The following is a 48,190-nucleotide window of genomic DNA, read 5'->3' on the forward strand; positions in this document are numbered from 1 at the left end:
AATGGAAGGACAACCCTTCCTCTTCACACAAACGCCGCAGGAAATGCAGATCAGTCTCGTGGTACTGGGTGCAGTAGTCGCGGGGCGGGCAGCTTTTGCTGCTCAGGCGGAAAGCAAACTCGTCGGCGAGAATGCCGTGGTCCTTGAGCACCAATTTAATGATGTCCGGCACACTCTGGTTCTGGAAAATCCGGTGATTGTGCCGATGCTCCAGGCGCAACAGGTTGGGCACCAGCCGGATGAAATAGTGAGTGAAACGCTTGCCGGAATCACCTTGGGCGATTTCGCCAATCTGCCCGTGCAGCCCGTGGCCCTGAGCGTCAAAAGCGAGAAACACCTGTCGATGCAGCACATCTTCGAGGGCAAGATTGGCCCGTTCGCTGACCAGTTCGATACGCACGCTGAATGGCCGACTGACCGCCTCTTTGGCGATGAAACTCAGCACGCGAAGCTGATGCTCAACCCCCGCGATATCCAGTGTGAACGTGGCTTGATTGGCGGGGTTGAGCATGGGCAAGTCCTTGGCCTGGGGAAAGGCAGAACTTTGCGCAAAGATCACTAATGTGTAAGTCGGAATCGGTGGGCTTTAGTTGTGGGATGTTTCCCAAAGAGAGTGCGATTCATCCCGGATTCGGACTCAAGGCCAAACATTCCCCAAACGAAACCCCCGCCGCGTTGCCCAACCTATAACCCCATCGCAACGGAGACTGCCCCGATGACTCAGGAATCGAAACGCGAAGACCTGGACCACAAACCGGAAAATGCCGGCAGGGTTGGCGAGGACAACAAGCAGCTCAATCAGCAGGGTGAGCAGCCGCGCCCCGGTACGCCGGCGGATCCGAAGCAGCGTCCTGAGGACGCTTGAATCCTTCGGATCAAAGCAGGCCTTGCTCGGCGCAGACCTTGACGATCTGTTCGCGAAACCAGGCGTTGGCTTCGTCTTGCGAGGCCTGTTCACTCCAGACCATGTCCAGGGTAAAGCCGGGCAGGTCTGCGGGCATCTCGCACACTGCAACCCAGGGCTCGTTGCCCAGCAGGGTCTGGATGCGCCGGGGCATGGTCAACACAAAATCGGTGTCTACCACCATTTGCAGGGCTGCGGTGTAGCTGTTGGCGCGAGCCATGATCTGGCGCTGCAGATCCTGACGTTGCAGCCAGGCGTCCACCAGATTGGTGTCGGAAGTCCAGGTCACGGGGTAAACATGAGGGCGCGCCGCAAATGCTTTGGCATCGATGGCGGGCGTCGGCGGGGCAAACTCGCGGTCCATGACGCAAACCAGGTCATCTTCAAGTAAGACCTGGGACATCAGCCCTGCAGGAATGCGCTCGAAATCAGGACTGAAACAAAGCGCCAGATCAATTACGTTGTCCCGCAGACCGCCGACCGGCAGTTCTTTTTCAAGGGTGCGGACTTCGACGGTGACCGCGTAGCCGGAGGCAATGAAGCTGCGCATCAGATGGGGCAATACCAGCAACTGGAAATATTCAGGCGCACAAACGGTGAACATGGTTTGCCGGTTGGCGGGATCGAACAGTTCCAGGCCCGATTGGCACAGTTCGAAACGCTGCAGGATCAGCAGCACATGGCCGTGCATGGCGCTGGCCTTGCGAGTCGGGCGCATGCCATTGCGGGTGCAGATGAACAGTTCGTCGTCGAAGTGAGCACGGAGCTTTTTCAGGCTGTTGCTGACAGCAGCCTGGCTGACATCCAGCGCATCAGCTACCAGCGTGAGATTACGTTGCTCGTACATCGAAACAAAAACCGTCAGGTCCTGAATATCCACCTTTTTCGGCACATTATTATTGTTGTGCATGGGCTACTTCCAGACGCCGCGACCGGGAAATCAGGTCAGCCCGAAGACAATAACATCAAAATGCAATCACGCTCCATAAGACCTTCAGGCGTGACGACGCTCACAGCGAAAGCTGGCAACCCGGGTCGCCGCAACCTCTTTGACCCCTTCTACGCCGAGCCACCACGCGTGCCCGCGGCTTGGGTAATCCATGTAGAACGGCTGCCCCATCTGCGGCGTGGTGATGGAGACATTTTTCTCCCACGCCAGGGCAAGAATTCGGTCGAACGGTTCATGCCAGGCGTGCATCGCCAGGTCGAACGTGCCGTTGTGGATCGGCAACAGCCATTTGCCCCGCAGGTCGATATGCGCCTGGAGCGTTTCTTCCGGCTGCATGTGCACGTTGGGCCAATCGACGTTGTAGGCGCCGGTTTCCATCAGGGTCAGGTCGAACGGGCCGTATTGTTCGCCGATGGTCTTGAAGCCATCGAAGTAGCCGGTATCACCGCTGAAAAAGATTCGTTGGCGCTCGTCATGCATGACCCACGAGGCCCACATCGTGCGATTGCCGTCACGCAACGAACGCCCGGAGAAATGCTGCGCCGGGGTCGCGACGAAGTGCATGCCATGCACTTCTGTGGACTGCCACCAATCCAGTTGCCGCACCTTCTCGGCAGGCACGCCCCACTCGATCAAGGTATCGCCCACGCCGAGCGGCGTGAGGAAATGCTCGGTCTTGGCCATCAATGCCTTGATGGTCATGTGGTCAAGGTGGTCGTAATGATTGTGGGAAAGAATGACAGCCTTCAGCGGCGGCAATTCTTCAAGGCTGATGGGTGGCTGATGAAAACGTTTCGGCCCGGCCCATTGCACCGGCGAAGCACGTTCAGCGAAAACCGGGTCGGTCAGCCAGAACACCCCGTGCAATTTGAGCAGCACCGTGGAGTGGCCGAGACGAAACACACTGTTGTCCGGCGCAGCGAGCAACTGCTGGCGCGACAACGGCTGGACCGGAATTTCGCCGGTCGGCCGGGTGAATTTGGGCTTGTTGAACACTGCATCCCAGAACACCCCCAGCGTCCGGAAAAACCCCAGGCGGGTCATGGACGCCTTGTTGCGATAGCGGCCTTCATGTTTCTGCAAAGTGGGCAAGGCTTGGGCGGGCAAGGTCGGGTTGGTTTTGGCCATGATTTGCTGACTCCTGGAGAGGTCGTCAAGACTGTCGAGCCATTAAACACTGGCGACAGTGACAATGATGTGTAACAGTGTTTTACACTACACGGTGTAGTTTTAAGCTTGCATGAATCAAGATGACAAGTAAACTGCCGAGTGTAATTTTCTCTAAACGCCTGTTTGAAGCGAGACCTATGACAGCTCCCCTGCGCCTCACCGACCGAAAACGCGAAGCCATTGTCCTGGCGGCCATCGCTGAATTTCGTGAGCACGGTTTCGAAGTGACCAGCATGGACCGCATTGCGGCACGGGCAGAGGCGTCAAAACGCACGGTGTACAACCACTTCCCGAGCAAGGAAGAGTTATTCGCGGAAATCCTGCAGCGGCTCTGGCACCGGATTGGCGAGCTGCCTGACTCGGCGTATCGGCCGGGTGTCGAGCTGCGTCAACAGTTGCGCGCCATGTTGCAGAGCAAGATGCGTACCCTCAGTGACAGCAATTGTCTGGATCTGGCCCGGGTAGCCTTGGGCGCAACCATTCATTCGCCGGAACGCGCCCAGGTATGGCTGGCGCGCCTGGACGAACGCGAAGAAACCTTCAGCGCCTGGATTCGTGCCGCTCAGGCCGATGGTCGAATCAAAGCCGCCGATCCGGCTTTTGCCGCCAACCAGATGCATGCCCTGCTCAAGGCCTTCGCGTTTTGGCCTCAGGTCACGTTCAACGAACCGGTGTTGAGCGCAGCCAAGCAAAAAGACGTGATCGAATCGGCGCTGGATCTGTTTCTCGGCTGGTATGAAATACCGGCCAAATCCGGGGTCGAACCGACTTAAACCTCGCCTTCGGCGACCCGTTTGACGACGGCGCGACGCTGGGCCATCGCGTGCTGGCCGCGCTCAACCGCCCTGGCAAGCACTTGGGCTGGCGCGGTATCGGGATGACCTGCGGTGAATGGCGGCGCGGGGGCATATTCCAGTTGCAGCTGGACTGTCTGAGCATGCAGCTCATCGAACAGCTCGCTGGCCAGAGTCAGAGCAAAATCGATACCGGCCGTCACGCCGCCTCCGGTCATCAGGTTGCCGTCGCGCACCACTCGCTCATGCACGGCAATCGCCCCAAACTTCTCCAGCAAGTCATGGGACGCCCAATGCGTCGTCGCGCGTTTGCCTTGCAACAATCCCGCAGCCCCCAGCACCAGCGCGCCGGTACACACCGAAGTCAGGTATTTCACGGTTGTGGCCTGATGCTTGATGAACGCCAACGTCTCGGCATCTTCCAGTAACACATCGATGCCCTTGCCACCGGGAATACACAGCACATCCAGCGCGGGACAATTGACAAAGGTCTGCGTCGGCTTAAGCGAAAGTCCGGTGCTGGAAAGCAGCGGGTCGAGATCCTTCCATAACAGATGCACGGTCACGCCGGGCAAGCTCGCGAACACTTCGTAAGGCCCGGTCAGGTCCAGCTGCTGCACGTTCGGGAAAACCAGTAAACCGACATGGAGGGTCATGGGTGGCTCCGTTGAAAATTGATATCAAAAGTGGACGCATCCACGGTAGACCATTAGGATCTGGCGGACACGCCATACAACCCACCAATCCCGCCAAAATCCTCTCAGGTGTTCGCATGATCGCTTCGCCCAGAGCCGTTCACATCCTGGCGTTCCCGAACGTGCAATTGCTGGACGTTTGCGGCCCCTTGCAGGTCTTCGCCTCGGCCAATATTCAGGCGGCTCAGCACGGCATGTCGCCCGCGTATTTACTGAAAGTGATTGCCGTGGCTCAGCATGGCGTCGAGTCTTCCGCAGGTCTGGGCCTGCAAACCTGGCCATTGCCGGATGTCGACGAGCCCACCCATACCTTGATCGTCGCTGGTGGTCGTGGCGTACATGTGGCCGCAGACGATCCGCAGTTGGTGCAATGGCTGCGAGTTCGTGCGCAAAGCGCTCAGCGCGTCGCGTCGGTGTGCACCGGCGCTTTCCTGTTGGCGGCAACCGGGCTGCTGGAGGGTCGTGCGGTGGTCACTCACTGGAACAGTTGCGCAGAGCTGGCGCGTCGTTATCCGGCCCTGCGGGTCGATCCTGATCCGATTTTCATCAATGACCAGCACTTCTGGACATCTGCCGGGGTAACGGCCGGGATTGACCTGGCCTTGGCGCTGGTGGAGGCGGATCTGGGTCATGCCATGGCGCTGGCGGTCGCTCGGGACCTGGTGGTGTTTCTCAAGCGTCCGGGCGGCCAGTCGCAATTCAGCAATGCGCTGTCCTTGCAGACCAGCGGCGCCGATACACGGTTCGCCAGCCTGCACGCCTGGGTCAACGAGCACCTGGCCGACGACCTTTCAGTTTCGACGCTGGCGGCACAGGCGGGCATGAGTGAGCGCAGCTTCGTGCGCCACTATCGCGCCCAGACTGGCAGTACGCCTGCCAAGGCCATCGAACAGCTGCGTGTCGAAGCGGCGCGCCGTCTGTTGGCGGACAGCACAATGCCGATTAAACGTATCGCCGCGCGCTGCGGTTTCGGCACTGAAGAAACCCTGCGCCGCAGTCTGCTGCGCGCGCTGGCGGTAACGCCGCAGGCTTATCGCGAGCGGTTTAGCAGGGTTTGAAGCAGATGCACTTAGGCATCAACGCCTCGCTGCAGGAGCCGACTTGCTGGCGAGGCCTGGTTGCAGAAGCTTCGCGAGCAAGCTCGCTCCCACACAAGCTCGCTCCTACAAAAAAATAACGCGCAAAAGAAAATAACTTTCATACATTGATATTTATTTCAGTTTTCGTGTAAGTTTATTTCACAACGAAAACAGAGATAACAATAATGATTACCTGTGATCGCGCCACCTGCTGCACCTTTGCTCCATCCTGCGAGCCTTTAGCGATACCTCTGCCGAGATTTTCTGGAACGCCGCTGCCGTGATGGGTTAACGCCCACCGAGTTGCGCTTTTCATACCTCCCTCTTGAGCAAGGAACCGCTGTATGCCGCCCTCCTCCGGTCTGTCGCTGCTGATTTACGCCGCTGTCGCGATCATCGCCCTGATCGTGTTGATCGCGCGCTATCGTCTTAACCCGTTCATTGTCATCACGCTCATTTCCATTGGCCTGGCGCTGGTCGCCGGCATGCCCGCCACTGGCGTGGTCGCAGCCTATGAAGGCGGCGTCGGCAAAACCCTTGGGCACATCGCCCTGGTGGTGGCATTGGGCACCATGCTTGGCAAGATGATGGCCGAATCAGGCGGTGCCGAGCAGGTGGCGCGCACGCTGATCGACCGCTTCGGCGAGCGCAATGCCCACTGGGCCATGGTGTGCATCGCATTTCTGGTCGGCCTGCCGCTGTTCTTCGAAGTCGGCTTCGTGCTGTTGGTGCCGATTGCGTTCACCGTGGCGCGTCGCGTCGGGGTATCGATTCTGATGGTCGGCTTGCCGATGGTGGCTGGCCTGTCGGTGGTTCACGCATTGGTGCCGCCGCATCCCGCCGCGATGCTGGCGGTGCTGGCGTATCAGGCGTCCGTGGGGCAAACGCTGTTCTACGCCATTCTGGTCGGCATTCCGACGGCGATTATTGCCGGTCCGCTCTACGCCAAATTCATCGTGCCGCGTATCCAGCTGGCGGACGATAATCCCCTGGCCAAGCAGTTTCTGGACCGTGAACCGCGCGCGAAACTGCCCAGCTTCGGCCTGACCATGACCACGATTCTGCTGCCGGTGGTGTTGATGTTGCTGGGCGGTTGGGCCAACCTGATCAGCACGCCGGGCAGTGGCTTCAACAGCTTCCTGTTGTTCATCGGCAACTCGGTGATCGCCCTGCTGTTGGCGACATTGCTGAGCTTCTGGACGCTGGGTATCGCGCAGGGTTTCAGTCGTGACTCGATCCTGAAATTCACCAATGAATGCCTGGCGCCCACCGCGAGCATCACGCTGTTGGTCGGCGCGGGTGGCGGTTTGAACCGGATTCTGGTCGACAGTGGTGTGACCAACCAGATCGTTGGCCTGGCTCAGGATTTCCATCTGTCGCCGCTGCTCATGGGCTGGTTGTTTGCGGCGTTGATGCGCATCGCCACCGGTTCGGCAACAGTGGCAATGACCACCGCATCAGGTATTGTCGCCCCCGTTGCGCTGGGGCTGGGCTATCCGCACCCTGAACTGTTGGTGTTGGCGACCGGCGCAGGCTCGGTGATTTTTTCCCACGTCAACGACGGCGGTTTCTGGCTTATCAAGGAGTATTTCAATATGACCGTGGCGCAAACCTTCAAGACTTGGACGGTGCTGGAAACGCTGATTTCCGTAATCGCGTTCGCCTTCACTCTGGTTTTGGCGCAGGTACTCTGAGTGGACATTCTTTACCAGATCCGCGCGCGCCAGGACTCGTTCAGTGCTGGCGAAGGACGGATCGCCAAGCTGATTCTCAGCGATGTGGCCTTCGCCGCCAGTGCCAGCCTGGAAGATCTGGCAACGCAGGCCGAAGTCAGCAGCGCGACCTTGTCGCGCTTCGCCCGCAGCGTCGGCTGCCGGGATTTGCGCGACCTGCGTCTGCAACTGGCCCAGGCCACCGGGGTTGGCAGCCGCTTTCTGAACCCGGAACGCGCACCTGAGCAATCGGCCTTCTTCAGTCAGATCGTCAGTGACATTGAATCGACGCTGCGCCAACACCTGACCGGCTTCGACGAAGCGCGCTTCGCCGCGGCCGTCGGCCTGTTGAGCGGCGCGCGAATGATCCACGCGTTCGGCATGGGCGGTTGTTCCAGCCTGTGCAGCGAGGAATTGCAAACCCGACTGGTACGCCTGGGCTATCCCATCGCTGCCTGTCGTGATCCGGTAATGATGCGCCTGATCGCCGCCACACTGGGCGGCGAGCAGAGTCTGATTGCCTGCTCGCTGAGTGGCCGCACCCCGGAATTGCTGGAAGCCGTGAAGCTGGCGCAAAGCTATGGCACGAAAATTCTGGCGATCACTTTGCCCGATTCACCTTTGGCGCAGTTCGCCGACGTGCTGTTGCCCCTGCAAATCGCCGAAACCAATTTCATCTACAAACCCACGGCAGCGCGCTACGGCATGCTGCTGACCATCGACGTGCTGGCCACTGAACTGGCCCTGGTCGCGCCTGAAGAAAATCAGGAACGCCTGCGACGCATCAAGCTCGCCCTCGATGATTACCGCGGCGGCGAAGATGGCTTGCCGCTTGGAGACTGAATCATGCTTTACGACCTGATCATCCGCGATGCACTGGTCATCGACGGCAGCGATAGCCCGGGCTTTCACGCCGATGTGGCCATTCGCGAAGGACGCATCCAGCGCATCGGCAGCCTCGACGGCGTGTCAGCCAGCGAAGAAATCAATGCGGCGGGCCGCGTACTGGCGCCAGGTTTCATCGACGTGCATACCCATGACGATACCGTGGTGATTCGCAAACCCGGCATGCTGCCCAAGATTACCCAAGGCGTGACCACCGTGATCGTCGGCAATTGCGGAATCAGTGCGGCGCCCGTCAGCCTGGCGGGCGATCCGCCTGATCCGATGAACCTGCTGGGTACGGCCGAAGCGTTCGTCTATCCACGCTTCATTGATTACCGCAACGCCGTGGACAAAGCCCGTCCGGCGGTAAACGTCGCTGCGTTGATCGGCCACACCGCGCTGCGCAGCAACCACATGACGGATCTGCTGCGCACCGCCACCGCCGAAGAAATCAGCGCCATGCGCGAGCAACTGCGCGACAGCCTGGAAGCCGGTGCGCTCGGGCTTTCCACCGGCTTGGCCTACGCCTCGGCCTTCTGCGCCGAAACCGATGAGGTCAAGCAGCTCGCCGAAGAGTTGACGGCGTTCGGCGCGGTCTACACCACGCATTTGCGCAGTGAATTCGAGCCAGTGCTGGAAGCCATGGATGAGGCGTTCGCCATTGGCCGTCACGCCAAGGCGCCGGTGGTGATCTCGCATTTGAAATGTGCCGGCGCGGGAAACTGGGGGCGCAGTCCGCAACTATTGGCGGCCCTGGAAAAAGCCGCGCTGGATCATCCGGTGGGGTGTGACTGTTATCCGTATGCCGCCAGCTCTTCAACGCTGGATTTGAAGCAGGTCACCGATGCTTTTCGTATCACCATTACCTGGTCAACGCCGCATCCGGATCAGGGCGGCCGCGACTTGCAGGACATCGCCGCCGACTGGAATCTTTCGCTGCAGGACACGGCACGCAAACTACAGCCAGCAGGCGCGGTGTACTACGGCATGGACGAACAGGACGTACAAAATATCCTGCGCCATCCCCTGTCGATGATCGGCTCCGATGGCTTGCCGGAAGATCCGTTTCCGCACCCACGGTTGTGGGGCGCATTTCCGCGCGTGCTCGGACACTTCAGCCGCGATCTTGGCCTGTTTCCGCTGCACACGGCCGTGCACAAAATGACCGGGCTTTCCGCCGCGCGATTCGGGCTGCATGAACGCGGGCTGATTCGCGAAGGTTATTGGGCTGATCTGGTGTTATTCGACCCTGAAACTGTGCGCGACATTGCGGATTTTAAAGACCCGCAACGCGCCGCCGAAGGTATTGACGGGGTGTGGGTCAACGGTCAATTGAGTTATGCCGATGGCAAGGCGCAGGGCGAACGGCAGGGGAAATTCCTGCCGCGTGAAGGGTCGTTGGTGGCGGGATTCACCAAGGCCGAATGATGGTGGGAGCGAGGCTTGCCCGCGAAGAACGATGACGCGGAATCTCTGAACCAGCAAGACGCCTGGTTCGCGGGCAAGCCTCCAACGGACCATTAACCTACGATCACACCTCGGCATTCACCAAAGCCGATGGACACCTGCCCTTCGCGCTTGCAGCGCGCGCGCAGGATCACTTCATCGCCATCTTCAAGGAAGCGCCGTACCTCACCGCTCGGCAAAGTGACGGTAGTTTTGCCGCCTTCGGTCATTTCCAGCAGGCTGCCAAACTGACTGGCCTGGGGGCCGGACAACGTGCCGGTGCCGAATAAATCACCGGGCTGCAACTTGCAGCCGTTGACGCTGTGGTGGGTGACCATCTGCGCCAGGGTCCAGTACATATTCAGCGTGTTGCTCAGGGCCAGCCGCTCGGCGGGCAAGCCTTGCGCCTTCATCTGCCGGGTCTGCAGCAGGACTTCCAGTTCGATATCCAGCCCGCCGTTCTGTTGATCCGCTGCATCAAGCAGGTACGGCAGCGGCTGCGGATCGCCCTCAGGCCGTGCCGGTTGCGGGCTGCGAAATGGCGCGAGGGCTTCAGCCGTCACCACCCAGGGCGACACTGTCGTGGCGAAGCTTTTCGACAGAAACGGACCCAGCGGCTGATATTCCCAGGCCTGGATATCCCGCGCCGACCAGTCGTTAAGCAGGCATAAACCGGCAATGTGTTGCGGCGCCTCGGCAATCTCGATTGCTTCGCCACTGGCGTTGCCCGGCCCGATCCACACGCCCATTTCCAGCTCGTAATCCAGTCGTTTGCAGGGACCAAACTGCGGCACGTCCTCGCCCGGCGGCAGCGTCTGGCCGTTGGGCCGTTTGACGGACGCACCCGAGACACACAGCGTCGAAGCGCGGCCGTGATAGGCAATCGGCACATATTTATAGTTGGGCAATAACGGATTGTCGGGGCGGAACAGCTTGCCGACGTTCATGGCGTGATGAATGCCAACGTAGAAATCGGTGTAATCGCCGACCCGCGCTGGCAGGTGCATCTGGCATTCGCTCATCGGGTGCAACAACGCGGCCGTGGCCTGGAGACGGGCGCGCTGCGGGCTGTTTTCATCCAGCAGATGCAGCAACTCGCGACGCAACGCCTGACGTGCGCCGACGCCCAGCGCGAAGAAATCATTCAACTGATCGCGGCTGGCGGCCTCGGCGGCGGCGCGGGCGGCACCGTTGAAAAAACCCGCTTCGAGGGCGGCTTGCAGATCAAGAATCGAATCGCCGATGGCCACGCCGCCGCGCGGGCTCAAGCCTGGGCGACTGAACACACCCAAGGGCAGATTCTGCAACGGGAAATCAGCATGGCCGTTGGCGGACTCGATCCAGCTGCGAGTGTTTGAAGAAGCATTCATTGCGGCATTTCCCTGTTAAAAGTCTTGGCCATGCCGGTCCAGCAGGCGTCATAGTCAGGTTGCAGTAGCGGGCATTCCAGCGCGAACTGGCTCGGACGCAATACCTTGCCGGTCTCGAACATAAAGGCCATGGTGTTTTCGATCTTGTGCGGCTGCAAGGGAGCGGCGACGGCTTTTTCTGCCGTGGCGTTATCCGGCCCATGGGCGCTCATGCAGTTGTGCAACGACGCGCCGCCCGGCATGAATCCTTCGGCCTTGGCGTCGTAGGCGCCGTCGATCAAACCCATGAATTCATTCATGAGGTTGCGATGAAACCACGGCGGCCGAAAGGTGTTTTCCGCCACCATCCAGCGCGGCGGGAAGATCACGAAATCGATATTGGCTTGGCCATGCACAGCACTCGGCGCGGTCAGCACGGTAAAAATCGACGGATCGGGATGGTCGAAACTCACTGTGCCGATGGTGTTGAAACGGCGCAGATCATATTTGTACGGCACGTTATTGCCATGCCAGCCCACCACGTCGAACGGCGAGTGATCCAGCTGCGTCGCCCATAGTTCGCCGAGGAATTTCTGCACCAGCAGCGTCGGCTCGTCACGCTCTTCGAACCAGGCAACCGGCGCCTGGAAATCCCGGGTGTTAGCCAGACCGTTGCTGCCGATGGGGCCCAGATCCGGCAAACGCAACGCGCTGCCATGGTTTTCACAGACATAACCCCGAGCGCAATCATCCAGCAGCTGTACACGGAATTTCATCCCGCGCGGCACCACGACGATTTCCTGAGGCTCGACGTCCAGCAGGCCCAATTCGGTGACGATACGCAGGCGACCCAGCTGCGGCACGATCAGCCATTCGCCGTCAGCGTTGAAGAACGCCCGCTGCATCGAAGCATTGGCCACATAGTTATAAATGCTCACGCCTTCAACCTGCTCTGCCGGCGCGGTGCTGGCCATGACGTGCAGGCCATCGATGAAATCCGTCGGCTGGGTGGGCAGGTCGAAAGCATTCCAGCGCAGGCGGTTGGGCGTGATCGGACCCATTTCGCCGCCCGCAATTTGCCGGTCCAGCCGCTGATAGCGAGGATGACTGGCGGAGGGCTTGATGCGATACAGCCAGGTACGCCGCGCTTCTGCACGAGGCACGGTGAAGGCGGTGCCGGAGAGCAATTCAGCGTACAGACCCAAGGTATGTTTTTGCGGGGAGTTCTGGCCGACCGGCAAGGCGCCGGGCAGCGCTTCACTGCTGAACTGATTACCGAAGCCTGTCAGGTAATTCAGAGACTCGGCGTTTGGATGAGTGACCATCTCGACCTCTTATTTTTTTGAGCGTAGACGAAACCGGATAAACGTAATTAGATTACGCATAACGTAATTTGAGTTTGAAACCGGGTCAAGCTATAAAGCAGCCTTCTCAGACCGGCGCACCTGTGTAATGACCGATGAAATCGAAAGCCCTGCAGGCGGACGCCCGCAAAAGGTGCAAGCCGCCGAAGTCGGCGTGGGTATCCTCAAGGCACTGGCTGAACTGGCGCCGTCCACCTCGCTGTCCCGGCTTGCCGAGCACGTCGGCATGCCCGCCAGCAAGGTGCATCGCTATTTGCAGGCATTGATCGCCAGCGGGTTTGCCGAACAGGACGCTGTCACCAACCATTACGGCCTGGGGCGCGAGGCGTTGTATGTCGGGCTGGCAGCGGTCGGCCATCTGGACGTGCTGAAAATCACCGCGCCGCACCTGGCGACCTTGCGTGACGAGCTCAACGAAACCTGTTTCCTCGCGGTCTGGGGCAACAAGGGGCCTACGGTGGTGTATGTCGAGCCCTCCAGCGGCGCGGTGACGCTGGTGACCCAGATCGGCTCGGTGCTGCCCCTGCTCGGTTCGTCCACCGGGTTGGTGTTCAACACTTTCCTCAACGCCAGCGAAACCGCCGGGTTGCACGAACTGGAATGGGCGGCCTTGAATGCCGGACAACGGCAGATGATCGAACAGCATGTGCAGGACATTCGCAGCACCGGCGTGCATCAGATTCATGGCCTGCTGATGGCCGGCGTCAACGCGGTATCCTCGCCGGTGTTCACCGTCGGTAACAAACTGGCTGGAGTGATCACCATGGTAGGGTCGGCGTCGGTGTTCACCGGCGCCGTGCAGGCTGATGCCGCGCAGCGTTTACGGGCGACTGCGCAGGTGATCAGCGCCAGGATGGGTGGGGACGCCTCGCTCCAGCGAGTTTGAGCAGGTCCGGCTTAATCCGCCGTCAACACCCCACGCTTGATCTGATCGCGCTCGATGGATTCGAACAGCGCCTTGAAGTTACCTTCGCCAAAGCCGTCGTCACCCTTGCGCTGGATGAATTCGAAGAACACCGGCCCCATCAGGGTTTCCGAGAAAATCTGCAGCAGCAGACGTCGCTCGCCGCCGTCTGACGTACCGTCGAGCAAAATCCCACGGGATTTGAGTTCGGCTTCCGGCTCGCCGTGATCAGGCAGACGACCCTGGAGCATTTCGTAGTAGGTTTCCGGCGGCGCGGTCATGAAGCGCATGCCGATCGCTTTCAAGGCGTCCCAGGTCTTGATCAGGTCGTCGGTGAAGAACGCCACGTGCTGAATGCCCTCACCGTTGAACTGCATCAGGAACTCTTCGATCTGCCCCGCGCCCTTGGAGGACTCTTCGTTCAACGGAATGCGGATCATGCCGTCCGGCGCGGTCATGGCCTTGGAAGTCAGGCCGGTGTATTCGCCCTTGATATCGAAATAGCGCAGCTCGCGGAAATTGAACAGTTTCTCGTAGAAGTTCGCCCAGTACGCCATGCGCCCGCGATAAACGTTGTGGGTCAGGTGATCGATGAATTTCAGACCCGCGCCGACCGGATTGCGGTCCACGCCTTCGATGAAGTTGAAGTCGATGTCATAGATCGACGTGCCTTCGCCAAAGCGGTCGATCAGATACAACGGCGCGCCGCCAATGCCCTTGATCGCCGGCAAGTTCAGCTCCATCGGGCCGGTGGCGATTTCCACCGGTTGCGCGCCCAGTTCCAATGCGCGCTTGTAGGCCTTGTGCGAGTCCTTGACCCGGAACGCCATGCCACACACCGACGGACCATGCTCGGCCGCGAAGTAGGACGCGACGCTGTTCGGCTCATTGTTGAGGATGATGTTGATGCCGCCCTGGCGATAAAGCGCAACGTCCTTGGAGCGGTGCGTGGCGACTTTGGTGAACCCCATGATCTGGAACACGGGTTCAAGAGCGCCGGGCGTTGGCGAGGCGAATTCGATGAATTCAAAGCCCATCAGGCCCATCGGGTTTTCGTATAGATCAGCCATGGTCTGGCTCCTTGCAGGAAAGTGGAATTCTGTTCGTCAGATCACTTTCCGGCGGGTGGCGCGCAGGGGATTCCACGCACGCTACGAGCGAGGAAATCACCGAAGATCAGTTGCAGGCCGAGAATTTTCATAAGGCCAAGACTACTCCGGCTTGTCGGATTGCGCATCGGGATGCGCGAGTTGGAATGCCCGATGCTCCAGGGCCAATTGCTCAACCCGGACGATGCGCGGGTATGGGCTGAGGTCGACCTTGAAACGTCGAGCGGCATACACCTGAGGCAGAACGTACACATCAGCCAGGCTCGGCGACTCGCCAAAACAGTAACCTTGCTCGCCGAGCATTGCCTCGACGGCGGCGAATCCCTGGTTGATCCAGTGACCGATCCAGGCGTCTACGTCTTTCTCGTCATGACCCAGTCCGCGCAGACGATTGAGCACCGCAACATTGTGCAGCGGGTGGATATCACAAGCGATCAGGGCCGCGACCGCGCGCTGGGTGGCGCGAATCTCAAGGTCTGCCGCTAACAGCGGCGGCTCGGGATAGCGGTCTTCCAGGTATTCGATGATCGCCGGAGACTGCGTGAGCACCCGGCCATTCTCCAGGCGCAACGCAGGTACCCGGCATTGCGGATTGATCGCTTTGTATTCAGGTGTGCGGTGTTCTCCACCGTCACGAATCAGGTTGACGGGGATCGCCGTGACGTCCAGCCCCTTCAAGGCCAGCGCGATGCGTACCCGGTAGCTGGAAGTAGAACGGTAATAGGTAAAGAGGTCCACGGCGGAATACCATTCTTGTTATTTTCGTAATCGGTTTACGTAATGCGTAAATTGCGCGATTGCCGGGGTGCTGTCAAGCGGAGGCGGACAGGGTCAACTGTGGACCGGACTTGTCCGGGAAGGCGTCGGGTCTGCCGAAGAAGGTCCTCAGCGCCTGCACCGGCTTCTTCGGGGACAAGTCCCCTCCTATCTGGTTTCATTAAAGCAATTCAAACCCAGCCTTCCAGCCTTAACGTCGCGCGCACCAGACGTTGCTCCTCATTTTCGATCTCGCGCAGGTTCTCGCAGATGCTTTGAATGTGCGCGACAGCCGCCTTGCGTGCCTGCTCTGGCAGACGCCCGGTGACGGCGTTGTACAGTCGCGCGTGATGGCGATCGATCTGGCGCTTCTGGGGTTCGCGGTGATAGAGGTTGTTGACCGAAGCGAAGACCGTATTGAGCAGCAGGTCAGTCAGTGAACGCAGGGTCTGCACCAGCACCGGATTATGCGATGCCTCGCAGATCGCCAGATGGAACGCATGATCCAGACGGGCGTGGCCGGACGCGTCCAGATCACTGTCGTGAGCGGCGACCAACGCGTCATAGCTGCGGGTGATCAGGACAAAGTCGGCGTCGGTGCCGCGCAATGCGGCCAGGCGTGCCGACTCCCCTTCCAGCAGGCTACGCACCTCGAAAAGATCGTAAAGCGTGCGCGGTTGCGAACCGAACAAGTGCATCAAGGGCGAAGGTTGCTGATGGCTGTTCATCTGCGCCACGAAAGAACCCTTGCCTTGCTCCGTTTCGATGATGCCTCGAGCGCGCAGCAGTTTCAGGCCCTCGCGCAATGCAGTACGGGACACGCCGAGCTTTTCCGTGAGCCGTCTTTCAGAGGGCAGCAATTGCCCGACCTTGAGTACGCCATCGACGATCAACCGCTCGATGCGTTCGCAAACAACGTCCGCGACTTGCGGCGCTCGGGGTTTTACAGTGCTCTGCATGACAACACCTACTGGTATGACCAGTTGATACGCGCAAACCGACAAACTGCACGTACAATTTCAAGCCATTGTTTTTGTTAGTTTTTATTTAACAATTAAAACCGGACAAAGTAAAAAACTGGTTCGACCACTGTTCTCGGTGATAGACAGTAGACCCGGTACGGCCAATGATGCAAGTCAGCCGTTCACTGCCTGATTCAGCTTTCCGGTTTAAAAAGAACAGCCCACTATAAAAACAACTCAGGGTCAGAAGCCCATCATGAATATTCTCTACGACGAACGCGTTGACGGCGTTCTGCCTGTCATCGACAAGCAAGGGTTGTTGCAAGACCTGCAACGCCAATTGCCCGACCTGGACATCCTGCACCGTCCCGAAGAACTGCGTCCTTATGAGTGCGACGGGCTGTCGGCCTATCGCACCACGCCGATGCTGGTCGTCCTGCCTCGCCATCTGGAAGAAGTGCAGACTCTGCTGAAAATCTGCCACCAGCGCCGCGTGCCGGTGGTGGCTCGCGGCGCGGGCACCGGGCTTTCAGGTGGTGCGTTGCCGCTGGAGAAAGGCGTGCTACTGGTCATGGCGCGGTTCAACAAGATTCTCGACATCGACCCCGCCGCGCGCCTGGCCCGCGTGCAACCGGGCGTGCGCAACCTGGCGATTTCCCAGGCCGCCGCGCCGTTCGACCTGTATTACGCGCCGGACCCGTCGTCGCAAATCGCCTGCTCCATCGGCGGCAACGTCGCGGAGAACGCGGGCGGTGTGCATTGCCTGAAATACGGCCTTACGGTGCATAACCTGCTTAAAGTGGACATCCTCACCGTCGAGGGCGAACCCATGACGCTGGGTTCCGACGCGCTGGACTCGCCGGGTTTCGATCTGCTGGCGCTGTTCACCGGTTCGGAAGGCATGCTGGGCATCATTACTGAAGTCACCGTCAAGCTGCTGCCTAAACCTCAGGTCGCCCGGGTCTTGCTCGCCGCGTTCGATTCGGTGGAAAAAGCCGGTCGCGCGGTGGGCGATATCATTGCTGCCGGGATCATCCCAGGCGGTCTGGAAATGATGGACAACCTCGCCATTCGCGCCGCAGAGGATTTCATTCATGCAGGTTATCCGGTAGACGCCGAAGCCATCCTGTTGTGTGAACTGGATGGCGTCGAAGCCGATGTGCATGACGACTGCGCTCGGGTCCGGGAAGTGCTGACCAACGCGGGCGCCACCGAGGTCCGCCAAGCCAGGGATGAAGCCGAGCGGGTACGCTTCTGGGCCGGCCGCAAGAATGCTTTCCCGGCGGTCGGGCGGCTTTCGCCGGATTATTACTGCATGGACGGCACCATTCCGCGCCGGGAATTACCGGGCGTGTTGCGCGGTATCACGGCATTGTCGGAAGAGTACGGCCTGCGCGTCGCCAACGTGTTTCATGCGGGCGACGGCAACATGCATCCGCTGATCCTGTTCGATGCCAACCAGCCTGGCGAGCTGGATCGGGCCGAGGCATTGGGCGGCAAGATCCTCGAACTGTGCGTGAAAGTCGGTGGCAGCATTACCGGTGAGCACGGCGTCGGCCGCGAGAAAATCAATCAGATGTGCGCGCAGTTCAACAGCGATGAGCTGACGCTGTTTCACGCAGTAAAAGCCGCATTCGATCCCGGCGGCATGCTCAATCCCGGCAAGAACATTCCGACCCTGCATCGTTGCGCCGAATTCGGTGCCATGCATGTGCATATGGGCAAGCTGCCCTTCCCTGAACTGGAGCGTTTTTGATGGCTGCCGACAATAATTTCCAGGGCCGGGATGCCAGCGAGCAACTGCTGGAGCAGGTCAATCAGGCGCTGCAGACTGCGACGCCCCTGCGTATTCAGGGCGGCGGCAGCAAGGCTTTTCTCGGCCGCGAAGTCGCGGGCGAAATCCTCGATACACGCGCCCATTGCGGCATCGTCAGTTATGACCCCACGGAGCTGGTGATCACAGCGCGCGCCGGTACGCCCTTGCGCGAACTGGCCGCCGCGCTGGACGCCGCCGGGCAAATGCTGCCCTGCGAGCCGCCGGACTTTGGCGACGCGACGGTGGGCGGCATGGTTGCAGCCGGGCTGTCCGGCCCGCGTCGCCCCTGGTCTGGTTCGGTCCGTGATTTCGTGCTCGGCACGCGGGTCATTACCGGGCTCGGCAAACACCTGAGGTTTGGCGGCGAAGTGATGAAAAACGTCGCCGGTTATGACCTGTCGCGCTTGATGGCCGGCAGCTTTGGCTGCCTTGGCGTGCTGACCGAGGTTTCCCTCAAGGTACTGCCCAAGCCCCGGTTGTGCAGCAGCATTGCCCTGGAAATGGACAGTGAACATGCCCTGCGGCGTCTGGCCGAATGGGGCCAGCAACCGATCCCGATCAGCGGCGCAAGTCATGACGGCCGGGTGCTGCGCCTGCGTCTGGAAGGTGGCGAAGGTTCGGTGGCTGCCGCTCACGAGCGTCTGGGCGGCGAACAATTCGACCCGGCGTACTGGCAGGAACTGAACGCGCAACGTCTGGAATTTTTCACCAGCGGCCAGCCCTTGTGGCGCCTCTCAATGCCCAACAATACCGGGGTGCTGGATGTGCCGGGCGAGCAACTGCTGGATTGGGCGGGTGCCCAGCGCTGGCTGAAATCCGATGCCGACGGCGCAACAATCCGCGCCATTGCCAGCGCCGCCGGTGGCCACGCTATCTGCTACAGCCATGGCCTGGAGGACAGCCCGTTTCATCCGCTGCCTTCGCCATTGCTGCGTTATCACCGCCAGTTGAAGGCGCAACTCGATCCGCACGGAATCTTCAATCCGGGCCGGATGTACGCGGAGATCTGAACCATGCAGACCACCCTGAGCGACAACGCCCGCCAGCTGCCCCGCGCCGAGGAAGCCGAAAGCATTCTGCGCAGTTGCGTGCATTGCGGTTTTTGCAACGCCACCTGCCCGACTTATCAGTTGCTCGGCGATGAACTGGACGGCCCTCGCGGCCGGATCTATCTCATCAAGCAGGTGCTGGAAGGCAACGAAGTCACGGAAAAAACCCAGCTGCATCTGGACCGTTGCCTGTCCTGTCGCAACTGCGAAACCACCTGCCCGTCCGGCGTGGATTATCACAATCTGCTGGATATTGGTCGTGCCGTGGTGGATGCCGCCGTGCCGCGTCCACTGGGCCAGCGCCTGCTGCGTGAAAGCCTGCGCGCGGTGGTGCCCAACGCGACATTGTTCAAATCCCTGACGCAACTGGGTAACACTTTTCGCCCGCTGCTGCCCGGCAGCCTGAAGATCAAATTGCCGTCGAACATTACCCCGGCCAAGGCACGGCCTGCGGTTCGCCATGCGCGCAAGGTGTTGATGCTCGAAGGCTGCGTGCAACCTGGCCTGTCACCCAATACCAATGCCGCCACCGCGCGGGTGCTGGATCGCTTGGGCATCAGCGTCACGCCCATCGCCCAGGCCGGTTGCTGTGGCGCGGTGGATTATCACCTCAACGCGCAAGAGGCAGGCCTGAACCGGGCGCGACGCAACATCGACGCGTGGTGGCCGAGTGTCGAGGCCGGCGCCGAAGCCATCGTCCAGACTGCCAGTGGCTGCGGGGCTTTCGTCAAGGATTACGGGCATCTGCTCAGCGACGACCCAACCTATGCCAGCAAGGCGCAACGCATCAGCGCGTTGACCAAGGACCTCGTCGAAGTGCTGCGCGATGAACCTCTGGAAAATCTCGGGGTTGCCAGCGACCTGCGTCTGGCGTTTCACTGCCCCTGCACCTTGCAGCATGCGCAGAAGCTCGGCGGTGCCGTGGAAAGCGTACTATCGCGACTCGGCTTCAACCTGACCGCCGTGCCGGACGCGCATCTGTGCTGCGGTTCGGCGGGCACGTATTCGATCACGCAACCGGAGCTTTCCCAACGCCTGCGCGATAACAAAATGAACGCACTGGAAAGCGGTCGGCCGGAGGTCATCGCTACCGCCAATATCGGCTGCCAGACCCATTTGGCGGGCGCAGGCCGCACCCCGGTACGGCACTGGATCGAACTGATCGAAGAAGCCTTGCACTAAAGACTTATCCCTCAACAACAATCTTGTGGAGACACCGATGAAAACCAAAGCAGTCCTGACCCAGACCGAAGTCACCCAAATCCTCGCCGCCGCACGTACCGAAGCCAACAGCAACAGCTGGGCGGTTTCCATCGCCGTGGTGGACGATGGTGGTCACTTGCTGGGCTTCGAACGCCTGGATGGTTGCGCGCCAATTGGTGGCTACATCTCGATCGAAAAAGCCCGCACCTCGGCGCTGGGCCGTCGCGAATCCAAAGGTTACGAAGAAATGGTCAACGGCGGCCGCACCGCCTTTCTGTCCGCACCGCTGCTGACTTCCCTGGAAGGCGGCGTGCCGCTGATCGTCGACGGTCAAGTGATCGGCGCAGTGGGCGTGTCCGGAGTCAAGGCTGATCAGGATGCACAAGTGGCCAAGGCTGGCGTTGCCGCGATCGGCTGATTATCTGTACGAGCGCTTACCCGCAACTGTGTAGGACCGGCTTTAGCCGGGAGGCCGTTCTTCGCGGCTAAAACCGCTCCTACGATCCGAGCGCTCATTCATCATCTCGGCAAGCAGATCCACCGCATCCCGCTCGCCAACATCCACTCAAACGGAGAACCCCAGATGACCGATTTCGTCCAATGCCAACGCCTCAAGGTGGCAGTCAATCTGCAACGCTTCGTCAACGACGATGTACTGCCCGGCACGGGCCTGGATCAAGACGCTTTCTGGGCCGGATTCGACGCGCTGGTTCACGAGCTGGCGCCGATCAACCGCAAGCTGCTCGCCGAACGCGACCGCCTGCAAATCGAACTGGACAAGTGGCACAAGGCTAATCCCGGCCCTATCACGGATATGCCGGCCTACCGCAGCTTTCTCGAATCCATTGGCTATCTGCTGCCGGTTCCAGAGCAGGTCGCGGCGACCACCGCCAACGTCGACATCGAAATCAGCGAACAGGCTGGCCCGCAATTGGTGGTGCCAGCGGTCAACGCCCGCTATGCCCTGAACGCCGCCAATGCGCGCTGGGGTTCGTTGTATGACGCGCTGTACGGCACCGATGCCATTTCCAGCGCCAACGGCGCCGACATCAGCGCCGGTTACAACCCGCTGCGCGGCGCCAAAGTCATCGCCGCCGCCCGCGCCCTGCTCGACGAAGCAGCACCGCTGCTCAAAGGCTCCCACGTCGATGCCACCGGCTACAGCGTCGCAAGCGGCGAGCTCAGCGTAACCTTGGCCGATGGCAGCCAGACGGCCCTGCAACAGCCGGAAAAATACCTCGGTTATCAAGGCGAACTGAACCAGCCCAAGGCGATTCTGCTGAAGAATCATGGCCTGCACATCGAGATCCAGATCGACCCGCAAAGCCCCATCGGCAGCAGCGATCCGGCAGGCGTGAAAGATTTGCTCCTGGAAGCCGCCGTCTCGACCATCATCGACTGCGAAGACTCCGTGGCGGCCGTGGATGCTGACGACAAAATCTCGGTCTATCGCAATTGGCTGGGCCTGATGAAAGGCGACCTGACCGAAGATCTGGTCAAGGCTGGCAAGACCATTACCCGTCGTCTCAACGCTGACCGCCAATACACTCGCGCCAGCGGCGGCGAAATCAAACTGCACGGCCGCTCCTTGCTGTTCATCCGCAACGTCGGCCACTTGATGACCAATCCGGCGATTGTCGACGGCGAAGGCCACGAGATTCCCGAAGGCATTCTCGACGGCGTAATCACCAGCCTGATCGCCTTGCACGACCTGCAACGGCGCGGCAACTCGCGCACCGGCAGCGTGTACATCGTCAAGCCGAAGATGCACGGCCCGCTGGAAGTAGCGTTCGCCGAGCAGCTGTTCAGCGGCATCGAAGACATCCTCAAGCTGCCGCGCAACACCTTGAAAATGGGGATCATGGACGAAGAGCGGCGCACCAGTGTCAACCTCAAGGCGTGCATCAATGCAGCGTCGGCGCGGGTGGCGTTCATCAACACCGGTTTCCTGGATCGCACCGGCGACGAGATTCACAGCGCCATGCAGGCCGGTCCGATGCTGCGCAAGGGCGATATAAAAAACACGCCATGGATCAAGGCTTACGAGCGCAGCAACGTGCTGGTCGGCCTGGCCTGCGGCCTGCGCGGCCGGGCCCAGATCGGCAAAGGTATGTGGGCCATGCCGGATCGCATGGCGGACATGCTCGAACAGAAAATCGCTCACCCCAAATCAGGCGCGACCACCGCCTGGGTGCCCTCGCCGACCGCCGCAACCTTGCACGCGCTGCACTATCACAAGGTCGACGTCCGGGCGATTCAGGAAGACCTTGAACACGTCAACCTGAACAGCGTCAGCGAAGAGATCCTCAACGATCTGCTGACCATTCCGGTGGCGGCAGAAGCCAAGTGGAGCACCGAGCAGATTCGCGAAGAAGTGGAAAACAACGCGCAGGGTTTGCTGGGCTATGTGGTGCGCTGGGTAGAGCAAGGCGTCGGTTGCTCCAAGGTGCCGGACATCCACAACGTCGGCCTCATGGAAGACCGCGCGACCCTGCGCATTTCCAGCCAGCACATTGCCAACTGGCTGCATCACAAAGTCATCGACGAAGGGTTTACCCGCGGCATTCTGGAACAGATGGCCAAAGTGGTGGACAAGCAAAACGCAGGCGACTCGCACTACACGCCGATGGCGGCTGACTTCAAGAACTCGGTAGCGTTCCAGGCGGCGTGTGCGCTGGTGTTCAAGGGTCTGGAACAGCCGAGCGGCTATACCGAACCGTTGCTGCATGAGTTTCGGTTGGAGTTCAAGAAGGCGCAGTGATCGAAGCTCTGTTGGAGCGAGGCTTGCCCGCGAATCGACCGTAGGTGCGGCCGTAGGAGCGACCGTAGGTGCGACCGTAGGAGCGACTTTAGTCGCGAGAGCATCAATTGCTCTCCCGGCTAAAGCCGGTCCTACATCAAGCTCGCTCTCGCGCCGTCAAGAACTCTCCCGCACCACCAACTCAAACCCCAGGTCCACCTGGGGTTGTTGCGCAACGCCATCGATCAAACCCAACAGCAACTGCGCGGCGCGTTGCCCGACTTCCTCGCGGGGGGTGCGGATCGAGGTCAGGCGCGGGACCATGTGCGCCGATCCCGGTAAATCATTGAAACCGATCAGCGACACCCGATCAGGAATCGCGATGCCATGGCGCAATGCCTCCAGCGCAGCGCCCTGGGCCAGGTCGTCGTTACAGAAAAACACTCCGTCCACGTCTGGATGCTCAGTCATCAGCGTCATGAACAACTCGCCACCCAGCCCGATTGACGAAGGCTGCGGCGTGGAAACCTGCAGTTCAGGATCATAGAGACCCTCTTCCTCCAGCGCCTGGCGAAATCCCTGGCCCCGAAGCAGCACACGCGGGTCAAGCTGCGCGGCGATGTAAGCAAGACGCTTGCGCCCTCGCCCCAACAGGTGTCGCGCGGCCTCGGCCCCGGCCTGTTCTTGGGAAAAGCCGACGCAGTAAGCGCCGCGTACCGTATCCAGTTCCATCATGTGTACACAGGGCACACCGCTGGCCGCCAGCAACTGACGCAACGCAGGCGTGTGGTCGAATCCGGTCAGCAACATGCCGCGCGGCCGATTCGCCAGATAATTGCGCAGCAGGTTTTCCTCTTCTACGGGCGAGTAGTGATAGTTGCCGATCACCACTTCCAGGCCGCGAGTGCGCAACACGTTTTGAATCGCTTCCAGAGTCTCGATGAACAGCTGGTTGGACAGTGAAGGCACCAGCACCACCACGGTCTGGCTTTGCGAAGAGGCCAACGCCCGCGCCGCCGGGTTGGCGACATAGCCGAGGCTCTGCGCGGCGGCGCGAACCTTCTCTACCAACTCGGGCGCAACCGTCGTGACGCCGCGCAAAGCACGGGATGCCGTGATGGGGGAAACAGCCGCCAGACGTGCGACTTCGTTGAGGGTCGGACGACCGGTGGAGCGGGAACCAATGCGTGTCATGCGTTGCCAACTAACATAGGGATGAGCAAGGGGGTTGCCAAACGTGGCGAATGGGCTCTAAGGTAGCGCTGTCTCACGGCCCCTACAACGCTTTTTCGCAGGTCATGTAACTGACGTGAGTAGCTCCGATGACGACCGATGTGACTAAAACAATGACAAGAACTGGAAGCAGGCCTGACTGTACTTTTGTCCAAAACGACAAAGACAGCGCTGTCTCCGGAAGAGGTGGAAAATTGTGACAACTGCGAACTCTGCAATTACCGCCCTCGTGGTGATGGGTGTTTCCGGCTGCGGCAAAAGTGTCGTTGGCGCTGAAATCGCCTTGAACAGCGGGGGCCGCCTGATCGAAGGCGATGCCTTTCATCCGCCAGCCAACATCGAAAAGATGAGCGCTGGACACCCTCTCAACGATGAAGACCGTGCTGGCTGGCTGACCCGTCTGGGCGAAGAAATGGCCACTGCCCTGCGCAACGGTGAACATCCGGTGCTGACCTGCTCCGCGCTCAAACTCATTTATCGTGAACGCCTGCGTCAAGCTGTGCCGGGCCTTGGCTTTGTGTTCCTGGAGCTGACCAAGGAAGTCGCCACGGAGCGCTGTTCACATCGCCCGGGCCATTTCATGCCCGCCAGCCTGGTCGATAGCCAGTTCGCCACCCTCGAGCCTCCTTATGGCGAAGATCGCACTTTGGTGGTCGATGCCACCCAGCCGATCAGCTCAATTGGCAAGCAAGCCGCCGACTGGTGGAAAGCGTCCAAAGCCGACTAAAGGCGTGAGCGCGAAAGACAGCGCTGTCTCATCGCCGAAACAGGCCGATGTGGCAGCGTCAACAGTAGCTCCATAAAAAACAATGACAACCGGAGAGACATCCAATGTTCGGCATGAGCCATGACACGTACCTGTTGGTCGATGCGGTGGTAACCATCATCGGCCTGATTTTGTTGATCACCAAATTCAAGGTCCACCCTTTCATTGCGCTGACGATTGCCGCAGGCTTTCTCGGCCTGACTTCCGGCATGCCGGTGGACAAAGTAATGAAAGCCTTCCAGGACGGCTTCGGCGGCGTACTGGGCTTCGTCGGTATCATCCTCGGCCTGGGCACCATGCTCGGCAAGCTGATGGCGGACTCCGGTGGCGCAGACCAGATTGCCCAGACCCTGATTCGGGTATTCGGCAAACAGCGCGTGCACTGGGCAATGATGTTCGCCGCATTCCTGGTGGGTATCCCGTTGTTCTTCGAGATCGGCTTCGTCCTGCTGATTCCGTTGGTGTACATCGTGGCGCGCCGCACTGGCGTATCCATCGTCAAGATCGGCATTCCGTTGCTGGCTGGCCTGTCAGCCGTACACGGCCTGGTTCCGCCGCATCCGGGTCCGCTGCTGGCCATCGGGATCTTCGGTGCTGACATCGGCAAGACCATTTTCTACGGTCTGCTGGTTGCCTTGCCGACCGCGATCATCGCCGGTCCGATCTACGGCAAATGGATTTCCAAATACGTACCTGGTACGCCATCGCCGGAACTGATGGAACAGATTGGCAAGGAATCAACCGCAACGAACCTGCCTGGCTTCGGTATCACCCTGGTGACGATCCTGTTGCCGGTGTTCCTGATGCTGCTCAAGACGTTCGCCGATATCGTGCTGCCGGAAGGCAATACCTTCCGCATCTGGATGGACTTCATCGGCCACCCGATCACCGCCCTGCTCGCGGCCCTGCTGCTGGCGTTCTACACCTTTGGCGCGGCCCGTGGTTTTGATCGCAGCAAGATCATGAAACTGCTGGATCAGAGCCTGACACCGGTTGCAGCCATCGTGCTGATCGTCGGTGCGGGTGGTGGCTTCAAGCAAATGCTGGTGGCCAGCGGCGTGGGCGACCTGATCGGTCACATGGCAGTGCAGGCGCAGATCAACCCGATCATGCTGGCCTGGCTGGTGGCAGCGGTGATTCGTATCGCGACCGGTTCGGCCACTGTGGCGACCATTACGGGTGCGGGCATCGTTGCTCCGGTGGTAGGCCTGATTCCGGGCGTTAACCGTGAGTTGTTGGTCCTGGCGACCGGTGCGGGTTCGTTGATTCTGTCTCATGTCAACGACGCGGGTTTCTGGCTGGTGAAACAGTACTTCAACATGACCGTGACCGAGACGTTCAAGACCTGGACCGTGATGGAGACCATCCTTTCGGTGGTGGGCATCATCTTTATCATGTTGTTGTCGATGCTGGTTTGAATTGTTTCTAAACCTCGAGCATATCCAGAAGCAAGGGTGACGCGAATTCACCTTTGCGCCCTTACGGCGCGTTACTTTGTCTTGGCAAAGTAACCAAACCGTCCGCTCCTTTGTCCGGGTCTTCGCCAAGGCTCAGACTTACCTCGCTCCGGCATTGCTCCGTGGGTCGCCGCAAAGGGCCATCCCTGGCCCAGTGCGGCTAACTCGGCATCCTTGCCGAGTCCCCCACTGCGCAATGCCTGCGCTCGGCCGTCCACAAGTCGCAATTGTGTCGCCCATGCGATCTGCGCACATTCACCGGCCCGAGATTTGAAGTGAGTAGGTAGAAAATACCGCCTGAAAAAGCCGCAACGCGGATTCGGATTTGGTTTTGCTTTTCCGTGCCGCGATCTGGCAGACACCGACAATCGAGCGTCGGGAGGCTGAGCGCAGGTGTTGTGGTGTGGGTCGCTCGGCATGGATGCCGAGCGAGCGCCGTTGGGCCATGGATGGCCCGTCGGCGCGTGCCCACACCACGGCACCGGAGCGAAGGAACCGCCGCGAAGCGGGGGCCGGACGTCAGCGAAAATGGTTTTGGTTACTTTTGTCGAAACAAAAGTGACCCGGCCGTCAGGACGGAACCTCAATAAGCCGCCCCGCAAATGCTGTTGGTGCCACTCCAATCGAGGCAACTCAAACAGAATCAACACTGCTTAGCGATACTCACACAGGTAAGCCGTATCAACCGCTACCTTGAGCTGGAACTTGCTATTGGCCGGCACGTTGAACTGGCTGCCGGTGGCGAACTTTTCCCAGTCTGTGCTATCTGGAAGCTTGACGCTCAGCTCGCCAGAGATAACGTGCATGATTTCCCGTTGTGCTGTGCCGAATTCGTATTCGCCTGCCGCCATGACGCCGATGGTGGCCTGGCCTTCAGCCTGGCTGAACGCGATGGATTTGACGGTGCCGTCGAAGTACTCGTTGACTTTGAACATGGCGATTCCTCGAAAAGGGCTGTTAAAAAGGGCCGGCCAGTATGCCCAACGCATAAAAGCCCGTCACCCGCTTTAAGCGTTGCAGTGCATTCAATTGGGCAGAATCAACGGCAGAAGACGGGCGGTGTTGCGTGCATCAACCAAGGCTCGATGCTGTTGCCCACTGAACTGCATGCCTGCCAGTTGCAGTGCGCCATTGAGGCCCAGCGGGCGTTGCAATTGACGCGCCTGAGCGAAGCGTTGCCGGAGATTGACGTGAGGCAGCGTGCTCAGAACGCTGGTCAACCCGTGCTGCCGCCATTCCTGCTCGAACTGCTGGCGATCGTAATCGCCCCAGCTGGCCCAACCGACGATATGCGCCTGATGATGACTCAGCCAGCGTTCGAACAGCGGCCAGACTGCCGTGAGCGGTGCTGCGCTGTCGATGTTGCTTTGACTGATATGGGTCAGTTCCCGACAGAAATTGGTCAGCAGTGGGCGGCGCACCGGTCGCACGAAGCGTTCGAAGTGATCCAGCTCGCGTCCATCCTGATTGACGAGGGTAGCGCCGATTTCAATGATTTCCATTTCTGCCACGGGCCATCCGCCTTCATCCGTGGTGGCCTCCAGATCTATCACCAACCAGTGCGGCATGTGCGGCTCCTTTCCATCAAATCGACGTGGTCTGGAGTGGAGGGTAGTCACATTCGGCTCATTACGTCCAATCAGGCCTGAAACGGCGCGACTTCCAGCAATACCTGCCGTCCTTTGACCTGGTCGCCGCGGGTCACCTGAACCTGACGAATGACCCCGGCGATTCCGGCCTTGAGTGGCTGCTCCATTTTCATCGCTTCGAGCACCACCAGCAGCTGACCCTGGCTGACCGTCGCGCCCTCGCTGACCAATACCTGGACAATCGAGCCGTCCATGGGCGCCCTGACTGTTCCGGAACCGGCGAGGGCCGGACCGATGATTGTGTCATGGGTGCGATCGACAAAATGCAACGCACCGGACTCGTCGTGCAGCCACAAATTCTTGCCCTGAAAATGGCAGGCATAGCGACGTCGAACCCCGTCGATTTCTACATGGGCCGAGCGTCCGTCGGCCTCCAGTACCTGAACGCTGTGGGCGCTGTCGGCGATGGTCAGGTCCAGGCGCGCGCCGTTGCGGATCAGATTCACTTCCATGACCCGCGCATCGTGGCCCAGCAGGTAACGACGTTGCTCCGGCCCCGTATTGCTCCAGCCCGCCGGTTTGGAAGGGTGGGCGCTGGCCGAGCCCTGATAGAACAGGGCCGTCGCGAGGGCCAGTTGCGAGGCCTTGGCAATCTGCGGCAACAGGCTCGCGTCGTCGCGCAGATGCAGGCCAATGAAACCGGTGCCAACCTGCCCGTCGACAAAAGCCTGATGTTCCAGCACGCCCGCCAGCAGCCGCTGATTGGTCTGTACGCCCAGTAGCACGCTGCTTTGCACGGCGCGCAGGAGTTTGCGTCGCGCCTCTTCGCGGGTTGCGCCGTGAGCGATGATCTTGCCCAGCAGCGGATCGTAGAACGGGCTGATGGCCTGATCTTCGAGCAAACCGTGATCGACTCGCACACCCTCGAACAGCAGCGGCTCCCAGCGCAACACTCGACCGGTCTGCGGCAGGAAACCTCGCGCCGGATCTTCAGCGTACAGCCGCGCCTCGATGGCGTGACCGTTCAGCTGAATCTGCTCCTGGCGCAACGGCAGGGGTTCACCCGCCGCCACCCTGATTTGCCAGGCCACCAGATCCTGTCCGGTGATCATTTCGGTGACCGGATGCTCGACCTGCAGGCGGGTGTTCATTTCCAGGAAGTAGAATTGACCGTCATCGGTGAGCAAGAACTCCACCGTGCCGGCGCCCTGATAGCTGACCGTTCGGGCTGCCGTCATGGCTGCGTTGCCCATGGCTTCGCGCAACTGCGGGCTGACCGCCGGGCTGGGCGCTTCTTCGATGACTTTGCGGTGGCGGCGCTGCACCGAGCAATCGCGCTCGCCGAGAAACACCAGGTTGCCGTGGCTGTCGCCGAAAACCTGCACCTCGACATGCCGGGGATCGATCAGCGCTTGCTCCAGAATCAACTCCGCCGAACCGAATGCGTTCTGCGCCTCGGCACGCGCGGTGTTGAGCCGCTCCAGCAACTGACCATCATGCTCTACCAGGCGCATGCCGCGGCCGTCACCTCCAGCACTGGCCTTGATCAGCACTGGATAGCCGATCCGCCGCGCTTCGCGGCTCAAGGTCTGATCGTCCTGTTCGACACCCTGATAACCGGCGACGCACTGCACGCCGGCCGCAATCATGGCCAGTTTTGACAAACGCTTGCTGCCCATCAGTTCGATGGCTTCAACGCTGGGGCCTATGAACACCAGGTCGGCAGCTTCGCAGGCACGGGCGAATTCGGCGCTTTCCGAGAGAAAGCCGTAACCGGGATGAATGGCGTTAGCGCCGGTACGCTGCGCGGCGTCGAGAATGACCTCGATATTCAGATATGACTGCTGCACCGTGGGTGCCCCGATGCACACCGCTTCGTCAGCCATTTGCACGTGCCGGGCGTCGCTGTCGGCGGCACTGAAGATCGCCACCGTTCGATAACCCAGATCGCGGGCGGTGGCGATGATGCGGCAGGCAATTTCCCCCCGATTGGCAATAAGAATCTTGTCGAAAACAGGCATGGGTCACTCCAGCGTTGGGGCAGGGCTCTTGGTTCTGGTTGGAACGGGGCCATTTTTATTGGGCGAAAGCGCTGTTCGGCCGACGGATGATCGGTTGCGGGGTTTGGACGCATCAACGCCGACCGTGTCTTGCACAGTAGCAGTGCAGTGATTTCCCGCACGACGCGCAGACCGTCGGCGAGGTCATTGGCGGATTTTCAGAGACGTTTCAGCGGAAAACCCCGCGAATTCATTCTTTTGGGCAATTGTTTAAACTTCGCAAAACGCCTAGTTTAGCTCGTTTGTTTTATTACTCTGAGGTGCGCAGTCTTGATGTATGTGTCTGTGCGAGAGGTTTGGCGGGCAGTTTTGATGTCCGCAGCGGTGTTGTTGTCCACGCAGGCAGCCGCCGAGCAAGTTGTGCGAATTGGTGCCGCGCACTTTCCGCCTTATACCATCCGGCCGGAAAAGGGCGAAGACACGGGGTTGCTGCCGGAATTGGCCGCGGCGTTGAATGCTGCGCAACACGACTATAAGTTCGTGCTGGTGCCGACTTCGATCCCGCGCCGCTTTCGGGATCTGGAGCAGGGTCGCATTGACATGGCGATCTTCGAGAATCCCGATTGGGGCTGGGAGCACATCGCTCACCAGGCTGTCGACATGAAGCTGGAGGACGCCGAGATTTTCGTCGCACGTAAAACGGAGGGGCGAGATCAGACGTATTTCAATGATTTTAACGGCAAGCATCTGGCCCTGTTCAGCGGCTACCACTACGCATTTGCGCAGTTCAATGCTGATCCTGCTTATCTCGCGGAGAACTTCAACGTAACCCTGACGTACTCCCACGACAGTAACCTGCTGATGGTTCTGCGCGGACGTACCGATATTGCGCTGGTAACGCGGTCATATTTGAGCGATTTTTTGGCGCGCAATCCAGGCGAAGCCCGACAACTGCTGGTTTCCGAACGTATCGATCAGGTGTATCGGCACTACGCGCTGCTGCGTCCGGGTGCGCCGATCACGGCTGAACGGTTCGACCGGTTATTGGCGAAGTTGCGCGATAACGGTCAGATGCAGAAGATTTTCCAGCCGTTTCGCATCGCGGTCACTGCGCCGCTGACCGAGTCTTCGGTGGTTGGCAAGCAAAGCCTCGAAGCGCCGTAGACTGCATCCGGCAGCTCAATAGCAAGAGGGCGATGCGGTTCAAGGCATCGCCCTGGGTATTCAGCGATCTTTGGCTTCCTTGGCATCCATCTCGGCATTGCGTTCATGGACGCGTTTGAGTTGTTCGTCAGTCAGCGGCAGTTTTTTTGCCGAATCACGCAGCATCATCAGCCCCCCGACGATCGAGCCGATTGCAACTACCAGAATTAACCAGGCATACCAGGGCATAGTGCTCTCCTTGTTGTGATACCGGTTTGAGCGCTGTCGCTGCTCAATGGTTCAAGTCTAGCCCCATCGCCCCTTGGTTGCTGTTGTTTGCAATACTGCGCCCGTTGAGGGCGTGTTCGTCGCCAATCGCTTCCGCACGCCGGATCGATTACCCGTCCGCAGACGGCTTCGGCTACAATGCGCGCCGATTTCGACCTACCAGAGAACCCGCTCATGTCCGCCTGCCAGACTCCTGTCATCGTCGCCCTGGATTTCCCGACCCGTGAGGCCGCCTTGAAGCTGGCCGACCAGCTCGACCCCAAGCTGTGCCGGGTCAAGGTCGGCAAGGAGCTGTTCACCAGCTGTGCGTCGGACATCGTGGAAACGTTGCGCGACAAGGGTTTTGAAGTGTTCCTGGACCTGAAATTCCATGACATCCCCAACACCACGGCGATGGCGGTCAAGGCCGCTGCGGAAATGGGCGTGTGGATGGTCAATGTGCATTGCTCGGGCGGTTTGCGCATGATGGCGGCTTGTCGCGATGTTCTGGATCAGCGCAGCGGTCCGAAACCATTGCTGATCGGCGTGACCGTTTTGACCAGCATGGAACGTGAAGATCTGGCCGGCATCGGTCTGGACGTCGATCCGCAGGTACAGGTTCTGCGCCTGGCAGCGTTGGCGGAAAAGGCCGGCATGGACGGCCTGGTTTGCTCGGCACTGGAAGCCCAGGCGCTGAAGGCCGCGCACCCGGCGCTGCAACTGGTGACGCCGGGGATTCGCCCGAGCGGCAGCGCCCAGGACGACCAGCGTCGCATCCTGACCCCGCGCCAGGCGCTGGACGCCGGTTCCGACTACCTCGTGATCGGTCGCCCGATCAGCCAGGCCGCCGATCCGGCCAAGGCGCTGGCGGCTGTGGTGGCCGAGCTGAATTTGCCGGGCTGATCGATTACCGGCCACTGAACTGTTGGAGGCTTGATGCCCGTGGGGCCGGATTTATCCGGGAAGGCGTCGACGCAGACACCACATCTGCGGCATCTGCGGGTTGCCCCCAAACATAGAATCCCCCACAGGGCTGAGTCAGATCTTCAACACCAACTTCCCGAAATTCTCGCCCTTGAACAGCTTGAGCAGGGTTTCCGGGAAGGTTTCCAGGCCTTCGACGATATCTTCTCGACTCTTGAGTTTGCCCTGAGCCATCCAGCCGGCCATTTCCTGGCCTGCTGCGGCGAAGCGGTCGGCGTAGTCCATCACCACAAAACCTTCCATGCGTGCCCGGTTCACCAGCAGCGACAGATAATTGCTCGGGCCTTTCACCGGCGAGGTGTTGTTGTACTGGCTGATCGCGCCGCAAATCACCACTCGGGCCTTGGGCGCCAGACGGCTGAGCACCACGTCGAGGATGTCGCCGCCAACGTTATCGAAATAAACGTTCACCCCATTCGGGCACTCGCGTTTCAGTCCCGCCAGGACGTCCTCGTTCTTGTAGTCGATAGCGCCGTCGAAACCCAGCTCGTCCACCAGCGACTGGCATTTTTCCTTGCCGCCGGCAATCCCCACCACGCGGCAACCCTTGATCCTGGCGATCTGCCCCGCGACGCTGCCGACCGCACCGGCCGCCCCAGAAATCACTACGGTATCGCCGCTTTGCGGGGCGCCGACATCCAGTAGCGCGAAGTACGCGGTCATGCCAGTCATGCCCAGCGCAGACAAGTATCTCGGCAGCGGCGCCAGTTTCGGATCGACCTTGTAGAAACCTTTGGGCTCGCCGAGGAAATAATCCTGAACACCCAGCGCGCCCTGAACGAAATCGCCTACCGCGAACTTGTCGTTGTCTGACGCGACCACTTCGCCCACACCCAGCGCGCGCATGACATCACCCAATCCCACCGGCGCGATGTAGGACTTGCCTTCGTTCATCCAGCCACGCATGGCCGGGTCCAACGACAAATAGTGGTTCCTGACCAGAATCTGCCCGGCCGAAACCTCGCCGACCGGCACTTCCTGATAGGTGAAATCTTCCCGGCTGACGCTGCCGACGGGACGTTTGGCGAGCAGGAATTGACGATTGGTCTGGGCGGTCATGGCAGGTCCTCACAAAAGGGCAAAAGGGCACAGCAGCAAACGATCATTGAAGTCGCTGCCCGAGGTAGACACAAGCAAAGGGCGTTCAGCGAATGCAAGCCGATCCAGCGAGATGATGAAGCGAGGTGATTTGTATCACTGCAATTCATGCTCCCCCAACCGAGCGCTTGATAGTGCTGACGGAGCAGGCCGGCCAGTGACTAGACTCAATGCTCTTTTCGATTGATCACTACAATAAGGACAATCCCGATGAGCATGACGTTTTCCGGTCAGGTGGCGTTGGTCACCGGCGCCGCAGCAGGCATTGGCCGCGCCACCGCCCTGGCATTCGCTGCGCAAGGGCTGAAGGTGGTGGTAGCGGATCTGGACAGCAACGGCGGTGAACGGACTGCGCAGCTGATTCACGAAGCGGGTGGCGAAGCATTGTTCGTGCGCTGCAATGTCACTCAGGAAAGCGAAGTGCGGCAATTGATGGAACGTGCAGTCGAGGTTTATGGCCGGGTTGATTACGCCTTTAATAATGCCGGGATCGAAATCGAAAAAGGCCGCTTGTCCGAAGGCAGCGAAGCTGAGTTTGACGCGATCATGGGCGTCAACGTCAAAGGCGTCTGGTTGTGCATGAAATACCAGTTGCCGCTGATGCTCGCCCAGGGCGGCGGGGCCATCGTCAACACGGCGTCGGTGGCGGGCCTGGGCGCGGCGCCGAAGATGAGCATCTACAGCGCGTCGAAACACGCAGTGATCGGCCTGACCAAATCCGCCGCCATCGAATATGCGAAGAAGAAAATCCGCGTCAATGCGGTTTGCCCGGCAGTCATCGACACCGACATGTTCCGCCGCGCCTGGGAATCGGATCCGAAGAAGGGCGAGTTCGCCGCCACCATGCATCCGGTCGGCCGCATCGGCAAGGTCGAAGAAATCGCCACTGCGGTGCTTTACCTGTGTTGCGACGGCGCCGCTTTCACCACCGGCCAGGCGCTGGCGGTTGATGGCGGGGTAACGGCGATGTGAGGCGCTGAATACGATCAGGCGCTCTCGCAACCGATCCCACCGCTTTGGATGTCAATCAGCTAAGCTCGGCGTGTTCCAAGCGCAGCGGTTTGGCGGCGCCTGATTTCCGGTTTTTCTGGAGCGTGTCGATGGATTCCCCGTGGTTGGCTTTTCCGCTGGTCAGCGCTTCGCTGGTCCTGGTCATCGACCTGACATTCTGGCAGTGGGTGGACCAGCGTTGGTTGCGCTGGAAGATGGTGGTGCGCCTGGGATTGTTCCTGCTGTTCAGCATGTGCTTGATTCAAGCCGGGTTGAGCCCCTTGAGCACGGTGCCGACCGAACTGCCGGTATCGCGTCATGTGCTGGCGACCACGTTGTCCATCGCCTGGTGGCTGTTTGGTGCGCGAACCTTGACGGTCCTCATCAGCGTGCTGCTGGCGCCGCGCATTGGTGGCAAGGGCCATCTGCTGCAAGACGTGCTGGGGGCGATCATCTTTCTTGTTGCATCGGTGGCGGCTGCGGCTTATGTGCTCGATCTGCCGGTCAAAGGCCTGCTGGCCACCTCCGGCGCCGTGGCGATCATTCTCGGCCTGGCGGTGCAGAGCACGTTGAGCGATGTGTTTTCCGGCATCGTGCTCAATGCCACCAAACCGTTTCGCGTTGATGACTGGATTCGTGTCGACGACATTGAAGGCAAAGTCATCGAAATTGACTGGCGCTCGACTCATTTGCTCACCTCTGAAGGCAGCATGGCAGTGATTCCCAACGCCATGGCCGCCAAGACGCGGATCGTCAATTTCAGTCGTCCGGATCATTTTCACGCGGTGACCCTGAGCCTCGAACTCTCCGTGCGCCTGCGCCCCAGCCTGGTTCTGGATGCCATCGGCAAGGCGCTGCAAGGTTGTCGGGAATTGCTGGTGCAACCTGCTGCCAGCGCAGTGGTGGTCAAGTCCGGGCTGCGCAGCGTCGAGTATGAAGTCACCGGCTATGTTCAGTCCCGGGACCGTCGTTCTGCAGTGCGTAATCAGTTGCATGACTTGATCTACCGCCAGCTGGCCGCCAGCGAAACACGCCAGGACCAGGTGCGGCCCGCGACTCGCGTTGCGGCAGTGCTCAACACGGTGGGTGCATTGCGCATGTTGAGCAACGCCGATCTGGCCGAACTTGAACGCAATATGCGCCTCAACGCCTTCCAGAGCCATGAAGTGATTCTGGCCGCAGGCGTCGTCCCTGATGCGCTGTACATCATCGAGTCCGGGATTGTTTCGGTGTCCATCGAGCGTCCCGAGGGCTGGCTGGAGGTCGGGCGCATGGGGCCCGGCGAACTGATGGGCGAAACCGGATTTGTCGATCAATCGCCGGCGATGGGGCGTTTCTGTGCCCTGACCGATTGCATGGTGTACCGCATCGCCCTGGCCGATCTGGAACCCTGGCTCAAGGATCATCCGGAATTGCGCGGCGCCTTGGCCGGGCTGGCGCGGTTCCGGGCCAAGGCCCGCGCGGCCATGCTCACCAACAAGCCGGCGGCGCCCGATCCCAATGGCTTTCTCAAATGGTTGCGCAAGGGCGTCACGCGCTTCCAGGCACCGCGAGAACCGCGCAAGACCGACAAACTCAGCTAACGTGGCGGTAATTAGTTATGTAGATCGACCACCAAGAGTGCTCTACATTACCTTGGCTTGCGACATAGCCCCCTTTCATTTCAAGCCTGAGTCAGTTGAATGTCTTCCATCTGCTTGCAGACGCTCCATCCCCAAGTACTGCGCCCTGGCGATGCCGTGGCGCTGGTTTCGCCAGCCGGTCCCGTGGCCGCTGAAAAAGTCGAATCGGCCGTGCAGGTGTTGCAAGGCTGGGGCTTGCGTCCTCGCGTCTATCCCCACGCGCTGGATCGTCACTCGTTTTACGCCGGCCGCGATGAAGATCGCGCCAGCGACCTGAATGATGCGCTGGCCGACCCTGAAATTCGCGGCGTCATCTGTAACCGTGGTGGTTATGGCGTGCAGCGCATCATCCAGCGTCTGGATTTCGAGGCGGTGCGCCGCGATCCGAAACTGGTGACGGGTTTTTCCGATATTACTGCGTTGCATGGGGCGCTCTGGACTCAGGCCCGGCTGGCAACTGTTCACGGACCGGTGGCGACCCAGCTCGAGCGCGGCGGCGTGTTTACCAGCGGCATGCGTCACGCACTGATGAGCACCGAACCGGTTCTGGTCGAGGCCAACGCAGACGAACCTACTTTCAATGTGCGTATCAAGGGATGTGCCTCGGGGAAATTGTTCGGCGGGAATCTGAGCATGCTCAGCACCTGTGTCGGCACTCCGTTCATGCCCGACCTGAACGGTGCCATTCTGCTGCTCGAAGACGTGGGCGAGGCGAGCTACCGGATTGATCGCATGCTGACCCATTTGCTCAACTGCGGCATCCTGCAGCGTCTGGCCGGTATCGCCGTGGGCCAGTTCAGTCTTCCGGGCAACGGGCTGAGTGCGGTATCAGCGTCCGAAGTATTGACTGAGCGTCTCGGTAAGCTGGGTATTCCAGTCCTGGGTGGTTTATCCATCGGACATGGCGCCAGCAATATCGCCGTGCCGTTGGGGACTGAAGCGACGCTTGATGCCGATGCGGGCACGCTGCTGGTAGCTGCCGCCGCTCGATAGTTTTTAGCTGCACCGGATCAGTACCGCGTTGCCCCTTGCCGGTACGAATCCGGACGAATTTTCGGGGATTTTTGATAGCCGGCAGTGCCTGATTTCTGCGCGCCGACTTGGACCGTCCTGAAAGCGACTTCGACGTAGCTTTTTGCCATTATTCCGACGGCAAAGACTTGTATCTGCCGTGAGCCATTGCGAATCTGCACGATTATTGTATGGCCTGTATCAAAGGCCAGAGTGCCTACGGTATTCACAGGGGATGCGACGCTATGATTTCGGCCGTGCAAGCACGATTCGCTAATCTGGGGATGGCGAAAAAACTGGGCGTGGGTTTCACGCTGGTTCTGCTATTGACCGTTCTGGTGGCAGCCATCGGTGTCTGGTCGTTGAAAAACATCAGCGTCCATTTCGATGGATTGAAGCAGATGTCCGCGCTGAACAGCGGCGTGCTCAAAGTCAGGCTGCTGGAGCAGGACTATGCGCTGCGCAGCGATCCGAAAATCGTTGAAGAACTGCACGCTGGCGTCGAAAACCTGAACCTCCTCGCTGAAAACCTCAAGAGCCAGTCGCCCGCCAACCAGCAGATGATGACTCAGGTTCAGCAAGGCCTGGCCGCGTACCGCAAATCCTTCGATGAATTCGTCAGCCTCAGTCAGAGCAAGGATCTGGCGCTGGAGATGGCCAGCTGGTCGGTTTCCAGCGTTGCCAATAACCTTGATGTGCTGCAGGCCGGGCTGGCCGATGACGGTGCGTATGCCTTGAAAGATTCACAAGGCCAGCAAGGCGGAGAGTTCATCGAGCAGGCAAACCAGATCAGTCAGGTTTCCAAACTGATGATGCAGGCCATGGACGAAGCGCGGGTGCGCCTGGACAAAAGTCGCAAGACGGGCTCGGGTGACGAAGTCAAAACCGGCAAGATCGAGCAGGCCGATCAGGCTCAGGCCTTGGCTGAAGAACTCAAAGGCGTGATCAAGGATGCGGGCTATCTCACCGTGCTGGGGGAAGTCAGCACGCACATCGTCAACTTCACCGACAAGCTCAACGAATACACGGGATTGCTGGCCAGCGAAGCGCAGGTCTCCAAACAATTGGCTGGCAATGCCCGGCAGGTCGTGGATCAGGTCAATCAAGCCTACGCCGCCGAAGACGACTCCATGCAGGCGCAACTCAAGACCAATTCCATGCAGATCATCGGCTCGTCGATCATCGCCTTGCTGGTCGGGCTGATAGCGTCCTGGTTGATTACCCGGCTGATTGTCGGGCCGTTGCGCAGTGTCATCGCCTTTGCGCAGCGCATTGCCGCCGGCGATTTGAGCGCCAGTGTCGCGGTCAAGCGTCGCGATGAAATTGGTCAGCTGATGCTCGCCATGCAACAGATGGGCGCGGGCCTGAGCGGTATCGTCAGTGGCCTGCAAGCGGGTATCGAACAGTTGGCCAGCTCGGCTCATTCCCTGTCGGCAGTGACTGAACAGACCAATCGGGAAGTCAGCAACCAGCAGCAGGAAACCGAGCAAGTGGCGACCGCCATGAACCAGATGACCGCCACGGTCCACGATGTGGCGCGCAATGCCGAAGAGGCGGCACTGGCCGCGCAGACCGCTGACAACAAGGTCGACAGCGGCCAGAGCGTCGTGCGTCAGAGCCTGCAGCGTATCGAGCAACTGGCGACGTCCGCGACATCGGCGAGCAACAGCATCGAGAGCCTCAGCGCGGAAATCCAGAACATCGGAACCGTGCTCGGCGTGATCAAAAGCGTCGCCGAGCAGACCAACCTGCTGGCCTTGAACGCAGCAATTGAAGCCGCACGGGCGGGTGAGCAAGGTCGAGGCTTCGCGGTTGTTGCTGATGAGGTGCGGGCACTGGCCAAGCGTACTCAACAATCGACAGAGGAAATCGAACGTCTGGTGGGCAGCTTGCAGAATGGAGCACAAGCTTCCGTGGCACAGATTCGCAGCAGCGCAGAACTGGTCAAGCTGGCAGTCAGCGATGTCCTGCAAACCGAAAGCGCGCTGGGCAGCATCGCCTCGGCGGTGTCGATGATCCAGCAGATGAATCAGCAGATCGCTGCCGCTGCCGAAGAGCAGACGTCAGTGGCCGAAGAAATCAACCGCAGCGTCACCAGCATCCGCGCCAGCGCTGATCAGTCGGCCTTGGCGATGCGCGGCAACGCGGCCTCAAGTATCGAGCTGGCGTCGCTGGGCATGGAATTGAAGGGGATGGTCGGACATTTCAAATTGTAGGGTTTGCGTACACGGGAATCTTTGTAGGACCAGATTTATCCGGGAGGGCGGTAGCGCGTATTCACAAGAATTCCTTGTCCACGCTGGCCCTTTCCCGAATGAATCGGTCCTGCAGTCGTTGAGCAAATCAATCATCAACCCCGCCGCCCATTCAGAATCAACAACGTCAAAACCCCGGCCACAATCCCCCAGAACGCCGAGCCGATGGAAAACAGCGTCAGCCCTGAAGCAGTGACCATGAAGGTGATGAGCGCCGCTTCACGTTCCTTGGGTTCGGTCATCGCCACAGTCAGGCCGTTGATGATCGAGCCAAACAGCGCCAGTGCCGCGATGGACAGCACCAGTTCCTTGGGAAACGCCGCAAACAGGGCCGCAAGGGTTGCGCCGAAAATCCCGGCGATGCCGTAGAAAATCCCGCACCAGACTGCTGCGGTATAACGCTTGTCCCGATCTTCATGGGCATGCGGGCCGGTGCAGATTGCCGCGCTGATTGCCGCAAGATTGATCCCGTGGGAACCGAACGGCGCGAGGATCAACGACGCAATGCCGGTGGCGGAAATCAGCGGTGAGGCGGGCACCTGATAACCGTCGGCGCGCAGCACGGCGATACCCGGCATGTTCTGCGAGGTCATGGCCACCACGAACAACGGAATGCCGATGCTGATCGTCGCGGCCAGCGAGAACTCAGGCGTGGTCCAGACGGGCAGGGCGACTTCCAGGGCAAACCCGCTGAAATCCAGCAAGCCGAGCAGACCGGCCAGTGCGACGCCCACCAGCAGCGCACCCAGCACGGCGTAGCGCGGCGAAAGGCGTTTGACGATCAGGTAAGTGAAGAACATGCCCAGCACCAGCGCTGTACGGTGCTGAGCGGCGACGAAAATCTCGCTGCCGATCTTGAACAGGATTCCGGCCAGTAATGCCGCCGCCAAGGATGCTGGCAAGCGTTTGACCAGACGTTCGAAGCTGCCGGTCAGACCGCAGATCATCACCAGCACCGCGCAGGTGATAAACGCGCCGATCGCTTCGGGGTAAGCCACGCCGCCCAGGCTGGTCACCAGCAATGCGGCGCCAGGCGTCGACCAGGCGACAGTGATCGGCGTCCGGTAACGCAGCGACAGGCCGATGCTGCACACCGCCATGCCCATGAACAGCGCCCAGATCCACGAGGAAATTTGCGCGGTGGTCAGGCCTGCTGCCTGACCGGCCTGGAACATCAAGACCAGCGAGCTGGTGCAGCCCGTCATCATGGCGATGAACCCGGCGACAATGGCCGACGCGGAAGAGTCCGCCAGCGGGCGTAACGGGGCTTGTGTGGTGTCGGTCATCGGACATTCCTTGCGCGAATTCAGGTGCCAAGCCTAAACGTTGTCGTTACAAGGCGTTGCGATACAGCCAGCTGCGCAAACGCAAGTACAGTTAGCTAAAACGTAGCAAAAGTGAAGCGTTGTACGGGTGAGTTGAAAACCGCTCATACAGCGCTTATGAAATGGGCTCTTCAGGGTCCGCTACAGGTTTTGCAAGACTTTGCCGGGTCTGTCCCAGCGCCTCATTCACCGCCAGCCAACCGTCCACAGCCTCCTGACCCGCCTCGCGAAAAACCCGTTGCAGAAGTTTGACCTGCTCGCGGCGCAGCGCCTGTTCGAATTTTGTGCCTTCATCGGTCAATGCCAACAAACGCTTGCGTTTGTCGCTGTCTGGCGCCGCGCTTCGCACCAGGTCCATGGCAACCAGCTGACGCAATGGCGCGTTCAGCGCTTGCTTGCTGACCCCCAGCACACTGAGCAACTCCGTCACGCTCAAGCCAGGGTAGCGCGCGATAAAAAATACGATGCGTTGATGCACCCGGCTGCAGCCGCGCCGCTCCAGCATTTCATCCGCCTTGGCAGTGAAAGCCTGATAGCCGAAGAAAAAAGCTTCCATGGCGGCTTGCTGCGTGGCGGGATTTTTAAGGTCAAGCATATTGACGTATCCGCTTGCGATATCGTAATTTCGGTCAACCAGTTTGACTTATTTCCATTAATTTCGGCTACCGGTGATATCCATGGCATTTTCCGAACGCGTTTCCCGCCTGAAAAGCTCCTTGATTCGTGAAATCCTCGCGGCAGCGCAGCGCCCGGAAGTCATGTCGTTTGCCGGTGGTCTGCCGGCCGAAGCCATGCTGCCCCGTGTGGAGTGGGCCGACATGCCGGTGGCATTGGGCCAATACGGCATGAGCGAAGGTGAGCCCGAGTTGCGCGAAGCCCTGGCCGCTGAAGCCCGCGCGATCGGCCTGCCGTGCGAGGCCAGCCAGGTATTGATCGTCAGCGGTTCGCAACAAACCCTGGATCTGGCCGCCAAGCTGTACATCGACAAAGGCACGCAAATCGTTTTGGAGGCGCCGACTTACCTGGCCGCGCTGCAGATATTCCAGCTGTTCGGTGCTGACTGCCTGACGGTGCCGTTGCAATCCGACGGCCCGGATCTGCTTGCGCTGCGCCAGCGCCTGGAGCAGCACAAGCCGGCGTTCGCCTACCTGATTCCGACGTTCCAGAACCCGTCGGCGGTGCGTTACAGCGAGGCCAGTCGCGAGGCGGTCGCGGCGCTGCTGGATGATTTTGGCGTGACGTTGATCGAAGACGAGCCTTATCGTGACCTGACCTTTGACGGTGGCAGCGCACGACCGATTGCCAGTCGCCTGAAAAAAGCCAGCTGGATTTACACCGGCACCGTGTCGAAAACCTTGCTGCCCGGTTTGCGCGTCGGTTATCTGATTGCCAGTCCTGATCTGTTCCCGCATCTGCTGCGCTTGAAGCAGTCCGCTGATCTGCACACCAATCGATTGGGCCAATGGCAGGCGCTGCAATGGATCGGCACCGAGCACTACCGTCAGCATTTGCTGCAATTGCAGGACTTCTATCGTGGCCGTAGAGACGCATTCGACGCTGCGCTGCAAGAGCATTTCGGCGATCTGGCCGACTGGAACAGTCCGCAAGGCGGATTGTTTTTCTGGCTGACGTTGAGGCAACCGTTGGATACTCGTACCTTGCTCAATGCAGCGCTGGCAGAGGATGTTGCGTTTATGCCTGGCGAGCCGTTTTTTGCCGACCCGGATGCCAATCATGGCTATCTGCGTCTGAACTTCAGCCACATCGACCCGACGCGCCTCGGCGAAGGCCTGAAGCGACTGGCGGCGGTCGTGCGAATGGCTCAGCAGCAACAGGCGGCTTAAGGGCAATCAGGACAAGCAGTGAAAGGAGAGCAGTGATGTACAAGGTTTATGGCGATTACAACTCGGGCAACTGTTACAAGATCAAGCTGATGCTCAGCCTGCTGGGCATCGCCTATCAATGGATTCCGGTAGACATCCTCAGCGGCGAGACGCAGACGCCGGCGTTTCTGGAAAAAAATCCCAACGGCAAGATTCCGGTTCTGGAGCTTGAAGACGGCACCTGCCTGTGGGAATCCAATGCGATCCTCAATTTCCTCGCCGACGGCAGCCATTTCCTGCCGGCCGAGCCACGCTTGCGCACTCAGGTCTTGCAATGGCAGTTCTTTGAGCAATACAGCCACGAGCCCTGTATTGCGGTTGCGCGCTTTATTCAGTTCTATCTGGGCATGCCCGAGGAACGGCTCGCTGAATACCGCTCCTTGCAAAAGGCCGGTTATCGCGCCCTGGCGGTGATGGAACAACAGCTCAAACGCACGCCATATCTGGTGGGCGAGATGTTCTCCATCGCCGATATTGCGCTCTACGCCTACACCCATGTCGCCCATCAAGGCGGTTTTGACCTGGCACCTTATCCAGCGATTCAGCACTGGCTGGCGCGGGTCAAGGGACAGCCGGGGTATGTGGGTATGCTGGATTGATGCGTGTTTAATGGGGCAAATATGGAACCGTACTGTCTGCGTAGGAGCGGCTTTAGCCGCGAAGCATGCCCTCCCGGCTGAAGCCGGTCCTGCAGCGAACACGTTTGCCCCGCAGTTCAGTCGGTTGTTAATGAGGAGTTTCACATGCGATTTTCGATGATGGCGGTGCTGGCCTTGATGGCGCTGGGCATTGGCTGTTCGGCACAGGCACAGGCACAGGCACAGATTCAGGACTGCGACGGCACCCAGGGCGAGATGAACGCCTGTGCGGGCAAGCAGTTGGCGGCGCTGGATGCGGATCTGAACAAGCAGTACAAGGCGCAAATGAGCTATTTGAAAGACGCCGGACAGAAGCAGTCGCTCAAGGAGGCGCAGGTCAAATGGATCGCGTTTCGCGACGCCGATTGCCTGTATCAGGTGGGTAAACGCGAGGATTCCGGGTCAATCTGGCCGCTGCTGCAATCCCAGTGTCTGGCCGAGCACACTGAGTTGCGGGTCAAGCAATTGAAGGCTTACGTGGCCTGTCGTCAGGACGGTTGCCCGAACTGACCAAACCGGCGATCAGGCCGCAGCGAAGCGTTGATTCAGGTAGTCGATGATGACCTTGGATTCGTACATCCAGACGGTCTTGCCGCCTTCGTCAATGCGCAGGCAAGGGACTTTGATCTTGCCGCCTTCGGTGAGCAGGGTTTGGCGGTCCAGCTCGTTGTTCTTCGCATCGCGCAGCGCAACGGGTACGTTCAAACGGCGCAAGGTGCGGCGCGTCTTCACGCAGAACGGGCAGGCGTGAAACTGATACAGCGTCAGATCTTGCGCTGCCGCGTGGACCGTCGCCTGAGCCTCTGGCGTGCGCTGCTTCTTGCCGGGGCGGGTCAGGAAGTCACCGAAGATGATCAGCTGGCCCAGGCCAACTCTTAATGCCTTGATAAACATGATGTAAACCTTCTAAAAGACCTAGGCGCAAAGATTGCCCAAGGCCCGAACGCAACGCAGTCGGGCAGGGCGACAATCACTTGATCAGGCTGAGAAACTCGCTGCGGGTCGCCGCGTTTTCACGGAATTCGCCGAGCATCACCGAAGTGATCATCGCCGAATTCTGCTTCTCGACACCGCGCATCATCATGCACATGTGCTTGGCTTCGATGACCACAGCCACACCGAGCGCGCCAGTAACCGTCTGCACGGCTTCGGCGATCTGACGGCTGAGGTTTTCCTGGATCTGCAGGCGACGGGCGTACATGTCGACGATGCGCGCGACCTTGGACAGACCGAGCACCTTCCCGTTGGGGATATACGCAACGTGGGCCTTGCCAATGAACGGCAGCAGATGGTGCTCGCACAACGAATACAATTCGATGTCCTTGACCATCACCATTTCGCTGGCGTCGGAGCTGAACAGCGCGCCGTTGGTGACCTCTTCCAGGGTTTGTTCATAGCCGCGACACAGATATTGCATCGCCTTGGCAGCGCGCTTGGGTGTGTCGAGCAGACCTTCGCGGGAAACGTCTTCGCCCAGTTGGCCAAGGATCGCGGTGTAATTCTGTTCCAGTGTCACAGGGCTGTTTTTCCGTGTGGGTTCAATAAACGCGGGTTTGATGGCCCGCCAAGGCGCACATAGTAACTTACCTGCGGCCGACAAGTCGCGGTCCGGGCCGGGTGGCGCGCCTATGTATCAAGCTTGTGTATCAAACGCGATACCTGACCGGTACCAAGCTGCTACGTACATATGGGTGCCGGCGCTGTCTGACGTACAGGTAACAAATACCTGTCGCATAGAGAGTGCATTAGATGTTTGCTCGAATAGTTAAAGTCGCAATGGTTGTAGCTGTGTTGTCCACGGTTTCCGGATGCTTCCCGTTCTGGGGGCCGGGTGGTCATGGCGGCGGCGGTGGTGGCGGCGGTCATCATGACGGTGGCGGCCAGGGCGGCGGCGGTGGCCAAGGTGGCCCAGGCGGCCGGCCGTAACACCGTTACTTCAGGCGAACGCTTGAATCAGGCTGCGACGGTTTATTCGTCGCGGCCTTCCATCATGGTCCGTTTGAGGATCACGTACACCGCTCCCGCGCCGCCGTGCTTGGCCAGGCACGAACAGAATCCCAGGACTTGCGAATGTTGCCGCAGCCAGGTGTTGACGTGGCTTTTGATCATCGGCCGCTTGCCGTCCAGGCGTACTGCCTTGCCGTGAGTCACGCGTACGCAGCGGATTTCCAGCTTGGTCGCTTCGGCAAGAAATTCCCACAAGGTCTCGCGCGCCACTTCGACGCTCATGCCATGCAGGTCCAGACTGCCCTCGAAGCTGATCTGACCCAGCTTGAGCTTGCGCATCTGACCTTCCTGTACGCCGTCCCTTGACCAGCTCAGTACGTCCTCGGGGCCCACATCAATCACGAACTGATCGGACAGACCGTCGACGGTCACCGAATCGGTGCGCACGGTTGCCGACTGGCGCAGCCTGGCCAGCAGCTTACGATCGGTCTTGGGTTTGCCCACGTCTGCATGTTCATGCTTGATGGGCTTGACGCCGCGCGTCTCGTTTCGGAACAGGGAAAAGTCGTCGTCTTGCATGGTGCCTCCGCGAAGAGGGCTAGTTTAACCAAGTCGCGGGGTGCTCGGGTTGACTAAACGCGTGTCCACAAAAAAACGCTGCAGCGATCAGTCGTGTTTTTTCATCAGGTGCGGGGACATATTCAACCCCTTCGCCCGACGCCGACTCAGGCGGCAGCGCCGCCACAGCCAGATGCCGAGATACAGCACCAGCAAACCGCCAGCCACGATGAACGCCGCGCCGACCGGGCTGGCGTTGAGTTCGCCCAGCACTTGGGGATGGCCAATCAGACTGGACACACCCGCCATGGTCAGCAAAACGCCCAGCGTCGCCAGCAAGGCAGCAATCGCAGAACCAATACGCACGCCCCAGTTCCCTTGCCCTTTGGGGCGCAGGCGACGGGCGTCGAAACCATCGGATATTTTCATTCCGATTTCCTCCAGGTGTATCGGCGCTCTGACCCGGATATGAACCGGTGGTTCCCGCCACAACGGGCTCAGAGGCAAATGCGAGTGATTAATGGATAGGCGGTTATGAGAAGTAGATCACATGTTCGCAGGGGGTGCAGGCATTGCGTCAGGAACCGTCTTGAGATGCTCCGGCGCAGCAGCCGCGCAGGGTGACGATGGATCGATTCCTGATGCTCAAGCGCCTCAGATCAAGTCTTTGGTCAGGGCCAGTGTCGCGAAGTTGTCGTTCATGATGGCCATTTCGGTGCGATGCACGACCCGAGCACTGACGACGCCTTCAGGGCTTGGCAGGTCGCGGGTTGCGCAGGCGTCGTCGACCAGCGTGCAGCGATAGCCGTAATCCTTGGCAGCGCGGACCGTGGTGCTGATGCTCGAATGGCTCATGAAGCCGCACACGATCAGGTCCAGATGCCCAAGGCTCTGCAACAGATCGTCAAGACCGGTGCCATTGAAGGCATTGGGAAGGCGTTTTTCGACGACACGTTCGCCATCCTGGGGCAGCAGCGACGGCAGGAATTCGCCGCGCTCGCCTTGCGGGTCAAACAGGCCACCGACAGTGCCGAGGTGGCGGATATGCACAATCGGGCATTTCGCAGCACGGGCCGCCGCTACCAGCTGGGAGATATTGGCGACGGCTTCGTCGATACCGCTGAGCGCCAGTGGACCACTGACATACTCTTTCTGGGCATCGATGATAATCAGGGTGGCATTACTCAAAGTGGCCGGTGCATAACCACGGCCGCTGAGTTGAAACATGGTCTTTGGATCTGACATCTGGGGCTCCTTCAGGTGGGGCTTTTGCGACATTCTCCTCCGGCTGAGCGGTTCTGGGAATGGCAACGATGACAACTAACGGTTTTGCTGGGCTGTAGCGCTGTTTTCAACTGAGTAATGGCAGTATGCCTTGATTGTTTTGCCGGGATACATAAAGTGCAGCGGATACGATGGCCTCATACGGCTTTATGGCATCGTCTGTTAGAATCCCCCGTCGTTTTCTCAAGGAGTTGTCTGAAGTGATCACATCCCGCTTGCGTACCCTGCGCGACCATATCCGCTGGGCGGTCAGTCGCTTTCACGAAGAAGACCTGTTTTTCGGGCATGGTACCGATAACGCGTGGGATGAAGCCCGGCAACTGGTGCTGGGTGCGGTGCACCTGCCTTGGGAAATTGCTGACAGTTATCTGGATTGCCGCCTTGAAGTGGACGAGATTGCGCTCTTGCAGCGCTTGATCATGCGCCGCGTCGACGAGCGCATCCCGACGCCTTATCTGCTCGGTGAAGCCTGGTTTTGCGGGATGTCGTTCATCGTTGATGATCGCGTGTTGATTCCTCGTTCACCCATTGCCGAGTTGATTGAAAATCGCTTCGCGCCCTGGTTGCCCGACGAGCCGGCGCGGATTCTCGATCTGTGCACCGGCTCCGGTTGCATCGGCATAGCCTGCGCCGACGTGTTCCCGGACGCCGAAGTGGTGCTGGCGGATCTGTCCTACGAAGCGCTGGAGGTGGCTAACAAGAACATCGAGCGCCATGGCGTGGACACTCGCGTGTACACCGTGCAGGGCGATGGTTTCGATGGGTTGCCGGGGCAGCGCTTCGACCTGATCGTTTCCAACCCGCCTTACGTCGATGCCGAAGATTTCGCCGACATGCCTGACGAATACCAGCACGAGCCGGAACTGGCTCTGGCCTGCGGCAGTGATGGCTTGAATCTGGTCCGCCGTATGCTCAGCCAGGCTGCCGATCATTTGACCGACAAGGGTTTGTTGATCGTCGAGGTCGGTAACAGCCAGGTTCATGTACAGGCGCTGTATCCGGAAGTGGACTTCGCGTGGCTGGACTTCCTGCGGGGCGGACATGGCGTGTTCATGCTGACCGCTGCCCAGTGCCGCGACCATCAGGCGTTGTTTGAAACGCGGGTGTGAGCCTAGCGGGTAAGAGGGGACTCGTCCCCGATGGCGCCGGTGCAAGCGCCGAAGATTTTTCTCGATAGGCCCAACGCCTTCCCGGACAAGTCCGGTCCTACCGGAATCAATACAATCCGGTAGGAGGGGACTCGTCCCCGATGGC

At 59.8% G+C, this 48,190-nt stretch carries 48 protein-coding genes and 1 pseudogene; 26 read left to right on the plus strand and 23 right to left on the minus strand.

Annotated elements, in window-relative coordinates; translation table 11 throughout:
* A partial coding sequence (locus CFII64_RS20930; RefSeq protein WP_020292841.1) for a contractile injection system protein, VgrG/Pvc8 family occupies positions 1 to 511 on the minus strand: 511 nt, incomplete at its 3' end.
* Between the two features lie 204 nt (positions 512 to 715).
* Between CFII64_RS20930 and CFII64_RS20935 the strand changes: the two genes are divergently transcribed.
* Positions 716 to 865, plus strand: a complete 150-nt coding sequence (locus tag CFII64_RS20935) for a hypothetical protein (RefSeq protein WP_020292842.1) — start codon at positions 716 to 718, stop codon at positions 863 to 865.
* A 10-nt stretch (positions 866 to 875) separates the two neighbouring features.
* Here CFII64_RS20935 and CFII64_RS20940 read toward each other — a convergent pair whose 3' ends face one another.
* Positions 876 to 1,814 carry a LysR family transcriptional regulator gene (locus tag CFII64_RS20940; protein WP_020292843.1) on the minus strand — a complete coding sequence of 313 codons (939 nt, stop codon included), beginning with the start codon at positions 1,812 to 1,814 and terminating at the stop codon, positions 876 to 878.
* An 84-nt stretch (positions 1,815 to 1,898) separates the two neighbouring features.
* Positions 1,899 to 2,981 (minus strand): MBL fold metallo-hydrolase, encoded by a 1,083-nt coding sequence (locus CFII64_RS20945; protein WP_020292844.1) that lies wholly within the window; start codon positions 2,979 to 2,981, stop codon positions 1,899 to 1,901.
* Positions 2,982 to 3,160: 179 nt separating this feature from the next.
* Here CFII64_RS20945 and CFII64_RS20950 point away from each other — a divergent pair, with 179 nt between their 5' ends.
* Complete coding sequence (locus CFII64_RS20950) at positions 3,161 to 3,796, plus strand: TetR/AcrR family transcriptional regulator (RefSeq protein ID WP_020292845.1); 636 nt, start codon at positions 3,161 to 3,163, stop codon at positions 3,794 to 3,796.
* Here CFII64_RS20950 and CFII64_RS20955 read toward each other — a convergent pair.
* Complete coding sequence (locus CFII64_RS20955) at positions 3,793 to 4,473, minus strand: DJ-1/PfpI family protein (protein WP_020292846.1); 681 nt, start codon at positions 4,471 to 4,473, stop codon at positions 3,793 to 3,795. The genes CFII64_RS20950 and CFII64_RS20955 overlap by 4 nt on opposite strands.
* Positions 4,474 to 4,589: 116 nt before the next feature.
* Between CFII64_RS20955 and CFII64_RS20960 the strand changes: the two genes are divergently transcribed.
* The gene (locus CFII64_RS20960; protein ID WP_020292847.1) at positions 4,590 to 5,570 is read left to right on the plus strand and encodes a GlxA family transcriptional regulator; all 981 of its coding nucleotides are present in this window, start codon (positions 4,590 to 4,592) and stop codon (positions 5,568 to 5,570) included.
* A gap of 175 nt (positions 5,571 to 5,745) precedes the next feature.
* Here CFII64_RS20960 and CFII64_RS29860 read toward each other — a convergent pair whose 3' ends face one another.
* Positions 5,746 to 5,907, minus strand: a complete 162-nt coding sequence (locus CFII64_RS29860; RefSeq protein WP_154232600.1) for a hypothetical protein — start codon at positions 5,905 to 5,907, stop codon at positions 5,746 to 5,748.
* Positions 5,908 to 5,935: 28 nt separating this feature from the next.
* On the opposite strand from CFII64_RS29860, the gene CFII64_RS20965 reads away from it, so the two are divergent.
* Genes CFII64_RS20965 through CFII64_RS20975 form a run of 3 tightly spaced genes read left to right on the plus strand, consistent with a single transcriptional unit; the run spans position 5,936 to position 9,616 of the window.
* Entirely contained in the window at positions 5,936 to 7,285 is a 1,350-nt protein-coding gene (locus tag CFII64_RS20965) for a gluconate:H+ symporter (RefSeq protein ID WP_020292848.1), read from the plus strand.
* Positions 7,286 to 8,146, plus strand: a complete 861-nt coding sequence (locus tag CFII64_RS20970; protein ID WP_020292849.1) for a MurR/RpiR family transcriptional regulator — start codon at positions 7,286 to 7,288, stop codon at positions 8,144 to 8,146.
* A 3-nt stretch (positions 8,147 to 8,149) separates the two neighbouring features.
* The gene (locus CFII64_RS20975; protein ID WP_020292850.1) at positions 8,150 to 9,616 is read left to right on the plus strand and encodes an amidohydrolase family protein; all 1,467 of its coding nucleotides are present in this window, start codon (positions 8,150 to 8,152) and stop codon (positions 9,614 to 9,616) included.
* Positions 9,617 to 9,708: 92 nt separating this feature from the next.
* On the opposite strand, the gene fahA is transcribed toward CFII64_RS20975, so the two are convergent.
* Both fahA and hmgA read right to left on the minus strand, forming a co-directional pair.
* A complete protein-coding gene (gene fahA / locus CFII64_RS20980; protein WP_020292851.1) occupies positions 9,709 to 11,004 on the minus strand; it encodes a fumarylacetoacetase in 1,296 nt (431 codons plus the stop codon).
* The gene (gene hmgA, locus CFII64_RS20985; RefSeq protein WP_020292852.1) at positions 11,001 to 12,308 is read right to left on the minus strand and encodes a homogentisate 1,2-dioxygenase; all 1,308 of its coding nucleotides are present in this window, start codon (positions 12,306 to 12,308) and stop codon (positions 11,001 to 11,003) included. The genes fahA and hmgA overlap by 4 nt, the downstream gene beginning before the upstream one ends.
* A gap of 127 nt (positions 12,309 to 12,435) precedes the next feature.
* Between hmgA and CFII64_RS20990 the strand changes: the two genes are divergently transcribed.
* Complete coding sequence (locus CFII64_RS20990) at positions 12,436 to 13,233, plus strand: IclR family transcriptional regulator (protein ID WP_020292853.1); 798 nt, start codon at positions 12,436 to 12,438, stop codon at positions 13,231 to 13,233.
* A gap of 11 nt (positions 13,234 to 13,244) precedes the next feature.
* On the opposite strand, the gene hppD is transcribed toward CFII64_RS20990, so the two are convergent.
* From hppD to glcC, 3 genes are all read right to left on the minus strand, one after another.
* Entirely contained in the window at positions 13,245 to 14,321 is a 1,077-nt protein-coding gene (gene hppD / locus CFII64_RS20995) for a 4-hydroxyphenylpyruvate dioxygenase (protein ID WP_020292854.1), read from the minus strand.
* Between the two features lie 141 nt (positions 14,322 to 14,462).
* On the minus strand, positions 14,463 to 15,098 hold the full coding sequence (maiA, locus tag CFII64_RS21000) for a maleylacetoacetate isomerase (protein ID WP_020292855.1): 636 nt from the start codon (positions 15,096 to 15,098) through the stop codon (positions 14,463 to 14,465).
* 209 nt (positions 15,099 to 15,307) lie between these two features.
* Positions 15,308 to 16,075: a transcriptional regulator GlcC gene (glcC, locus tag CFII64_RS21005; protein ID WP_020292856.1), complete on the minus strand. Its 768-nt coding sequence runs from the start codon at positions 16,073 to 16,075 to the stop codon at positions 15,308 to 15,310.
* A 259-nt stretch (positions 16,076 to 16,334) separates the two neighbouring features.
* Here glcC and glcD point away from each other — a divergent pair, with 259 nt between their 5' ends.
* The 5 genes from glcD to CFII64_RS21030 all read left to right on the plus strand — a co-directional run bounded on the left by glcD (position 16,335) and on the right by CFII64_RS21030 (position 22,907).
* Positions 16,335 to 17,834: a glycolate oxidase subunit GlcD gene (glcD, locus tag CFII64_RS21010; protein ID WP_020292857.1), complete on the plus strand. Its 1,500-nt coding sequence runs from the start codon at positions 16,335 to 16,337 to the stop codon at positions 17,832 to 17,834.
* Entirely contained in the window at positions 17,834 to 18,904 is a 1,071-nt protein-coding gene (gene glcE / locus CFII64_RS21015; RefSeq protein WP_020292858.1) for a glycolate oxidase subunit GlcE, read from the plus strand. The genes glcD and glcE overlap by 1 nt, the downstream gene beginning before the upstream one ends.
* A gap of 3 nt (positions 18,905 to 18,907) precedes the next feature.
* Complete coding sequence (gene glcF / locus CFII64_RS21020; protein ID WP_020292859.1) at positions 18,908 to 20,125, plus strand: glycolate oxidase subunit GlcF; 1,218 nt, start codon at positions 18,908 to 18,910, stop codon at positions 20,123 to 20,125.
* Between the two features lie 37 nt (positions 20,126 to 20,162).
* Positions 20,163 to 20,564: a heme-binding protein gene (locus CFII64_RS21025; protein WP_020292860.1), complete on the plus strand. Its 402-nt coding sequence runs from the start codon at positions 20,163 to 20,165 to the stop codon at positions 20,562 to 20,564.
* Positions 20,565 to 20,729: 165 nt separating this feature from the next.
* Complete coding sequence (locus CFII64_RS21030) at positions 20,730 to 22,907, plus strand: malate synthase G (protein ID WP_020292861.1); 2,178 nt, start codon at positions 20,730 to 20,732, stop codon at positions 22,905 to 22,907.
* A 156-nt stretch (positions 22,908 to 23,063) separates the two neighbouring features.
* Here CFII64_RS21030 and CFII64_RS21035 read toward each other — a convergent pair whose 3' ends face one another.
* Positions 23,064 to 24,080, minus strand: a complete 1,017-nt coding sequence (locus CFII64_RS21035; protein WP_020292862.1) for a LacI family DNA-binding transcriptional regulator — start codon at positions 24,078 to 24,080, stop codon at positions 23,064 to 23,066.
* Between the two features lie 274 nt (positions 24,081 to 24,354).
* Here CFII64_RS21035 and CFII64_RS21040 point away from each other — a divergent pair, with 274 nt between their 5' ends.
* Together CFII64_RS21040 and CFII64_RS21045 are read left to right on the plus strand one after the other, a co-directional pair.
* Entirely contained in the window at positions 24,355 to 24,846 is a 492-nt protein-coding gene (locus CFII64_RS21040) for a gluconokinase (RefSeq protein ID WP_020292863.1), read from the plus strand.
* Positions 24,847 to 24,950: 104 nt separating this feature from the next.
* The gene (locus tag CFII64_RS21045) at positions 24,951 to 26,303 is read left to right on the plus strand and encodes a GntP family permease (RefSeq protein WP_020292864.1); all 1,353 of its coding nucleotides are present in this window, start codon (positions 24,951 to 24,953) and stop codon (positions 26,301 to 26,303) included.
* Positions 26,304 to 26,995: 692 nt separating this feature from the next.
* Here CFII64_RS21045 and CFII64_RS21050 read toward each other — a convergent pair.
* From CFII64_RS21050 to CFII64_RS21060, 3 genes are all read right to left on the minus strand, one after another.
* Positions 26,996 to 27,277, minus strand: coding sequence for a pyrimidine/purine nucleoside phosphorylase (locus CFII64_RS21050; protein WP_020292865.1), 282 nt, complete (start codon positions 27,275 to 27,277; stop codon positions 26,996 to 26,998).
* Positions 27,278 to 27,367: 90 nt separating this feature from the next.
* Positions 27,368 to 27,910: an exonuclease domain-containing protein gene (locus CFII64_RS21055; RefSeq protein ID WP_020292866.1), complete on the minus strand. Its 543-nt coding sequence runs from the start codon at positions 27,908 to 27,910 to the stop codon at positions 27,368 to 27,370.
* A gap of 71 nt (positions 27,911 to 27,981) precedes the next feature.
* Entirely contained in the window at positions 27,982 to 29,952 is a 1,971-nt protein-coding gene (locus CFII64_RS21060; RefSeq protein ID WP_020292867.1) for an acetyl/propionyl/methylcrotonyl-CoA carboxylase subunit alpha, read from the minus strand.
* A 351-nt stretch (positions 29,953 to 30,303) separates the two neighbouring features.
* Between CFII64_RS21060 and CFII64_RS21065 the strand changes: the two genes are divergently transcribed.
* Positions 30,304 to 31,095, plus strand: a complete 792-nt coding sequence (locus CFII64_RS21065) for an ABC transporter substrate-binding protein (RefSeq protein ID WP_020292868.1) — start codon at positions 30,304 to 30,306, stop codon at positions 31,093 to 31,095.
* 60 nt (positions 31,096 to 31,155) lie between these two features.
* On the opposite strand, the gene CFII64_RS21070 is transcribed toward CFII64_RS21065, so the two are convergent.
* On the minus strand, positions 31,156 to 31,323 hold the full coding sequence (locus CFII64_RS21070) for a DUF2897 family protein (RefSeq protein WP_020292869.1): 168 nt from the start codon (positions 31,321 to 31,323) through the stop codon (positions 31,156 to 31,158).
* Positions 31,324 to 31,536: 213 nt separating this feature from the next.
* Between CFII64_RS21070 and pyrF the strand changes: the two genes are divergently transcribed.
* The gene (gene pyrF / locus CFII64_RS21075) at positions 31,537 to 32,244 is read left to right on the plus strand and encodes an orotidine-5'-phosphate decarboxylase (protein WP_020292870.1); all 708 of its coding nucleotides are present in this window, start codon (positions 31,537 to 31,539) and stop codon (positions 32,242 to 32,244) included.
* A gap of 135 nt (positions 32,245 to 32,379) precedes the next feature.
* On the opposite strand, the gene CFII64_RS21080 is transcribed toward pyrF, so the two are convergent.
* Positions 32,380 to 33,384 carry an NADP-dependent oxidoreductase gene (locus CFII64_RS21080; RefSeq protein WP_020292871.1) on the minus strand — a complete coding sequence of 335 codons (1,005 nt, stop codon included), beginning with the start codon at positions 33,382 to 33,384 and terminating at the stop codon, positions 32,380 to 32,382.
* A gap of 249 nt (positions 33,385 to 33,633) precedes the next feature.
* Between CFII64_RS21080 and CFII64_RS21085 the strand changes: the two genes are divergently transcribed.
* From CFII64_RS21085 to CFII64_RS30595, 5 genes and pseudogenes are all read left to right on the plus strand, one after another.
* Positions 33,634 to 34,395, plus strand: coding sequence for an SDR family oxidoreductase (locus tag CFII64_RS21085; protein WP_020292872.1), 762 nt, complete (start codon positions 33,634 to 33,636; stop codon positions 34,393 to 34,395).
* A 128-nt stretch (positions 34,396 to 34,523) separates the two neighbouring features.
* Entirely contained in the window at positions 34,524 to 35,996 is a 1,473-nt protein-coding gene (locus tag CFII64_RS21090; RefSeq protein WP_020292873.1) for a mechanosensitive ion channel domain-containing protein, read from the plus strand.
* Between the two features lie 99 nt (positions 35,997 to 36,095).
* Entirely contained in the window at positions 36,096 to 37,028 is a 933-nt protein-coding gene (locus tag CFII64_RS21095) for an LD-carboxypeptidase (protein WP_020292874.1), read from the plus strand.
* 1,175 nt (positions 37,029 to 38,203) lie between these two features.
* Positions 38,204 to 38,401 (plus strand): annotated as a pseudogene (locus CFII64_RS30590) (HAMP domain-containing protein); the annotation flags it as partial.
* Positions 38,399 to 39,262 carry a methyl-accepting chemotaxis protein gene (locus tag CFII64_RS30595; protein ID WP_371106461.1) on the plus strand — a complete coding sequence of 288 codons (864 nt, stop codon included), beginning with the start codon at positions 38,399 to 38,401 and terminating at the stop codon, positions 39,260 to 39,262. The pseudogene CFII64_RS30590 and the gene CFII64_RS30595, both read left to right, overlap by 3 nt.
* A 134-nt stretch (positions 39,263 to 39,396) precedes the next feature.
* Here CFII64_RS30595 and CFII64_RS21105 read toward each other — a convergent pair whose 3' ends face one another.
* Complete coding sequence (locus tag CFII64_RS21105; protein ID WP_020292876.1) at positions 39,397 to 40,587, minus strand: benzoate/H(+) symporter BenE family transporter; 1,191 nt, start codon at positions 40,585 to 40,587, stop codon at positions 39,397 to 39,399.
* A gap of 154 nt (positions 40,588 to 40,741) precedes the next feature.
* Complete coding sequence (locus CFII64_RS21110) at positions 40,742 to 41,221, minus strand: MarR family transcriptional regulator (protein WP_020292877.1); 480 nt, start codon at positions 41,219 to 41,221, stop codon at positions 40,742 to 40,744.
* An 82-nt stretch (positions 41,222 to 41,303) separates the two neighbouring features.
* On the opposite strand from CFII64_RS21110, the gene CFII64_RS21115 reads away from it, so the two are divergent.
* The 3 genes from CFII64_RS21115 (at position 41,304) to CFII64_RS21125 (ending at position 43,657) form a co-directional block, all read left to right on the plus strand.
* Positions 41,304 to 42,470 carry a PLP-dependent aminotransferase family protein gene (locus tag CFII64_RS21115; protein WP_020292878.1) on the plus strand — a complete coding sequence of 389 codons (1,167 nt, stop codon included), beginning with the start codon at positions 41,304 to 41,306 and terminating at the stop codon, positions 42,468 to 42,470.
* A 35-nt stretch (positions 42,471 to 42,505) separates the two neighbouring features.
* On the plus strand, positions 42,506 to 43,108 hold the full coding sequence (locus CFII64_RS21120; protein ID WP_020292879.1) for a glutathione S-transferase family protein: 603 nt from the start codon (positions 42,506 to 42,508) through the stop codon (positions 43,106 to 43,108).
* Between the two features lie 144 nt (positions 43,109 to 43,252).
* A complete protein-coding gene (locus tag CFII64_RS21125; protein ID WP_020292880.1) occupies positions 43,253 to 43,657 on the plus strand; it encodes a lysozyme inhibitor LprI family protein in 405 nt (134 codons plus the stop codon).
* Positions 43,658 to 43,669: 12 nt separating this feature from the next.
* Here CFII64_RS21125 and CFII64_RS21130 read toward each other — a convergent pair whose 3' ends face one another.
* Together CFII64_RS21130 and folE are read right to left on the minus strand one after the other, a co-directional pair.
* Entirely contained in the window at positions 43,670 to 44,041 is a 372-nt protein-coding gene (locus CFII64_RS21130; RefSeq protein WP_020292881.1) for a glutathione S-transferase N-terminal domain-containing protein, read from the minus strand.
* Positions 44,042 to 44,117: 76 nt separating this feature from the next.
* Positions 44,118 to 44,663 (minus strand): GTP cyclohydrolase I FolE, encoded by a 546-nt coding sequence (gene folE, locus CFII64_RS21135; protein WP_020292882.1) that lies wholly within the window; start codon positions 44,661 to 44,663, stop codon positions 44,118 to 44,120.
* 233 nt (positions 44,664 to 44,896) lie between these two features.
* On the opposite strand from folE, the gene CFII64_RS29455 reads away from it, so the two are divergent.
* On the plus strand, positions 44,897 to 45,073 hold the full coding sequence (locus CFII64_RS29455) for a hypothetical protein (protein ID WP_156883242.1): 177 nt from the start codon (positions 44,897 to 44,899) through the stop codon (positions 45,071 to 45,073).
* A gap of 42 nt (positions 45,074 to 45,115) precedes the next feature.
* Here CFII64_RS29455 and CFII64_RS21140 read toward each other — a convergent pair whose 3' ends face one another.
* The 3 genes from CFII64_RS21140 to CFII64_RS21150 all read right to left on the minus strand — a co-directional run bounded on the left by CFII64_RS21140 (position 45,116) and on the right by CFII64_RS21150 (position 46,897).
* On the minus strand, positions 45,116 to 45,673 hold the full coding sequence (locus CFII64_RS21140; protein WP_020292883.1) for a Smr/MutS family protein: 558 nt from the start codon (positions 45,671 to 45,673) through the stop codon (positions 45,116 to 45,118).
* An 87-nt stretch (positions 45,674 to 45,760) separates the two neighbouring features.
* Entirely contained in the window at positions 45,761 to 46,081 is a 321-nt protein-coding gene (locus tag CFII64_RS21145) for a hypothetical protein (protein WP_020292884.1), read from the minus strand.
* 225 nt (positions 46,082 to 46,306) lie between these two features.
* Positions 46,307 to 46,897, minus strand: coding sequence for a cysteine hydrolase family protein (locus CFII64_RS21150; RefSeq protein WP_020292885.1), 591 nt, complete (start codon positions 46,895 to 46,897; stop codon positions 46,307 to 46,309).
* Between the two features lie 239 nt (positions 46,898 to 47,136).
* Between CFII64_RS21150 and prmB the strand changes: the two genes are divergently transcribed.
* Positions 47,137 to 48,045: a 50S ribosomal protein L3 N(5)-glutamine methyltransferase gene (gene prmB / locus CFII64_RS21155; RefSeq protein WP_020292886.1), complete on the plus strand. Its 909-nt coding sequence runs from the start codon at positions 47,137 to 47,139 to the stop codon at positions 48,043 to 48,045.
* The last annotated feature ends 145 nt before the right edge of the window (positions 48,046 to 48,190 follow it).

This window comes from Pseudomonas sp. CFII64, assembly GCF_000416235.1.
Taxonomy (GTDB): domain Bacteria; phylum Pseudomonadota; class Gammaproteobacteria; order Pseudomonadales; family Pseudomonadaceae; genus Aquipseudomonas.

Bases quoted from the DNA above. Each gene is read 5' to 3' on its own strand.
- CFII64_RS21045 (WP_020292864.1), top strand. From the start codon at position 24,951: ATGTTCGGCATGAGCCATGACACGTACCTGTTGGTCGATGCGGTGGTA.
- pyrF (WP_020292870.1), top strand. From the start codon at position 31,537: ATGTCCGCCTGCCAGACTCCTGTCATCGTCGCCCTGGATTTCCCGACC.
- CFII64_RS20945 (WP_020292844.1), bottom strand. From the start codon at position 2,981: ATGGCCAAAACCAACCCGACCTTGCCCGCCCAAGCCTTGCCCACTTTG.
- CFII64_RS21145 (WP_020292884.1), bottom strand. From the start codon at position 46,081: ATGAAAATATCCGATGGTTTCGACGCCCGTCGCCTGCGCCCCAAAGGG.
- CFII64_RS20935 (WP_020292842.1), top strand. From the start codon at position 716: ATGACTCAGGAATCGAAACGCGAAGACCTGGACCACAAACCGGAAAAT.
- CFII64_RS21120 (WP_020292879.1), top strand. From the start codon at position 42,506: ATGTACAAGGTTTATGGCGATTACAACTCGGGCAACTGTTACAAGATC.
- CFII64_RS29455 (WP_156883242.1), top strand. From the start codon at position 44,897: ATGTTTGCTCGAATAGTTAAAGTCGCAATGGTTGTAGCTGTGTTGTCC.
- CFII64_RS21050 (WP_020292865.1), bottom strand. From the start codon at position 27,277: ATGTTCAAAGTCAACGAGTACTTCGACGGCACCGTCAAATCCATCGCG.
- fahA (WP_020292851.1), bottom strand. From the start codon at position 11,004: ATGAATGCTTCTTCAAACACTCGCAGCTGGATCGAGTCCGCCAACGGC.
- CFII64_RS21140 (WP_020292883.1), bottom strand. From the start codon at position 45,673: ATGCAAGACGACGACTTTTCCCTGTTCCGAAACGAGACGCGCGGCGTC.
- CFII64_RS21090 (WP_020292873.1), top strand. From the start codon at position 34,524: ATGGATTCCCCGTGGTTGGCTTTTCCGCTGGTCAGCGCTTCGCTGGTC.
- glcD (WP_020292857.1), top strand. From the start codon at position 16,335: ATGAATATTCTCTACGACGAACGCGTTGACGGCGTTCTGCCTGTCATC.
- CFII64_RS21095 (WP_020292874.1), top strand. From the start codon at position 36,096: ATGTCTTCCATCTGCTTGCAGACGCTCCATCCCCAAGTACTGCGCCCT.
- CFII64_RS21065 (WP_020292868.1), top strand. From the start codon at position 30,304: ATGTCCGCAGCGGTGTTGTTGTCCACGCAGGCAGCCGCCGAGCAAGTT.
- CFII64_RS21035 (WP_020292862.1), bottom strand. From the start codon at position 24,080: ATGACACGCATTGGTTCCCGCTCCACCGGTCGTCCGACCCTCAACGAA.
- CFII64_RS21085 (WP_020292872.1), top strand. From the start codon at position 33,634: ATGAGCATGACGTTTTCCGGTCAGGTGGCGTTGGTCACCGGCGCCGCA.
- CFII64_RS29860 (WP_154232600.1), bottom strand. From the start codon at position 5,907: ATGAAAAGCGCAACTCGGTGGGCGTTAACCCATCACGGCAGCGGCGTT.
- CFII64_RS20990 (WP_020292853.1), top strand. From the start codon at position 12,436: ATGACCGATGAAATCGAAAGCCCTGCAGGCGGACGCCCGCAAAAGGTG.
- CFII64_RS21080 (WP_020292871.1), bottom strand. From the start codon at position 33,384: ATGACCGCCCAGACCAATCGTCAATTCCTGCTCGCCAAACGTCCCGTC.
- CFII64_RS21110 (WP_020292877.1), bottom strand. From the start codon at position 41,221: ATGCTTGACCTTAAAAATCCCGCCACGCAGCAAGCCGCCATGGAAGCT.
- CFII64_RS21025 (WP_020292860.1), top strand. From the start codon at position 20,163: ATGAAAACCAAAGCAGTCCTGACCCAGACCGAAGTCACCCAAATCCTC.
- CFII64_RS20955 (WP_020292846.1), bottom strand. From the start codon at position 4,473: ATGACCCTCCATGTCGGTTTACTGGTTTTCCCGAACGTGCAGCAGCTG.
- CFII64_RS20940 (WP_020292843.1), bottom strand. From the start codon at position 1,814: ATGCACAACAATAATAATGTGCCGAAAAAGGTGGATATTCAGGACCTG.
- CFII64_RS20960 (WP_020292847.1), top strand. From the start codon at position 4,590: ATGATCGCTTCGCCCAGAGCCGTTCACATCCTGGCGTTCCCGAACGTG.
- CFII64_RS21105 (WP_020292876.1), bottom strand. From the start codon at position 40,587: ATGACCGACACCACACAAGCCCCGTTACGCCCGCTGGCGGACTCTTCC.
- CFII64_RS20950 (WP_020292845.1), top strand. From the start codon at position 3,161: ATGACAGCTCCCCTGCGCCTCACCGACCGAAAACGCGAAGCCATTGTC.
- CFII64_RS20975 (WP_020292850.1), top strand. From the start codon at position 8,150: ATGCTTTACGACCTGATCATCCGCGATGCACTGGTCATCGACGGCAGC.
- CFII64_RS21070 (WP_020292869.1), bottom strand. From the start codon at position 31,323: ATGCCCTGGTATGCCTGGTTAATTCTGGTAGTTGCAATCGGCTCGATC.
- CFII64_RS21030 (WP_020292861.1), top strand. From the start codon at position 20,730: ATGACCGATTTCGTCCAATGCCAACGCCTCAAGGTGGCAGTCAATCTG.
- CFII64_RS20965 (WP_020292848.1), top strand. From the start codon at position 5,936: ATGCCGCCCTCCTCCGGTCTGTCGCTGCTGATTTACGCCGCTGTCGCG.
- hppD (WP_020292854.1), bottom strand. From the start codon at position 14,321: ATGGCTGATCTATACGAAAACCCGATGGGCCTGATGGGCTTTGAATTC.
- CFII64_RS30595 (WP_371106461.1), top strand. From the start codon at position 38,399: ATGGGCGCGGGCCTGAGCGGTATCGTCAGTGGCCTGCAAGCGGGTATC.
- CFII64_RS21040 (WP_020292863.1), top strand. From the start codon at position 24,355: ATGGGTGTTTCCGGCTGCGGCAAAAGTGTCGTTGGCGCTGAAATCGCC.
- glcC (WP_020292856.1), bottom strand. From the start codon at position 16,075: ATGCAGAGCACTGTAAAACCCCGAGCGCCGCAAGTCGCGGACGTTGTT.
- CFII64_RS21115 (WP_020292878.1), top strand. From the start codon at position 41,304: ATGGCATTTTCCGAACGCGTTTCCCGCCTGAAAAGCTCCTTGATTCGT.
- glcF (WP_020292859.1), top strand. From the start codon at position 18,908: ATGCAGACCACCCTGAGCGACAACGCCCGCCAGCTGCCCCGCGCCGAG.
- CFII64_RS21055 (WP_020292866.1), bottom strand. From the start codon at position 27,910: ATGCCGCACTGGTTGGTGATAGATCTGGAGGCCACCACGGATGAAGGC.
- CFII64_RS21125 (WP_020292880.1), top strand. From the start codon at position 43,253: ATGCGATTTTCGATGATGGCGGTGCTGGCCTTGATGGCGCTGGGCATT.
- glcE (WP_020292858.1), top strand. From the start codon at position 17,834: ATGGCTGCCGACAATAATTTCCAGGGCCGGGATGCCAGCGAGCAACTG.
- hmgA (WP_020292852.1), bottom strand. From the start codon at position 12,308: ATGGTCACTCATCCAAACGCCGAGTCTCTGAATTACCTGACAGGCTTC.
- CFII64_RS21150 (WP_020292885.1), bottom strand. From the start codon at position 46,897: ATGTCAGATCCAAAGACCATGTTTCAACTCAGCGGCCGTGGTTATGCA.
- CFII64_RS21130 (WP_020292881.1), bottom strand. From the start codon at position 44,041: ATGTTTATCAAGGCATTAAGAGTTGGCCTGGGCCAGCTGATCATCTTC.
- CFII64_RS21060 (WP_020292867.1), bottom strand. From the start codon at position 29,952: ATGCCTGTTTTCGACAAGATTCTTATTGCCAATCGGGGGGAAATTGCC.